Raw genomic sequence first — 57,671 nt, forward strand, 5'->3', positions numbered from 1 at the left:
ATATGCGCTAATCTCTAAACATTAATCCCTAAACTTTAATCCTTAAACGCTAATTCCTAAACTTTAATCCCTAAACATTAAAAACTAAGTTTACCGACGAGTGACAACCGTTTTTCCCATCGTTTGTTAAATTATGGTATCTTTACTGCAAAAACAAAGCTCATGTCAAATGCCGACAAGGCCATACGCACCACTTATTTCAGCATCTTAACCAACTTTTTGTTGGCATTGACAAAATGGTTGGCTGGGATTTTTGGCAATTCCTATGCGCTGATTGCTGATGCTATTGAATCAACCGCTGATATTTTTTCTTCTTTTTTGGTTTTGTTGGGATTGAAGTATTCCAAACGCCCAGCGGATCACACCCATCCATACGGACACGGTAGAATTGAGCCACTTATCACTTTTATTGTCGTTATCTTTTTGGTACTTTCGGCATTTGTTATTGCTCGAGAAAGCATAAAAAACATACAAACGCCACATGAACTTCCCAAGCCTTGGACTTTGATTGTCTTAGGCGCTATTATTCTTTGGAAAGAAATATGCTTTCGGGTTATCATCAAACGAAGCAAAGCACTCAACAGTACCTCGCTTAAAGCTGAAGCCTGGCACCATCGTAGCGATGCCATTACCTCCGTCGCGGCCTTTATCGGTATTTCCATAGCGCTGTTTGCAGGTGATGGCTACGAAAGTGCAGATGATTGGGCAGCCTTATTTGCCTCCGGTCTTATTCTGTACAATTGTTATGGTATCTTTCGACCAGCACTTGCCGAAATCATGGATGAACACCGTTATGAAGAACTTGAAGAAATCGTTCGGCAGAAATCCCTTGATGTAAAGGGGGTAATGGCAATTGAGAAATGCTACATCCGCAAGATCGGTATGCTCTTCCAGCTTGATTTACATGCAGTGGTTCCTCCAACCTTGACGGTCCGTGAAGGACACACTATCGCCCACGACCTCAAAGATTATCTCATTCAAGAACTTCCCCATATCGGTAATGTGTTCGTACATATAGAACCGTTTGAGGAAAATCTTTCTTAAAAAAGGGACGACGTCTCCTATATTTGCTTGAAACAAACATAGGAGACACCTCTTCATCCCCCTATTCTGCTCTGCTGATGTTTAGTGAGATTTCAATGAACATGGTCTACAGCGACAGTTTCCAACCATTGTTAACCGCAGTAGCGCATTCGCCATAAATACCCTTTTCGCCAAAATAGTCCTTTCCGCCGAAGGTATAGGTATCCAACCCGACCAGTTCCTATTGAACCTGCGGGATAGGAAATTGTGTTGGCGTTCCATCTTGCAGGAGATCATTTCTGCGCATAAATGTAAATGGCACAAACGTACCTCCTGCCCCATCGATTTCTATAGCGTATTCATAATGTAAAGCATCCCCAAGCGAATCGGGTGTTGCCTGAATATCGGGTAGTAATCCATTCGATTTGCGTGCCGATTCACCTGTGTTGAGTTCGTCTGCCGCGCCATTATAGTCCTTCAGCCAAAACTTTGATTCTGCACGTAGCAAACGTATTTCTTCTGCAAGGAAGTACACCTACCTAAATAGAGAAGGGCGTGGACTTTATATCCGCTAGCCTTCGATCTTGTTCTGGGGGAGAAGATCTAGCTACACATTCGCTGGCCCAAACGTACACGTTGAGACCTTGTGCTGTCTTTAGGGAGTGTGGTTGGATTGATTGTCTTGTTCATTTGTCTTTATATTGTTAATTAGTGTTCTGTAATACTTCGTTGCCAACGCCAATTGTTTAACGCATGCACAAATATAAAACTTTATGTAATAAAGTCTACAATTTTAGTAGATTTTATTTAAAAATATTTATATCTCAAATATTCACCTTTTTACCAAGAAACCCACCAAGCTAAACGACGACCTATTTGACTTTCATAATAGAATAGTTATCTTGCATCTTAAAATAGCAATTAAGTAGACGGTTTCATGAATATACATCATTTCACACTGTCATTTTTCCTTCTAATCACCATCCCTTGCATAATATTTGCGCAAGACAGCCCTTCCCGTCCAAACATTGTTTTTATCTTAGCGGATGATTTGGGCATTGGCGATATAGGTGCTTATGGTCAACTACATATCCGTACCCCAAACATTGATCAATTGGCAGAGAAAGGGATACTGTTCCATAACTTCTACGCAGGAACATCCGTCTGCGCACCTTCACGCTCTTCACTGATGACGGGTCAACACACCGGGCACACTTATATTAGAGGTAACAAAGAAATACAGCCCGAAGGGCAAGAGCCACTATCTGAATCTGTGGAAACCGTAGCCATGTTGCTCCAGTGTGCAGGCTATGTGACCGGAGCTTTTGGCAAATGGGGATTGGGCATGGTTGGTAGCAGTGGCGACCCGAACAGAAAAGGCTTTGACACGTTCTTTGGCTACAACTGTCAACGACAATCCCACCGTTATTACCCTACACACCTATGGCACAACGACAAAAAAATCATACTGGAAGGCAACGATCTAACCCAGAAAGTACATTACGCCCCTGAACTTATACAGGAACAGGCCTTGGATTTTATTGAAACCAATAAGGATAAACCTTTCTTCCTATTTGTACCGACGGTATTGCCACATGCGGAATTAACAGTTCCAGACGACGATTTCTATCAAGCTTATGCTCATACTTTCGAAGAGACAGCCCATAAAGGCAATGATTACGGTACACAAGCGACTGTAGCAGGTTATAGCTCCGTCGAGAAACCACGTGCCACGCATGCCGCTATGGTCAGCCGTATCGACAACCATGTCGGACAGATTGTGCAGAAAATCGAGGCATTAGGGCTTTCGGAGAATACGATTATCATTTTCAGTAGTGACAATGGCCCTCATCGCGAAGGCGGAGCCGATCCCGCATTTTTCCAGAGCGCATTGCATTACCGCGGTTATAAACGAGAACTGTACGAAGGCGGTATCCGGGTTCCTTTCATTGTCAACTGGCCGAACACCATCGCTCCAGGTCAACAGCAACATGTTGCCGCATTTTGGGATGTAATGCCTACCTTGGCGGAATTGACAGCTACAGCAATCACCTCTCCTACCGATGGTATATCCTTTCTTCCAAGTTTGTTGGGGAATGGCTCACAGGCTGAACATCCATATCTTTATTGGGAGTTCCACGAAGACGGTGGTCGGCAGGCGTTGCGTTCCGGCGATTGGAAACTGATCCGCCTACAAGCTAAACAAAAAGAAAAATCAGTATTGGAGCTGTATGACTTAGACAAGGATCCAAGCGAACAGCATAACATCGCAGACAAGCATCCCGAGGTGGTCAAACAGCTTTCCGCATTAATGGATGAAGCACATGTAGAAAGTCCGATTTTTCCGTTTAGGAATTAATAGGTTATAACCCGTTGTACGTTATGAAATAAAAAGTCTCCTAATTGTCGCTCTGAACCTTTCGAAGCCTCAAGATGACAATTTATTGTACTTTTTAGACATCCTTCTTTCAAGACTTCGTAGAACCCCTTCGATCGGTTAACCAAGTGTAACTTGTAAGGATAATAAATAAGTTTGTAACTTGCTACGCTCATCGTTTCTAAGTTGAAAACTTAGACTATTTATCACAAGATTCCGCTGGCCGTGCCTCGCTGTGTCTCGGCTCTGACGAGAACTCAGGCGGAGGGCTCTGACGCGGGCTCAATCTTACGAGAGAGAGAAAAGGGTGGCTTAGGAGAACAAAACATGTGATAATGCATAACAGGTAGGTTATGATGATATAAAAACACTATGCAAGCATTGATCATCGGCGCTACGGGCGCTACAGGTAAAGATTTATTGGATCTGTTGTTAAAAGACGCTACTTTCGAACGTGTGGATATTTTCGTCAGACGTCCGGTGGATGTACAGCATGAGAAACTGTTTGTACATAGCATAGACTTTGACGATGTGGCAAGCTGGCAACACTTGGTGAAAGGCGACGTTTTATTTTCCTGTCTCGGCACAACCTTAAAAGCAGCAGGAAGCAAGGAAGCACAATGGAAAATTGATTATGACTACCAATATAATTTTGCTCAAACTGCACAACAAAACGGCGTGCATAGCCTCTTACTGGTATCTTCTAATTTCGCTTCGCCGCAATCTTCCTTTTTCTATACCAAGATTAAAGGTCAACTAGAAGTGGATGTGCAAGCTTTAGGATTTCGTAGTTTACACATCTTTCGACCGCCCTCCCTTATCCGTAAAAACAGTGATCGTTCAGGAGAAAAGTTTGGTATGCATGTCATCAAGTTCTTCAATGCTATCGGGCTTTTCCGTTCACAAAGACCACTTCCCACAGAAGTATTAGCCAAGGCAATGATAAACGCCAGCAAAGGTACTTCATCTACCTTTATGAGCTATACAGGTGAGGAAATATGGAAGATGAGTAAAATCTAATACAATAGGAAGCTGCTCAAATGAACCGCTTCCTATGTTTAAATAAAAATTATTCCAGTCGTAGCTTGGCGACTACCGGCATGTGGTCGGAAGGGAAACGCATATTCAATGCGTCGACCAATACCCCATATTTCTCTACGACAATATCATCTGTCACAAACACATAGTCAATTCTGTGCTTAGCCGTAGCGTGCCAATCAAAAGAGTTGAACGTCCCTAGGGGACCATAAGGTGGTATTTTTGTCACTTCATAAGCATCTTTCAACTGTTCCTTGATCGTTTGGATCTGTACAGTTTCCGGTGTAGAATTAAAATCCCCCGTAGCGACAACAGGCAATCCGCCTGAGATTTCCTCGACCTTCTTTACCAATAGCTTTGCCGATTCTTCCCGCGCCTTCTGGCCTTGATGATCAAAGTGGGCATTGAACACAAAAAACTCTTTTCCATTTCTTTTATCCTTGAGCTTCACCCATGAACATATTCTATTACAGCATATGGCATCCCAGCCCAACCCAGGTTTATCAGGAGTTTCGCTAAACCAGAAATCCCCTTTGTCTACTACATCAAATTTGTCCGTATTATAAAAGATGGCAGAATGTTCCCCTTCTGTACCACCATTATCTCTTCCCACACCCACAAATGCGAAATTATGGATTTCATCTATCGCCCGAAGCTGATGAATAAACCCCTCCTGTGTTCCCACAATATCAATCTCGTGGAATACCAATAAGTCTTTCACCATTTCCTTGCGATATTCCCAAGCATTCAGGCTATCCTTTGATGTGTCCATTCTTAGATTAAAACTGGCCACTTTAAACTCACTGACAGGGTGTTCTTGTGTACATGCTGACACCAATAATAAACATATCCCGCCATATATGATATTTCTTAAACTTTTCATACTTTATGATTTTCTGTTAATTCCAACCTTCATTTTGCCCCAGGTTTCCATTGCGTTCAATATCAGCCAACGGTATTGGATACAGATATTTCTTGTCAACCCATTCCCTTTGTCCCGGATTCCAGATTACTTCACCCGATGTGCCATTGGACAATTGAATCTGTCCAGCGGCATTCGATGTAGAGATATTTACATATGCAATTCCAGGTGTAGAAGAAACCGGGCGCTCTCCCTGATAGAAATATACATCCTTGATACCGTCTCCATTTAGATCATACTCTCCCAACGCAGGTACAAACATCCCGTTCATTTTTGCAGACTGAAACAATTCCCCTAATCTCCATCTGATCAAATCGTCCGTTCTCAATCCCTCGAAGATCATTTCTACAGCACGTTCACGCAGTACTTCCAACAATACAGGGTCTGTAAACTTTCCTTTATAATAATTGACCAGATAAGGATCTGCACTTGTCGGCAATATAGCTGTAACAGCGGACGAGATACCTGCCCTTTCACGAAGAGCACCTATGGTATTGCTCCATTCCGTAGCATTCATTTCCCTTAATTCGGCCAAGGCTTCTGCTTTATTCAACAAGACTTCTGCCCAACGCATGATAATGTGTGCATTGTCATTTCTACTTTCATCATCATATGGGAAGCGTTCGTCATAACACCATTTTATAGGCTGATACCCTGTATAAGTCTGCGTAAAGTTAGGCGGAGATATAACCGGAACCCCGTTTTCTGTTCTATGGTAATTCCCAGAGCGGATAGTTTGTTTCAGTCGGAGATCGCGGTCTTGTACTTCATCGACAAAAGATTGACCAAAATGATTGGCATCATCTGTAAACCGTGAACCGTCAAGGTTCAGGTACATCTTTACAAAATCACGTGTTAGGCTTGGTCGATTTCCATAAGTAGGGCTAATGAAACGACGATTTGCCGAGCTGAATACTTGCAGGCCTGCATCTAATGCTACTGCCAGAATAGTTTCATCTGCATAAGGCACTTTTGCAATGAAAAGCTCACGATAGGAATTATCCAGATTCGCTGACCGATGCAAGGTAAAGCCATTAATTTCATTGGCTGTATTTACCACCTCCCTATACCAACGCTCTGCAGATGCCATTTGTTGGTAGTTAGTATGATATTTACGAATGGAAGCTTCATATAAACAGATTCGGGTTTTGTACGCCCGAGCCACATTTTTCGTGATACGTGTAGAAGTAGCGTCGGATTCCAGATTGATATGTGCTATCGCATAATTCAGATCATCCAACACTTTCTCCATCACTTCAAAACGGTTGTCTCTTCCTGCGTATAACACGTCATCATTATCTATATCAATAGTATTCTGTATCCAAGGCACGTCCCCGAATCGTTTTATCTTTTCAAAATAAAACAGGGCTCTGAAAAATCGAGCTAAACCTATAAAATGTTCCTTGGTCTGAACAGTACTATTTTCCGCATTTTCGATGAAATAATTGATATTGCGTAACTCTTTCCATTCCCATCCTGTACTGGTGATCGGGCTTAGAGCATTAGGCGCAAGGAAAGCATCCACTGCATTTCTGGCAACAAAATCCGAGAGGTCATCTTTTTGGAACACCCCAACGTCAGTGCCTGGCAAAATATCATAAAATGAGTTGGCATATAACTGCATACCCGCCTCCGAACTAAAAATTGCTTGATTAGATGCCGTGTCCACTGGTATTTCGTCCAACTTACATGAAGCAACGAATAGAACCAACAGTACATATACATATTTTAACTTTTTCATTGTTATCATTTTTAAAATCCAACCATAAGACCAAACGATACTGCCTTCAGCATCGGATAATTGTATCCGTCACCACTTCCTCCATTACTTAAATCCCGATCTGAGCCGTAAATATTTGTCACGTCTGTATCTTTCGTCCATTTATACATTGGTGACCAGGTCCAAATATTTTCTGCAGACATATAAACCTTCACGTTTGATGCATGAATCTTTGCACTCAAGTTCTGCGGTAATGTATAGCCTACCTGTAGGTTCCTTAGTCGTATATAGGATGCATTTTGAAGATATCGGTCATTAGGCATATTCAATGCCCTGCCTGTGCCTTGCGCAATATAGCCCACCAGACGAGGAAGATAAGCATCAAAATTCCCTAGCTCTTCGCGATACATATTATTCTCATGCCAACTCGGATAAGCATTGTACGGACGGTTATACTGCCCCCAGAAACGTGATTCTGGAGAAGGATACCAATCCTGTTTCAACACCCCTTGGAAGAAGGCTGATACAAAAATACCATTCCAATCACCCCCTAAATTCACGCCAAAGGAATACCGGCTCGTTGAATTACCAATGATTCTTTTATCTCCTGAATTATCCGCTTGATTCAAACCTTGATAGATTACACCATCTCCATCCAAATCCTTGAATTTTATATCCCCAGGGTAATTTCTACGTGTATTGGTATTCGGAATATTAGTTTGTGACGCTGAGTTAAGAATTTCGTCTTCCGATCTGAAGAGACCCTCTACCTGATACCCCCAAATTTCACCAATTCGTTGACCCACATAGTAATCTGTCAAGAGTTTATCAGCATTATTATACTTCGTAATTTCTGCCGTATAATCGGATAATACGAAGCGTATATCATAGTTAAAAGGTTTGTTGCTCATTTGGAAATTATCTTTCCAAGTAACATTCACCTCCCAGCCCTTTGTTTCAAGATCCGCATAATTTCCTTTTGGCACATCTGTTCCGAAGATAGCCGGCAGTGTAGGACCTACGGTAAACATATCCATTGTAGAACGTCGGTAATAGTCACCGACGAACTGCAACCTGTTGTTCATCAGACCAAATTCCAACCCGATATTACTCGTTGCAGATTTTTCCCAAGTCAATCCGGCAGGCACGACGTTCGGCTGCCCTGTTTTTTGTGGACGTGTACCAGCGATAATTCGTCCAGACTGCGAAACACTGAAATTCTCCATAAAAGTATAGGGATCAATATTACCGTTACCCAGCATACCATAAGAGGCCCTAAGTTTGACATTAGAGATGTATCGAGGATCTACCTTCCAGAAAGCTTCTTCGGAAAGTCTCCATCCTGCAGAAGCTGAAGGGAAAAACGCCCATTGCTGATCTATTGGGAATTTGGAAGATCCATCATATCGTCCATTGACTTCCAACAAGTACCTTTCCATAAAGTTGTAATTCACGCGGAAGAATCCCCCTGCAATAGCCCACTTTTTCAGCCCTCCCGTCGTCACGATACTTTGTCCTAAGGCTAAGTTAATATCCTGTGCATCGGGGTAAACAATACCATTTCTACGTGCAGTCAAATTACTGTAGCGCGATTGTTCATAGTTATAACCCAAGAGGAAGGAAAAATTGTGTTTATCCTCAATAGACGTGGCGTAGTCGGCATAGATATTCGTAGCCATATACTGGGTAGTTTGCCTTCTTTCCTGCAAATCATTGGTATTTGTACCCGTATAACCTATCACATTTTCATATCGGCTATATGGCACTTGCACTCTATTCTGTTGCGAACCAATGTCAGTCGTTTGGAATGTAAAATCTCCACGGATATTCAATTTTTTTTCCAAAAAACTTGCTACCGCTCCTGTCCTATTTTTCAAGAATCTATGTTCGCTATCAATTCCATTCCTTCCAATATACTGGTCTCCTACCGTATAAGCTGCAGAGAACGAGAGCGTACCGTCAGGGTTCAATAACGGCGCCAAAGGATGGCCTTCATCAGCAATATTCCTCCATATACCACTACCCTCGCCCACATTTACTGGTTGGAAGTATTTCATATTGGAATATTCCGTATTATTATCGACCTGTAACCATGAGGTCAGATTGATAGCTCCTTTGGCCCTTAAGTTGTACATACTATAGTTATCACTGTTGTATCGGAAAAGCCCATCCTGTCCATTATAACGTCCACTAAGGTAATACACCACTTTATCCGTTCCTCCCGATACTGAAACGTTGTGGTCTTGCGCCATAAAATTATTTTTGTGCAGTTCGCGATACCAATCTGTGCTATAGAAATACATGTATTCGCCGGTAGTCGGGTTTACCTCTACTCGTGGTAAAGAAGGATCTTCCCAACGTCTTTTGATCTCGGCAAGATAAGCCGGAGAGAACGGCAAGGTCTTATTGATAGCGGTAGGTGTGGTTCCACTATCATTCCAACGAGACCAAGCGTCGTTAAAACCCTGTGCCCAAGGATAAGATTCTGTGATATTATCAGGCATGGTCGTTGGTGATTTTATCGACATATTCGCATTATAGGTAATTGAAGTCCGTCCCTCTTTTGCTGATTTCGTGGTAATCAATACCACACCAAAAGCTGCCCTTGCACCATAAATGGAAGCGGAGGCTGCATCTTTCAAGACCGAGATATTCTCAATATCATTGGGATTCAACATACGTGGATCACCTTCAACCCCATCTATCAACACCAATGCATTTCCTCCTTGACCAATTGAGGTCGTTCCGCGGACATTAAAGGCTGGCGACTGTGTAGGCTTACCGTCAAGCATCTGTATATTCAAGTTAGGAACCGCACCGACCAAGCCTTGAGCTACATTGGTAATGGGCCGATTTTCAAAAACCTCACCTCCAACCTGATCGACCGCTCCAGTCAAGTTCACTTTCTTCTGTTGACCATACCCTACTACCACAACTTCATCCACACTTTGTACAGCTTCCTCCATGCGCACCTGAATATTACTATTATTTCCCACGCTTACTTCTTGGCTGTTATAGCCAACGATAGAAAAAACCAGTACCACATTCGATGATCTGGACACTATTTCAAAGCGACCATCAGCCTGGGTTGCTGTCCTGTTGTTCGTACCTTTCTCATTAACGGTCACATTGGATAGTGGCTGTCCATTACTGTCAGTCACAATTCCGCTCAATGTCCTTTGTTGGACAAGTTCAGTTCGCTCATGTTCGACAGCAGATGCTGTATTGGTCAATTTAGCCGGGCTTAAGACAATATTCTTGTCTACTATTTTATAATCCAATTGGCTTGCAGACAACAAATCTTTCAAGGCAACTTCCAACGGTACATTTTTCAGGTTAACATTCACTCTGCCCTCGTTTTCCACCAAGGACTCTGAGTAGAATATGTTGTAACCGCTTTGCCGTTGAATATCCTTGAGCACTGTGCTCAACTTGCTGTTCTTTTTTTCTAAGGTTATACGCTGTCCAAACGTAAATGCATTTACTTGTAGAGTTGCAGCCAATAAAAGAGGTATTGCCAAAGACAACTTCATAGATATAGGGATTTGGGTAGTGTTTTCCTTTTTTACAAAAGGATATCCTACCAGATTTTTTTTGTTACTTTGCATCTGGTTGATCATTTAATCGTTAATATTCAATCACACGTCTTTTCTAAAGACAACATTTCAGGAGCGTTGCGACCGCTCCTGAATCTTTCTTTAGCTATGCTTTTTCCTCATTAGTTTAAGACATACACCCTCCTTCCTTCTCTTTTAAACCGGACTTCACCGGCCATAGCTATCAGTTCCAACATTTTGTCAATATTTTCGTACCGGGATAAAGTTCCCGAGAAACGCACATGATCTAATTCTTTTTTATAACTCACCTCCACATCATACCACCTGGAAATATCATCCATGACATCGTGTATACTGGCATTGGAAAAAGCAAAATTGCCCTGTTTCCAGGAAATGATATACAGTGGGTCTACCTTGACAGCAGTATAGTGTTTTCTCTCCCAGTCGAAAGAGATTTGATCATTCGGCTCCAACACACGGTCGGCCATATCTGTATCCCTAAATGACAGCTTCACCTTCCCTTCTACCAGTGTAGTGATTACATTTTTTCCGTACGCATTGATATTAAATACTGTCCCCAGCACTTCTAGACGTTGTTTTCCCGTTTCCACGATAAAAGGAATTCGTCTATGGTTATATTCTGCTTTACTCACTTCAAAATAAGCTTCTCCATTCATCTGTACTACGCGCTCTTTTTCCCCAAAAACAACAGGATAACGAAGTGTCGTCACTGCATTTAACCACACCTTAGTTCCATCTGGCAATACCAATGCATATTCTCCGCCTCGAGGTGTAACTATACTATTAAAAACTTGTTGTCCCTTCTCTATATCCTTCTCATTGAAGCGATAAGAAATGGTTCCATCCATTCCCTTATGTATGGAAAAACCATCCATTTGTAGGACAGTATCCCCTGCTAATGTCTCCAGGTCAATCGCTGATCCATCTGCAAGCACGATCATGGCACGCTCCTTCCCCGGCACGACCTGCTCTTCAGTCAATGATAGTACACTTGACTGTTGTTCTTTCTCATCCAAACCTTGACGGACAAGAAAGGAAACAACCACAACTAGCAACAAAGAAGCTGCTAACCCCGCATATTTCCATAATCTGCTATATCCTTGCTTGGTTCTTAATGGTTGTAGCTTTTGGTCTTTCACTATACGCTCATCATGGACAATTCGCTCAAACATCGTTTTCCCATTGGGAACAGAAGCATCAGAATTTGTTTCCGACAACTGCTCCTCCCATATCTCCTCCCACACACCGAGAAATTCCATGTCGTCTATCAACGCTCGAATAAGCTCCATATCCTGCTCAGAAGCTTTTTTTGCGTAAAATCGCCTGATAAGAGATTTATATTCCTCGGTTCTTGACATGTTTTAATTGTTGCTTCTTATTACTTAAATCGCATAAGTCTGCCAACTGTACCAATGGAAAGTGATTTTTTTTCAAAAAGTGATGAGGTGATGGTGGTGATAAACGTAATCCCAGAAGTTATACTCCTGAAAAGAAAGTAAAAAAGAGAAAGGTGCCTATTATCTTTTCCAAACGGAAACGCACGAAACGACAAGCAAGATTCAAATGGTTTCTCACTGTATTTTTAGACAATCCTATATGTTCCGCAATTTCTGCTGAGCTCAGCTGTTCGAGTTTATTCATACGGTAAACCAGTTGTTGCTGGGGAGGCAGTTGTTCAATGGTCTGTTCAAGAATCCCATGTAAATCCCTATAGGCAATTTCATGTTCGAGGTCTGCATGTTGTTCCTGCCATGTCGCCTGCACCTCCTGTTGAAAACTTTGCTGTAAAACATAGCGTCGGAACAGGGATATGGCTATTCTCTTAGCTACCACAGATAAAAAAGGATACACGCCTTCAGGTCGGTCGATATATTCGCGCTTCAGATACAGCTGTACAAACGCTTCCTGTGTCACTTCTTCGGCCTCTTCCTCATCCTTACAAAACTGCCTCACTTTAGTATATAGCCGTGGTTGATAACAATCAAATATTTGACGGAAAGCAAGTCCATCCCCGGACTTAAACCGAGTAAAAATATCTAAATTATAAGATTCCCCCTGTAAGAACATCTTAAAATAGCGTAGGTTTGTTTTATGGTCAATTAAACAAGTTTATTATAACCTGCATTTAAAATTAAGGTTAATTTCTTATAAATCCCAAAAATATTTCATCAATAATTGGCAAAAACAGCGAGACACAACTCTCCCCTTCCTATTTTTAATCTTTCCAAATTAATATTATGCATGCATAGTATTGATTAAATACTTATCTTTATACTGTTTAAACCTTTATAAGAGCATAAAGATGGTTAGTCAATTTATATTTCTGGGCATATTGACCATAGCGTTGGTTCTATTTGGCAGGAACGCCAAAAAGATTTACAACAACATCAAATTGGGAAAACCTACCAATCGCACGGACAGAAAGTCCGAACGTTTGAAACAGATGCTTTTGGTAGCTTTTGGCCAAAAGAAAATGTTCAAACGACCATTTCCAGCTATCCTTCACGCCTTAGTTTATGTAGGTTTCTGCATTATCAATATAGAGATGTTGGAGATTGTCATCGATGGATTGTTTGGGACGCATCGTGCATTTGCTTTTCTGGGCAGCTTTTACAGTTTTCTGATCTACAGTTTTGAATGGCTGGCCTTAGGCGTCCTATTAAGCTGTGCGGTATTCCTGATCCGTCGTAATCTAGGACACATTTACCGCTTTCAGGGACGTGAACTCACCAAATGGCCAAAAACAGACGCGAATCTTATTCTTATCGCAGAAATCCTATTGATGAGTGCTTTTTTAACCATGAATGCTGCGGATTATAAACTCCAACAGATAGGCGCTGAACACTATATACAGGCAGGAGCTTTTCCAGTTAGCCAGTATCTAACAGCCCTATTGACCGATACGCAAGCAAGTTTAATCTTTGTAGAGCGCTTCTGCTGGTGGTTCCATATCATAGGCGTTCTGGCCTTCTTAAACTACTTACCGTTATCGAAACACCTGCATATTATGCTGGCCTTCCCGAACACCTATTTCTCTAATTTAGAACCTAAAGGTAAGTTTAAAAATATAGATAGTGTAACAGCGGAGGTCAAAGCGATGCTCGACCCAAGCCTACCTCCTCCATCTGGTGAAGTCGCTCGGTTCGGGGTTAAGGATGTACAGGACCTGACCTGGAAAAATCTATTGGATGCCTACACCTGTACAGAATGTGGCCGGTGTACAGCTGCTTGTCCAGCCAACATTACCGGAAAATTATTGTCCCCTCGTAAAATTATGATGGACACCCGCGATCGCTTGGAAGAAGTTGGGAACAATCGCGATAAAGCCGGAAATATACAGGATGATGGAAAATCTTTGATAGACAATTATATCACACGGGAAGAAATCTGGGCCTGCACCAGCTGCAATGCCTGTGTAGAGCAATGTCCCGTCAATATCGACCCGTTACAAATCATTATGGGCTTAAGACAATATGCCGTGATGGAAGAATCACAAGCTCCTGCAAGCATCAATGCTATGTTTAGCAATATGGAGAACAATGGTGCACCTTGGAAATATGCACAGGCCGACAGGGCAAATTGGGCGAATCCAGAGTAGAGAGTAAAGACAGTAGGGGTTGCCCTTGTTGCTACCCAATTAAAAAACAATAATTCCCCCTTGGGGGTTAGGGGGATAGAAATCAAGAAGAAAACAACAATGGAAAATCAGCTTCATATACCGACTGTTGCCGAGTTAATGGCGAAGGGTGAAAGTCCGGAAATATTGTTCTGGGTAGGATGTGCCGGAAGTTTTGATGAGCGTGCGCAACGCATTACACGCGACATCTGTAAAATCCTTGCCCATGTTGGGTTACGCTACGCTATTTTAGGTACAGAGGAGAACTGTACAGGTGATCCTGCTAAGCGTGCCGGCAATGAGTTCCTCTTTCAGATGCAGGCGATGATGAACATTGAAATACTCAATGGCTATGAAATCAAAAAAATCGTTACGGCTTGCCCTCATTGCTTCAACACATTGAAAAATGAATATCCATCTTTAGGAGGAAATTACGAAGTCATCCACCATACCCAATTGATCCAATCCTTAATTGACGAGGGTAAGCTTCGTCCAGATGACGGCCATATCTTCAAAGGTAAAAAGATTACCTACCATGACCCCTGCTATCTAGGACGTGCCAATGATGTTTACGATGCACCAAGAGAAATACTGGAATCATTAGACGTACAGCTTACCGAGCTAAAACGTTGCCGAAGCAATGGGCTTTGTTGCGGAGCCGGAGGTGCACAGATGTTCAAAGAGCCCGAAAAAGGCAACAAAGATGTCAATATCGAACGCATCGAGGATGTCATTGAATCCAATGCAGAAATCGTAGCTGCTGCCTGTCCATTCTGCATGACCATGTTGCGCGATGGTGTCAAAGTCAAGGAAAAAGAACAAGAGATACAAGTGCTGGACATAGCAGAGATTACAGCTAGAGCCAATGGTTTATAATTAAAAAAGCTTGGATTTCCAGAAATCCAAGCTTTTTTCTGTTTGTGCCCAGGAGCAGATTCGAACTGCCACGCCCTTGCGAGCGCCACCCCCTCAAGATGGTGCGTCTACCAATTTCGCCACCTGGGCAATCGTGACAGCAAAAATAATGCTTTTTAGGACATTTGGAAAAGTTTTAAGACGCTTTTCCTCATTATTTTCCTAAGTTATTGTCTATCAAAGTCTGAATTATTCCATCGACCAACCCCACACGCGGAGCAACAATATTTTTCAATTGCCCTACCTTCATAATGGTCAGGAATATCTCCGCTGCCGGAATGATAACGTCTGCCCTATCCTGCTTTAATCCCAATACCTGAATACGGTCTTTTAAGGAATAAGAATTCAGGTGTTGATACAGCGCTCTGAGCTTAGCATAGGACATAGGTTTATCCACCTTTTCATTGGACAGGCGCGACAGTTTATTGATGTTGCCCCCCGTACCTATACCATAGATATTCTTGTATACCCGTGTATGTTCTTTCACCCAAGCCCTCATGTCATCCCAAGTAGCAGGATCATCCTGATTATCCAGAATACGTATAGTACCCAAGTTGAAAGAACGCGAAGCAACAAGCTTAGCCTGCGCAAAAAGAGATATTTCCGTACTTCCTCCCCCTACATCGATATAGAGGTAAACCTTATCCCTATCCATTTTATCCTGCAAGTGGCTGTTGTATATAATTTTAGCTTCTACAGCCCCATCAATGATATTAATATCCACCCCCACCTCACGGCAGGCCTTTACAATATCAATACCATTATCCGCATCGCGCATAGCCGAAGTTGCACAAGCCATGTAATCGCTGACACGATAAACATCCATCAGGTTGCGAAATGCCTGCATGGTTTTCACCATATTCTCGAATTTTGCTTCCGAAATATGCTGATGGATAAAAGCATCGTCTCCTAAGCGCAAAGGAACACGAATAAGCGCTTCTTTTTTGAATGTCGCAGGCTTATTATCATTATTGACCTCTGCAATCAATAACCGAACAGCATTTGACCCTATATCTATAGCTCCGTATCTCACAAATTATAATTTTGCGTAGTGAATTTTACTTTTACCTGCAATATTACACATTCATATATTAATAAATCATTAAGTTACCGATATATTAATATAAAAACAACAAGGCGGTTCATAATACATAAGGACGTATATCCATATTTTGTTTTTATTTTAGGGTTAAAAATGATGTGGTATGTCAGAGGGGAAATGGAGGTTTAATTTCGACAATTGTCATTTCTTCCCATCGCACAGGCTTTCCGTCCCTCGCCGGGACAGGGCGTCACTTTTATAGGGCAAAAGTGACCAAAACCCTTTGTCCCATCCGAGGTGGCCTGTCCTCGTCAGAGCCGAGACACGGCGCACAACTCCAACGCACACAAAGGAAATCCCTCCCAAGGCTGAAACCACTGTCCGAAGCTTTTGGTTAGCTTTGAACAATAGTTTCCATGCCTTTCCCTTTCGCACAATACCTCGGTATTTCCTTTGTCATCCCGCCACTGGGATGGGACGGAGAAGCGCTTTCGCACCTATGTGGGGTGCACTCAAACATACTCGGGTCAACCATTTATTGAAGACTTCCGAAGTTTGTGAAACTTCGGAAGTCTAAATTCTACTCGCACCAGCCATTCCTTAACAGAAAAATGTCGCCTTAAACTATTCTCGATGCGGGATAAGTGCGGGGATGTGGGACGCATCAAAAGTTTTGACCATGTAGAAGGATATTTTTAGCACTATCCCCCTGGTCAAAGCTTTTCAGCGACGAGTTTTGCCCCACTTTTGCGGTCAAAAGTGGGAAAAGCCCGTCCGGCTTCGGAGGACAAGAAATTTGAATAAATTAAACCTCCATATATTTTAGAAAAACAAAACACATTATCTCCAGTTGGGTAGATCGACAAAACAAAAACGGCCTCTACAAAGAAGTAGAAGCCGTCAAATAAAAAAGTTTTATCGCTTAGTGGTGTGCGTGCTCATCCTCTTTACCACCTGCCAACGTAAACAATTCGGTGACCTTTTCTAGATTCGCTTTTGCAAAATCCTGAAGGACTTTATTAGTGTTACGTGTCAAGCGCGTGAACTGCTCTTTTACAATTGCTGCTTCATGTTGAACATGGTGCACATATGCTTCATCCGAGAAAGCGGCCGTTACAGTTCCTGTAGAATCTGCTGCTGCCGGAGTCGCTTTAAATACTTCAGCCCCTTTGACAGGAAAATCAACCTGATTAACTATCGCTATGCTGTCCAAACCCGGCAAAATAGCACCATAAACTTCTTTCACTTTAGCAGAAAGTTGCTTGGTCTGCGAAGAAGCCGATGCACTTTCTGCATACGTAGCATAATCCACTTCATAAACTGCTTTCGCGCCTACTATTTCAAAAAACTGAAAAGCATCGCCATCCGCTAAGCTGGTATGCGTATATTTCAATTGATTCTCCTGAGCCGTTTTAGGGTCACAAGATGTCAACAAAGCACCTGCACACAAGGCTGCAACAAATAAAGTATTTAATTTCATCATGATTCTTTTCTTGTGAACAAAAATATAAAATATATAATAAATATCGCAAAAGTATTTAGAGCCTGTTTAAAATTTTATACGCGTCAAGAGAAACTCGTCCTCGTTTGAAACGAGGATGCTCACTAATGCCTCCCCTCTCTCAAGATTGAGTGCAGCGGTATCTTAGGAGAACTAACAACCTAAGTTTTCAACTTAGCTGATACAACCAAGTTTCCTAGAACATGAGGGTGTCTCCTACATTTGCTTACAACAAACATAGGAGACACCCACTTAGGCCCTCGTGAGATAGGGATAGACTATTTGATATAACCAAGTTGAAAACTTGATTTATTGTAGTCACAAGCTATAAAAGCTTGCGAGCGACAGTAAGGATTCCTAAAACATAGACTTCCGAAGTTTTTTTAACTTCCGAAGTCTTTAGTCCCTCGTGAGATAGAGATAGACTATTCGATACAACCAAGTTGAAAACTTGATTTATTGTAGTCGCAAGCTATAAAAGCTTGCGACAGTAAGGAAAATAAAAAAGACTTTATTAGGCACTCCTCGTGGAGCCCCAATAAAGTCTTTCGTAAAAGAAGTGACGAAAGCTTAGGCTAAGTTCCGTCCCGCATTCACCACACCATAGATTGTCCGGCCAATCAGCTTTTTATAAACAGCTTCCTGCTCCGCAGACACATTCTTTTTGTTCAGAATAGTGCGTATAGCATAATGCTGAATAACCAACAACGGCAGAACGATTTCCTCGCGTGCCAATATCGATGCGCGATCGACAGGATAATCCTCCATCAGTTCACTTGTCTGGCTCAGCTTTAAAGTATATTTCTTTGTCAATTCATATTCATCGCGCAACATCGTCCAAAACTCACCGAACGTTGCATCCTTTTGCATGTAAGCGGTCAGGTTAAAATTGGACTTGGTCATGGACATCATACAATTGTCGATGATGGTCTTGAACATGCCAGAATTTTCGTAAAGATTGCGTACATACGACCACAGGTTATTGTCCTCTGCCCAACGCAAAGCTGTTCCCACCCCGTAAAAGCCAGGAATATTCTGCTTCAACTGGCTCCATGAAGTCACGAAGCTGATAGCACGCAGATCCTCCAACCGCAATTCCCGATCCGAATTCCGTTTCACCGGACGGCTGCTGATGTTCACCTCGGACAACTCTTTCAACGGACTCAACGTCTCTAAATATTTCAAGAACAACGGGTGCTTCCGCAGATCCATAAACTTGCGGTGGCTTTCCTGCGCCATCTGGTCGATGATCTCTTTTTGGCGCGGTGTAAGTGTATCGCCCTCTTTCTGCTGCAGTTCAGATACCATCCCCGCTTGGATAAGTTGCTCAATATTGTGCTTAGCCGTTTCCAGAGATCCGTATTGGCTACTGATCGTCTGTCCCTGAATGGTCAACTGTATATGCTCATTAGCAATCTCTTTTCCCATGGAAGCATAGAACTTCTGCGTTTTCCCCCCACCACGGGCAGGAGGCCCACCACGACCATCGAAGAAAATCAAGTCTACATCATATTCACGTGCAATTGCCGTCAATTCGATTTTGGCTTTGTATATGGACCAGTTCGCCATCAAATAACCACCATCTTTCGTACTGTCGGAAAAGCCCAGCATGATGGTCTGCTTATTGCCTCTGCGCTTGATATGCTCCGCATACACCGGATGCGTATACAAGCTCCGCATCACATCGGCCGCGCGCGACAAATCATCCACCGTTTCGAACAATGGCACAAAATCAATCGTCAGGCTTTCTTTTTTCCAGCCAGACCACAGAAACAGCTGCATCAGTCCCAATATATCTGAAGCTTGCTGACAGTTGCTGATAATAAAGCGCTGTGCTGCCCGCTCACTTCCCGACTGTTGAATCTGCTTGAGCAGACCTATCACATCCATCGTATCTTTCACCAGCTTATCGGCATCTTCTTCGTATGTCAAAGATAGCTCAGAGAAAGGCATACCTTGCTGCTTTTCCGCTTCGCCCTTAGCAAATTGCTCTGCATCCACCTGCGTGTCCGGATAGCGTTCGATAAGGTATTGGAAAGTGTTCCTAAGGATACTGCTGTCCTGACGAATATCCAAAGTCGTAAAATAGCACCCGAAAGTGATAACTTTCCTTATCAAATCCTCAACCAGATCAACAAATAAGCCATCATGGTTCTCATTCAGCACATCTTTAACCGCATTCAAATTTTCCAAGATAACGGCCGTTTCATCTGCCGGGTTCTCCTTTGGGTTAAAGCTGTTTTCATAAAACAGATTCTGCAACGTGTCCAAGTATTTTTCCGTACCACGGAAAGTGATACGGCGCTTAACGACACGGAAATCACGGTAGTAACAACGGAAAAGAATCGTCCGCAGCATAGCAGCCACCTTTTTCGTGCTTTCTGCCGTTACATTTGGGTTACCATCCCGGTCTCCTCCTGGCCAAAAGCCCAATTCAATCAGTTGTTTCACTTCTTCAATAGGCACTTCAAGCTCACTATCGATCTTGGATTGGATCTCCGATGCTACTTTATAAAAGACATTCTCAAGAAACCAAGCCAAACTTGCCGCTTCATCCACAGGCGTTGGCTTTTCCTTATTGATAAAAGGCGTTTTACCCAATTGTTGCAACAGTTGCTGGATATTCGGCACATCATTTTCTTTCAGTGCCTCGATCAAATCCGTAATAATCGCCAATACCGGCCCCGGATAGAACTGTGTAGGGTGTGCCGTCAACACCAGTCGAACTGAAAAATCATGCAGCTTATCCACGATTTTTTTCTTCAGCTCAGGGCTTTCCTGCGCACGTTGGAATAAGGTCTGTAAAAGCCCTGCTTCCTCCGTTTTTCCAATTGTCTGAAAAGCAGAATCCTCTACCGCATCAAACAGTACAACCTGCCGTTCAATATATTGAACGATCCGAAAAAGAAAATCCACACGGTCTTTTTCCTGCACATACTGCTCATATTGACCAAAAAAGCTTTCTATAATATCTTCAGGAGCTAATTGCGCCTCTATCCCCTTTTCACAATGTGTGGTAAAGAACGGTAGGATTGTCCCTGTATGCTTCACCCTACGGAAAGGCAGGGTAAGAAACAAGCTCTTATACAGGTCAAACCTCGTTAGCACCTCGTTGTGAAAGGCTGATTTTTTTTGACTTATCTTCATGTTTTAATTTAAGAAACTTCCCTTGTTATAGGTATTTTAAATAACAAAACCCCTAAATTATGTAATTTTATCACCAAAAACAAAACAACAATAAAATTAACACATAAAATATAATAATAAATTAACAAAATAACAATAAGAGCCTGTTTAAAAATAAAATTCATACGTCATTTCGACGAGGGACGAGGAGAACCGAACGAAGTGAGCTCTGCGAAGCAAAATCTATGGATAAGCTTCTTCTCACAGCTTCAAAACGCAGATTATCACGTCGCTAACGCTCCTCATAATGACGCGTTTTGGGCTTTTGTAGAAATTTAAACAGGCTCTAAGCTAACATTTTGTTTTTTTTATCCACCTATAGATCCCTCCTTTGTCGTGATGACAAAGACAACGGACGCATAGATTATAGACTATTGATATTATATTCGCCTTATAGGCCGAATTTATTTAATTTTGCAGTTCAGTATAGCTCCTCATGAATAGAACGAAAGAAATCAGTCATTTCTTTTTCAGCCAATACTTTGCTGAAGGCTTAAAAATAACATTGGGATGTATTGTCCCGGTTTTGATTTGTGTTTCTTTCGGGCAGATGCAGGCGGGTACACTTATTTCCTTTGGTGCGCTGTTGGTCGGTTTATCGGACACTCCTGGAGCACCCTCCCACCGTCGTCTGGGGATGATATCCACTGCTGCACTGACCTTGCTTACGTACATCATTATTGTCAACATCAATTTCTCTCTTTCGCTCACCACCATCACCATTGCCCTATTGAGCTTTATATTCTCTATGTTTGCGGTATTCAATGCAAGGGCTGCCACCGTGGGCTCGATGTGTGTGTTGATGATGCTGTTCAGCGTTCGGGAGGAACTTCGTCCGGAAGACATCTGGATACACCTTGCTTATATCGCTACCGGTGGAGCCTGGTACATGCTTATCAGCATGTCCATGATACAGATTCGCCCCTACCGCATAGCCCAGCAGGAGCTTTCAGAATCCATCCGCCAAGTAGCGGATTACATCCGTTTGAAAGGTAAATTCTACGACCCACGGGTAAATATTGACGACAATTATCTCAAATTGATCGACAAGCAGGTGGAGGTCAACACCCACCAACAAAGCCTTCGGGATATCCTCTTCCAGAGCAAGCGCTCCATCAAGGATACGACCAAAATCGGGCGCTACCTGACGCTCGTCTTCACAGATATCATTGACCTGTTCGAGCTGAGCATGACCACCCAGTACGACTATCATGCTATCCGTCACAGCTATGGACACACCGATTTATTGCCGAAGATCAAGCATGTGCTCTATAAGATTGCCAACGAGATGGACAACATGGCGTACGGATTGAACGCCAACCGTATTCCCAAACCGCTCTTTAACTTCGATGCCGATATCGAAAGTTTGCGCCGAGCCGTCGAAGAAATCGAAAAAGAAGGTATCAATACTATTCCCCTCAAAAAGATTATCATCAATATCCGGACGATGGTAAAGTCCCTGGATAGCATCTATGGCTACGGTCTGTCCAAAATTTCACAGATCCCCAAGCAAGAAATCGACTCCGCTTCACAATTTATCACCCGCGACCAGATCGATTGGAAAAAATTCAAGAGCAACTTAAGTTTAGAATCTTCCGTCTTTCGGCATGCACTCCGTATGGCGATCGTACTGTCGATGACTTACCTTGTCCTCAATCTCATCAATTTCAACGCAAATGGAATATATTGGGTTCTGCTGACGATCATGGTTATCCTCAAACCGGGATGGGGGCTCACGCAGGAGCGAAACGTGCAGCGGCTTTTGGGTACGGTAATCGGCGGGATCATTGGCGCTATTATTGTCCTGACCATCCATGACGAGACAATCCTTTTCGTTCTCCTGGTTTTCTTTTTCCTGACAGCCTATAGCCTTTTCCGGGTCAACTATATCGTTGCCGTCCTGTTTATGACGCCCTACGTGCTGATTATGCTCTCCTTCAATGGGCAGGACTCTTTCGACATGGCCAAGGAGCGTATTTTTGACACCCTGTTGGGCGGTATCATCGCCTTTTTGTCCAATTACCTGATTTTCCCCAACTGGGACAGCACCCAGTTCCGGGACAATATGCGCAATCTACTTATCGCCAACTACAACTACCTGACGAAAGCCCTGCAGATGCTAAACGGCGAGGAACTCACCATAACGGATTATAAATTAGCCCGAAAAGAGGTCTACATCGCCTCGGCCAATATGGGTTCTACTTTCCATCGAATGCTGACAGAGCCGAAGTGGCGCCAAAAATACACGAAGGAAGTCAACAGGTTCGTTATACTGAGCCATATCTTTTCTTCGCATGTCGCCAACTTCCTGGTGCAGGTACACGAGGCCGACAATAGTGTCTACAATAAGGAACATGTGCGTCTGCTCCGCAAGATCTTGACAGAAACCGACAAGACAATAGCGCTGCTACCACAAAACGAACAACACCCCTTTGCTCCTCTCAACCATTACCCTGAGCTCAAACAGGCAGGAGAAGATGAAGAGGAGGACAGTATATTGATTATGGAACAGCTGCAGTTTTTAAATAAAATTGCGAGCGACATCTATAAGGTGACACAGGAGCTTGACCATGAGCCTGAAAATACGCAACTCCTCATAAAAACAAACACGAAAAATGCAGAATCATTTTGATATATTGATTATTGGCGGAGGCCCTATAGGCCTGGCGTGCGGCATAGAAGCACAAAAAGCTGGCTTATCCCACATCATTCTGGAGAAAGGTTGTCTGGTGAATTCCCTATACAACTACCCCATCAACATGACTTTCTTTTCCTCTTCCGAACGCTTAGAGATCGGTGATACACCTTTTGTAACAACCCTTCCAAAGCCAAAGCGTGCCGAAGCACTGGAGTACTACAGGCGTATAGATCAAAAATTCCAGCTGAATACCCGCCTCTTTGAAGAAGTCTTATCGGTCGAAAAGGAAAACGGCTATTTTACGGTGCAAAGCAGCAAGGGGCAATACACCGCTGCTCACGTTATCGTAGCAACCGGATTTTACGATATCCCGATGCCGCTGAACATCCCGGGAGAAGATTTGCCGAAGGTGAGCCATTATTACAAAGATCCGCATTTCTACGCCAATCAGCATGTCGTAGTGGTCGGGGCGAGCAATTCTTCTGTGGATGCAGCTTTAGAAACTTTCAGAAAAGGAGCTAAGGTAACCATGGTGGTGCGTGGCCCAGAGATAGGCCCAAGGGTGAAATATTGGGTTAAACCGGATATAGAAAACCGAATTGCCTGTGGAGAGGTCGATATCTATTACCAAAGTCAGCTCACCGAAATAAAGGAAAATTCCGTACAGATCCAAACACCGCATGGTGCCGTAGAAATTCCGAATGATTTTGTATTGGCATTGACAGGCTATCAGCCGAATTTTGCATTCTTAAAGAAAATCGGTATCCATGTTCCACATGAAAGCCCGAAGATTCCGACACACGATCCCGAGACCATGGAAACCAATGTTCCCAATCTCTATCTAGCTGGCGTGGTCTGCGGTGGGCTGAACACCCATCTGTGGTTTATTGAGAACTCACGTGTACATGCGGAGATCATCATCCGCCATATACAGCGGCGAACAGGCGCTTAGGCCTTCAACCCTCTGACGAAGATGGACACCATCTTCTTCTGCTTATGGAGTATCATGTCAAAATCGTCTGGCGACGGGAAGAAACAATCGTTCATTTCCTGGTTCAATATTCCAGCTTTCATGCCCATCTGTGCGAAAAGTAAAAGTTCAGCGGTTTCTTGGATATCATCAACCTGCAGCTCACCTTTATCCACACCAATTTTCAATATTTTGGCAAACAGTTCCTTCGCTTTCTCAAAGAAAGGCCCAAGACTTTTACCTACCTCACCCGGATTCTGCATAAAGAATGAGGAGGAATACTCAAAAAGGTTGTAGTTCTCCTTCATCAGATCCATGCGGCTTTCCAAAACAAACATCAAGGCCTTCTCCACATCCTGACTCTTCTCCAGAAATTCTTCATTCTTCTGGATCATCTCGTTCACCACATATTCCATCACCGCAGTGTACAGACTATGCTTATCCGGAAAGTAGTAATACAATAACGCTTTTGAGAAAGAAAGGTCTTTGGCAATCTCGGCCATCGTAGTCTTAGCCATCCCAAAATGGGCAAACCGACGCTTGGCCACTTCTAAAATTTTCGCTCGTTTAATATCTACATTCTTAGCCATATTCTTCTTTAATCAAGCAGGTTTATATTATCTTTACACCACAAAGATAAAGTTAATTCTTTTTTTGAACATTTAAAAGAATTAGTCAAGGTAAAATGACATATCACATTCAAGAAAACGTATCCTTAAAGCCATTCAACACCTTTGGCGTTGACGCTAAAGCCAATCAATTCATCAAAGTCGAAGACGAGAACATTCTAAAAGAGCTCCATAGTGCAGGGCTTTTCGAGAGACAGTTCTTTGTTTTGGGCGGAGGCAGCAATGTGCTTTTCACCCGAGATTACGAGGGGCTGATCCTCCAAATCGCCACAAAAGGAATTACGCATTTTATCGAAGGCAATTATATCTATGTAACAGCCAAAGGCGGCGAAGTCTGGAACGAATTTGTCTGGCATTGTGTCGAGCGCGGTTTTGCCGGCGTGGAGAATATGGCCCTGATTCCGGGTACGGTGGGAGCTTCACCCGTACAGAATATTGGTGCTTACGGTACTGAACTGATGGACATTTTCTATTCCTGCCAAGCTTTCGACACCTTGACGGGCGAGTTTACAACTTTTCAAAATGCCGACTGCCAGTTCACCTATCGAGATAGCATTTTCAAATCACAATATAAAGGACAGTATATCATCACCTCGGTCACCTACAAACTGGCCGTGAACCACCGCATCAATACTTCGTACGGCGCGATCGAGTCTGAATTGAAACAACGCCATATCAATACCCCTACTATAAAAGATATTGCCGAAGTAGTCTCCCATATCCGTGTAGAAAAGCTTCCTGATCCATCCACGATAGGCAATGCCGGTAGTTTCTTCAAAAATCCGATCATTAGCGAAGGGCAATTCCAACAACTACAGCAAGCATTTCCCGATATCGTCTTCTACCCGATGGCGGACCAGCGCGTCAAACTGGCTGCAGGCTGGCTGATCGAACAGTGTGGATGGAAGGGCAAAGTGGATGGAAATGTGGCCGTTTGGAAGAATCAAGCTTTGGTTCTGACGAACCCGGGACAGGCAAATGGATCGGAAATTTACAGTACATCGTCCAAAATAGTGAACGATATTCAACAAAAGTTTGGCATCGAGCTGGAACGCGAAGTCAATATTCTTTAATTTTTTTCAACAAATGTGAAATAAAATTATCAACAACCATAAACCCAACCTATCCCTTTGGTAATTAAAGGGTTATTTACTGGCACAGCACCTTCTTCTTAACGCAAGTTTAACCATTATTTCTCTTAGACTTAACGAAAATCGAAAAGTTTAGCACGGCGTTTGCAAACGTTTGTGTGAAACCGTATTTCATGTAAATGATTTACACAAAAAGTTGGAGATCAGTCAACATAATGGTAAAACTTTTAAATCCAGTATAGTATGAACAAACTAGAATTCAATGCTTTAGTGGTACAACAATCCGATTCGCTAAAGAACTACGCCAGAAATTTTACACGCGACCATGAGGACGCTAACGACTTGGTACAAGACACGCTTCTGAAAGCAGTCACTTACTTCAAGAATTTCCGCGAAGGCACAAATCTTAAGGGTTGGCTTTATACCATCATGAAGAACACCTTTATCAACAACTATCGACGCGTGGTGAAGACCAACTCTTTCATTACACAAGAGGAAGACATCACCAGCAGCCACTTAATGGTATCGGCTACGAAAAACAAAGGTGAGAACAAATTTGTGATGGACGATATCAACACAGCGCTATCCAAGCTTCCGGAAGATTATTACGTGCCATTCTCCATGTATTTTGAAGGATATAAATACAATGAAATCTCGGAACATCTGAATATTCCGATCGGCACGGTGAAGACACGTATACACGTGGCTCGCAAAACTATGAAAAAAACACTCGGCGTCTATAAATCGACTTACTAATCCACTATCTTTGGATTTGTGAGCAATATCGAACAGGATTCCGTTTTTACAAAAGCACAGTTAGCGCTTCGCAATGGCGAAGACAAACCAGAGATCTGGGTCAGCTATAAAGGGTTGATATACGATGTTTCTGCCAGCAGGTTATGGCGGAACGGGAAGCACTATGAGCATTGGGCAGGACAAGACCTCACCGAGGAATTGGCCGATGCACCACATGCGGAGTATGTTTTTGACAAGTTCCCTGTTGTCGGCAAATTAATTTGAGATTAGCGCTTATTCGCTAATCTCAAATTTTGATAAAGTGATGAACCTTTGGATTCTTCCCTTAATATCTTCAGCTGATAGTGTCTGCAACTGTTCTGTTCCGAATTTTTCCACGCAATAGGAAGCCAATGCCGATCCGTAGATGATCGCGTTCTTCATATTGGTAAAGTTGATGGATTTTACCTGTGCCAAGTAGCCGATGAAGCCCCCTGCAAAAGTATCGCCCGCACCGGTCGGATCGAAAACATCCGCCAATGGCAATGCCGGAGCAGAGAATATCTGTCCTTCTCCAAATAGCAGAGCACCATGCTCGCCTTTTTTGATGATAAGGTATTTCGGTCCCATTTCTAAGATGGCCTGCGCAGCTTTTACCAGTGAATATTCTCCGGAAAGTTGTCTTGCCTCGGCATCATTGATGGTCAATACGTCTACTTTTTTCAATACAGCTTTTAGATCTTCCAGTGCCACATCCATCCAGAAATTCATGGTATCCAATACTACCAATTTAGGCTTATGGTTTAAGCGATCCAACGTAGCCATCTGCACCTGTGGTGTCAAGTTGCCCAACAGCAGGTATTCGCAATCTTGGTATGATGCAGGAAGTTTCGGATCAAAATCCGCCAAAACATTCAGCTCGGTGATCAATGTGTCGCGGCTGTTCATGTCATTGTGGTACTTGCCGGACCAGAAAAAAGATTTTCCGCCTTTTACAACCTCCACCCCTTCTACATCAATACCTTTTGAGGTAAGGATATTGAGGTTGTCATCTCCGAAATCTTCTCCGATCACGGATACCAACTTCACCTGGTCATACAAATAAGAAGCGGCCAAACCCGCAAATGTAGCTGCCCCACCTACAATTTTATCCGTTTTTCCGAAAGGAGTTTCGATAGCATCAAAAGCTACTGTACCAACGATTACTAAACTCATGGTTCTATTTTTTTTTGATAAAAACGGTCGATTCACCGATTGGCCCTGATCCTCCCTAGATATATGCGGGATGTGCACCAAATCGCTGCATATTCAGTAGGAAAGAGGACCTTATCCGTGTTCATGCAGCAGGCTAAAAAACCACCGTTCTTGATTTACAGCGCAATATTAGCGAATATTTTTGACTCTATAAAATTTCAATTACAACTACGTGAATACGTAATATCTTACGCCTCTATAAGATAATGATAATCCCACTATAGAGGGGGAGGTACCATATATCATACTGCCTCCCCTTATCACCTGTCGCTATTAGAATTCCATCACAAAATCCTGCGTAGAAACCCTCACCTTTTTCATGGATGCCAACCAATCTGTACTCTGATCGGCATAGCCAACATACATAAGAGACACACTTTTCAAGCTATGCTTTTCAAGTTCCAGGACACTGTCTATGACAGCATTATCAAAGCCTTCTGCTGGCGTGGTATCTATCCTAAGCTCAGCAGCCTGTGCCAAGGCTAATCCTAAAGCGATATAGGTCTGTCTCGCTGTATGGGCAAAATTTACCTCCGCGGGCTGATCTAAATAGATTGATTTCAGCTTATCGGTGTATGACGCAAAACGTCCTCTAGGCAAGCCTCTTTCATCTGTAGTCAAGTCATACATCCTATCAATCCGTTCAGCAGTATAACGATCCCAAGCAGCAAAAATAAGTACGTGTGAACAATCACGCATACAATCAGGATTTAGTGCTCCTTCGGACAATCTATTTTTGATCTGCTGATCCTCTACAACAATCAACCTAAAAGGTTGTAGCCCTGAGGACGTTGGTGCCAGCCTTGCTGCCTCAATGATTTTGTCGATATCTTCACGACTCACTTTTTTAGAGGGATCATACGCCTTCACGGCGTGTCTCCATTGTAGATCTTCAATTAATGACATGTTTTTTTTATTATTTTAAAGTTACGAAATTAAGAAGATAATGGAAGTTATGTAAGCACTGGATTTAACAATTTTATAAGTACCGAAACCACCACCACTCCTATTAAAAAATAGTTTTAATGTATAAAAATCCTACCTAAGTACCCGACGAACGCTATTAGTCAAAGAGGTGGTCGGGTGCCCAATCAAGCGAGACAGTTGGTGACCATCGTCAAACAAGTCTCCGCGCGAAGCACTTACGTCCCACCCCGCTATAGCCGACGCTAATCCTTCGGGCAGGCCTGCGGACCTTAAAGACTCAGCATATTCATCTTCTGAAAGATTTTTGTAAAAAATGTCTTTACCTGTTTGTCTAGATATTTCTTCTGCAAGATCCTGCAAGGTATAGGCTGTATCGCCAGCCAGTTCATATACTTGCCCTACATGACCTTCACCACTCAAGACAACAGCTGCTGCTGCAGCGTAGTCCTCACGGGATGCCGATGCTATTTTACCTTCGCCGGCACTACCTATTAAAGAACCTGCTACCAAAGCTCCCGGAATAGATCCGGTATAATTTTCGGTATACCACCCATTACGCAGAACAGTATAGGGTATGCCCGATGATTTCAACAGTTCCTCGGTTTGGCGGTGTTCTGTCGCCAGACTCAAACTCGACGTATCGGCATGGAGCAGGCTTGTATACACAATCCAGTTAACACCAGCCTTACGCGCTGCTTCGATTACATTTTTATGCTGTATAAAACGTTGTCCGACTTCACTTCCAGAAATCAAAAGCAAATAATCAATTCCGATCAGTGCATTCGATAACTCTTTCGATTTGCTATAATCAAACGCCCTAACTTCCACATGCAAATCGACAGCTTTCTCCGGCGAACGCACCAAAGCAACAATGTTCTCAGGATTAACCCTGCTTTTTAGTTTTTCAATCACCAAACGACCTAGTTGTCCGGTAGCACCTGTAATTCCTATCTTCATATTAATCATATTCATTATGTAACAACTTCTATTACATTTATACGCAAAAAAAAAAATTAATCAAACTGTTTTACAAAATCCTGCAATGTCTTTTGTTGGAGAGATGAGCATATTAGTTTGTCCGTATCCCGAAAAAGAGCTTCCAATTCATCATTGATATCTTTGCCCACGGAGCATTTTGGATTAGTATCAAGATTTTTTTTACCCAGAATATTTGCATTTTTGACAAGTTGATAGATATCCGCCAACGTAATCCGATCGGGACTAACGTCCAACATGGAACCTCCATCTTTACCTTTTCTACTGATCACCCATCCCCTATCCTGCAAATTACCCAACTCTTTCCGAACAATGACAGGATTAATATTTATACTTCCTGCAATCCAATCCGAGCTCAACAACCTGTTGGGCTGTCGAGCCAAAAGCGTCAAAATATGTACGACAGTTGCAAATCTTGTATTATTCATATCAGGTGCAAAGATATAAAAATCAAATTGTAACACAAACCATTACAATAAAAACAACTCCTTATAATCTTAGATCTGTTTACATCGGAATGATGATCTCACATTGAAATATAACCGATACTGGAGAGTGCCTCGGCTATCAAGCATTCCTAATTTTGTTAAAAAAGTTAGGCTCATGAAAGCACTATTTAACGGCATCCTATATTTGCCCTGAAAAGATCAGTCTTGATGTAGTGAATGGTTTTACGTTATCCTAAACTTTTGACAGAGGGTAGAAGTAGCTACTGTATCCGCCCTATGAAGTAAAGGCCGTCTGATTTTCGTATATTTTCTTAAAGCTCTCTTTTTAGTTTAATTTTTATAAATGCAGCCCTTTGCTTTTTACCTTTTGCCGGTGCCGAATTATGCGGATATACTTCCGCGTAAAACGTCTCGTTACCGATCCAAAATGCCTTTTTATCATCCGCGACTTTAAAGTTGGTAAAGTTTACATACAGAATATTTTCCTCCCCCTTTTCCTGAGGAATATATTTATTAATCACAAAATCACTCCCTACATCAGTATTGGACGACACATAAGAAATCCAATCCCTAGTCGCAAGAATCTGGGGATAACCTAAGCTATACATATTAAGTCTTACTGCAGAGGTCGGCTCATAAAATGTGTAATAAGATTCCATTCCCAAATCCGAACTTTCCTGAAAGACTTCCAAACCCAATAACTTTGATTGGCCAATGTATGCAATATAAAATATTCCATCTTCTTCAGCCTTTTTCTCATATTGATCTATGATATGCTCCTGGCCTCTATCTGTATATGTCCAATTGTTATTCTTGAGATTAACGGAAGGATTCTTCACTAAGACCTCATCAATCCTATTTCTTGACGCGTCTATAAATTCTTTCTCCGACACTTCAGTAATCGTTCCATATTTATCAAATAGTTTATTCTCAAAATCGTCTGTTCCTTGATACGTACTACTTCTAATCTCACTAAGCTTCACCCCTTTGAGCGTCAAATCGAAAGCAGCCGTAAATTCAGTCTTCAACACGAAGACTTCGATACTGTTCGCTATATTATTCTCAATACTGTAGTGCATCGAGTAAAAGTCATCGAATTCCTCGAAGCCGTAATAGTTGTCGAGCATGTTATAGGCAACCTGCATGTAAGCGGAATCTCCATGTGGAGCTACAAAGAATCGGATGGAGTCCAATTCGGTCGATAGCTGAAAAGGAACATCCTGCACATTGTCCACACCCTTTATTTTTTTAAAATCGTCAAAAGTTATGCTTTTGTTCGTCTTTTTATTTGTCTCAGCTTGTACCTCTGTCTTACTATTCTTTGAGATACATCCGACAAAAAAAACTATTGCTGATACTATGAAGAGGTGGAAAGCAATTTTCATATTTTTCTTTTTATTCAAAGGTAGGCGTATTCTAAGAAGCTGTCAACATAATTCATTGCTTATACCAAAAAATAGCTGAAAGCAGGGAGGTAATATAGAATTCTGTCCAATTGTGAAGCCGTATAGGATTTGCTCAATTCGCCATCTAAAAAAGAAAATGTCAACATAAAGATGAAATTCTTCCATCTTTATTTCAACCATAAGGTCGTCGAAATAAAGTAAAAAGAAATGAGGATATCCAGAAAACACCTATCGGACACCCTCATTCCATAAAAATTAGCTATACAGGTTATACCTGCAAAGATTGCGGTTTCAGCTGCACCCTACCTATTAGTTCGTTGGTTTCTAAGATGAGCTGTGCTTCCAATACGCTCTGGTTAGCCTCCACTTTAATAATGGTACGTTGCCCTTCTTTCGGTCCACCTCCGATAATTATCGGATAGGAATGATCTTCCTGAGCGGTGTGGATACCATAGCGGTGTGTATGTCCACTGATTACCACCCCAACGTTGCCTTCAGCCAGAACCGGACCAAAAACCCTGCGACAGTGCATAGTTCCGTGCCAATCACCCGAATGATAAGGTGGGATATGCATAATCACGACCCGATAAAGCGCTCTTTTGGCCTCGTCTGACTGCAACACATCTTTTAACCAGGCCGCCTGCTTTTCCCGAAACAAATCAAATTGCGCCATACCATGGTATGCATCATCATCATCGGTTTTATCCTCTCCTGTGTCTAGTGCCACAAAGAATACAGGTCCACGGGTAAATGCGAAATAAGCGTTATCATTAATATTTTCAAAGTATTGTCCCAGCGCGTAGGCAAAGTCGCCCCTTGTCTCGTGGTTGCCACGCATCAGCATAAAAGGCTTGCGAGAAGCAAAAAGGGCTGTACAAGGATTGATCAAGTGGTCTATCAATTGCTGTTCACCCGTCTGGTAATCAAACGTATCTCCATTTAAGAGCACTTCTTGATAGGCATCGCTACCGTACAACCCTTCCAGTAGGCCAAATGAGTTTGGACGATCGTGTATATCATTCATCACCAATAGAGCGGCCGTATGGCTGTTAGGATCTACGGTCTGAAAGGTAAAATCAGCGCTCTTCAAGGTAGCACCAAATGTTTTCGCATACGCCTTAAATTCTACGATTTCCTTACTCACGACTCGATACCCATATGAATGTCCCGGTCTTAGACCTGTCAACCTGATTTTATTGACCGTATTGTTGGCCAGTACCATACCATCTTTTATCGTCTGTTGTATCTTGACATCCTGCGGTTTGTCCGCCAACCAGTATTCAACATGGCTAAAAGCCCGTCTATTGGTTATCCAGCAGACTGTGATCCCATCCGTTGCCAAATGTTGTAAATAAGGCTGCGTTAGTAGTGAAAATTCATCCGCCTGTATAGACTTAGGAAGCATTTTATCGGAAGCAGTCCCGATTTTTGGCATAGCAGCTGCTACCGATCCAATGGTTAGCGCTTTCAAAAAATTTCGTCTTTTAAAAAATGTCATAACAGTCTTATTAAATTAATAACCTGGATTCTGATCCAACTGCGGATTCTTATTCATTTCATCCCGCATTATTGGGAAGAAATAGGATTTGTTGTTCCATGCCCTTTCGTCAAATTTAACGTGTTTCACCTCGGGGATGGCAGCGGTAACATTATTTGCCGTCAATGGGTAGACTATTTTAGCTTGGTAGGCTGGGCTATAGGCTTCTGGACCGATCATCCATCTTCTAACATCAAAGAAGCGATGTTCTTCAAAGGCTAATTCCAGACGGCGTTCATTTCTATACAGCTCCTTCAAGGCATCGCCCGATGCTGTTGTCACTGGCAAACCTGCGCGCTTACGCACGAGATTAATATATACTCTTGCTTCGGCATCTTGTCCAAGTTCTATACAGGCTTCTGCATAGTTCAACAACACTTCTGTATACCGGAAAAAACGCCAAGTAACAGATTGCCTTAAATACTGTACATTAACAGTAGGATCAACGTATTTCCTACAATAATACCCCGTATAAGATCCATTCCAGTTTTCAATAGGGCTATTTCGGGTGTCTATGCCATAGGTTTCGTACATTTTGCCTGTTGTAGCATTCCAGCGTTGATAAGTTCCCGTCTGGATCTTATTATGAGGTTCGAGTCCTTTCGCATCCAAAGGACGCTCTCTCCAAGACGCTCCATTGTAAAAAATCGTGGCATAAAAACGTGGTTCACGGTTAGCATAGGGATCCTTTGCATGATCGGGGTTATTCCAGTCAAAGGGTGTGCCATCGGCCATTTGAAAAGCATCGACAAAATTTGCAATAGGCGCATTTACACCCCAACCATAATAACCATTCGGCGAAGAGTATAAGCCCCAGCGTTGCCCCATACCTTGATTAAAATACTTAACCATAATATCCTCTGAAGTATTATTGGTCAAGAATATTTCTGTAATATTCTGTGCAACAGAATCCCCCGGTGCAGGTTCGGCTTTATGCAATTCGTATATACCCATATCTATGACTGCCTTTGCCGCTTCTTTTGCTTTTTGCCAGCGTTGTGTGCGCATATCGTCCGTATAGCCCAATAGTTCCGGTTTTTCGAAAGCAGAGATAACGGCATTAGGGCTGTGCAGATCACTGGCAGCATACAACAACACCCTTGATTTCAACGCCAATGCCGCACCTTTGGTTGCTCTACCGTTATTTATCCCACTCTGTACTTCTGGAAGTAAACTGGCCGCCTTGTCGCATTCCGAAACGATGAAATCTATACATTCCTGATACGAATTTCGGGCTACGGAAAACTCGCTATCCAAACCATAGGCATCTGTTACCAAAGGTACACCACCATATAGCGCCAGTAAATAATGATAGGTGAAAGCACGTAGAAAATGTGCCTCTCCTGTCATCCGATCCCGGTCAGACTTCCCATCCAACATTGTACCACTAAAAGGCACCTGCCCGACCTTATCAAAGAACACATTACAATAGCGAATAGACTTGTACAGCTCATTCCAAACCAGGTTGCGCTGGTAGCCCCATGCATAGAGATTATCCTGTGTAGACTCACTGTTATTAAACAGGTTGGACGCGCTGTTTCCTCTATAATGCCCTTCATCGACAATATTAGCAGTACCTCGACCATCTGTCAGCGGTTCATACAATCTAAAATAAATCTGGTTTATAAATGTTTCCACCAATGCCGGATCAGACCACACCGCATCATCGGTAAATTTCTCTTGGGATTGCGTATCTAAAAACTCTTGCTTACAAGCGTTTAAACTTGCCAATGTAAGCAAAGATAGCAAAGCAATTCTCATCCAATTTCTCATTACTTTCAAAATATTTAGATCAATTTTTATAACTCTGTTTATTTCTTAGAAGCTGATGGACAGCCCCATGTTATAGACTTTATTTGCCGGATAAGCTGTATTTGACGTACTTTCTGGATCCACATCTTTGATGCCGCTAAAAGTGAGCAAATTCAATCCTGACACGTACAGTTGTACATCTGAGGTATAGAGCTTGGCACTTAAGGATTTCGGCAATTTGTATCCTAATCTCACCGACTTCAGTCTTAGGTAATCGGTGTTTTGCAGCCAGTAAGTATTTTGATTACTTCTCCAATACTCGTTATATCGGTTCCATATCCGTGGTTGATCCGCATCCGGATTTTCCGGTGTCCATCTTCCCTCTGCATCACGCGTCAGGTAATTTCCTATCTGTCCTTGCATTTCGAAATAGTCGTTACGCACAGCGCCTAATGCCCATTGAAAAAAGATGGATGCTGAGAATTCTTTATAAGCCAAATCAGTGTTAAATCCACCAATATGTGTTGGTAGAGAGGTCTTATCCATGCGTACCCTATCAAGGCCATCGATTTTACCATCTCCATTGACATCTTCAAAGATCACGTCTCCAGGGCGGGCTCCTGTCCAATGTGGATAGGCCTCAACGGCAGCTTCATCACGAAAGATACCTATCGCTTTATAATATAATCCGGTATTCATCGGCCTACCTGTAGATTGCTGATATTCTGGCGCCCCCGGAGTTTCGTCCCAAAACTGGATCTTATTTCGATTGAGCGACACATTCGCCGATAAAGTATACGATAAATCGCCATTGCTACCATTATATGCCAACTGAAACTCGGCACCTCTGTTAATGACTTCACCTATATTTTCATCTGGCAGAATCATACCTGTGGATCCGGGAATCGATGCATTTCGACGCCATAAGATGTCGGTCCGATGGTTATAAAAATACTCTGCTGAAAGACTTATCTTATTATTCAAAAATTGCATATCCACACCGACATTGGTTTGTTTAGCAACCTCCCATGTGACAGCAGGATTCGCTATGCTTGACTCAGCAAGTATCTTGGCCAATTCCGTCTCGTTGAAAATGTAGATATTGGACACGCCCGTCCCATAAGCATAGCTTGGCAAAAATTGATAAGGATCTATTCTATCATTACCAGTTTTTCCCCAGGAAGCTCTGAATTTGAACTCATTCACCCAAGGTTTTATAGGTTGCCAGAAAGCCTCCTCCGACACACGCCAACCTCCTGAAATCCCAGGAAAGAAACCAAAACGACCATCTTGTGGGAAGATATAAGAACCATCATAACGCCACACAAAATCGATTAGATACCTGTCCTTTCCATTATAATTGACCCGGCCAAAATAGTTAAGACGGGCTTCTTCACTCGCTACACCTCCATTATCTTTTTCTAAGTCGCCACCAGCAAACAACTGATCTATAGCGGTAGATACGTAATGTTTACGGAACGCAAAAAAGTTCATCTTATCCCCTTCAATACGCTCTACACCTGCCATCACGTCAAATTTATGTCTATCAAACTGAAATTTATATTTCCCTAAAGCATTGAGCGTTACCAAGCGCGTATCACTCATATCCTGACGCAATTCTGCGTTTGAATAGCCCCGCTGAACGCGGTTAAGCTCCGGAAAACCTTGCGCATCCATTGAATTTCGATCCCAAGCGTATAGGTACCAAGGCGTTTTCCATAACTTGTCGTTTTGAATCGTATTATCCATAGCGGCAGACAGACTTACCGATAGACCATCCACCCAAGGTGCGCGCAGATCCAAAAATCCACGAGTTTCTATTACCGTGCTTTTGTTTCGGTCATAGCCCGTCTGATTCGTTGTAATAACTACTGGATTTCCACTGTCGCCATTGTCAGCAGGCTCACCTGTAGGCCAAAAATCCGGCATATTCGGTTTTGAGCTACGCAGGCGGTTCCATATTGAAGATGCCGATTCTGTAGGGTAATTTCGGTGTACTTCCCGAATAGCGGCATTCACACCATAGCTGATATATGGCGAGATATTCCCATCCAAGTTTAACCGCAAGTTATGTTGCTTATATGATGTGGCGCTATTTTTATAAATCGCATCCTGATAACGAGTTCCGGCAGACAGATAATAACGTAAGCTTTCCTGTCCTCCTGAAATATTTACGTCTGCAGTACGCTGCGTCGACCATTTTTTTAGTGCTGACTTATACCAATCGGTATTTGGGAAATTTAATGGGTCACTACCATCTTTGTATTTCTTTATATCTTCATCGGAATACATCGGAGAGGCTCCTTCATATATCAGGACTTCGTTGAGGAGCTGGGCATAGGTCGCCGCATCTGCTGCCTCCGGCACTACCGTTGGCGCCGCGATGCCTTCGTTATAATTGAATTGCACCATGGGCTTGCCCGAATTTCCTTTTTTGGTGGTCACCAAAATAACCCCATTTGCGGCTCTTGCTCCGTAAATGGCTGCCGAAGCATCTTTCAGCACCGTGATGCTTTCAATATCTTGCGGATTAAGGCGCTCCCATTCTCTATTCGGCACACCGTCTACAACAATCAAGGGCGAATTATTTCCCAGCGTATTACTTCCTCGAATGGATATACCTGAGCTACTTCCAGGCTCACCAGACGGTGTCAAAGCAACCAGTCCCGGGACACGTCCGGCGATGGCATCAGACGGATTGATGGCGGGAGCAGCAACAAGCTTTTGACTTTCTAATGTACTGACAGAACCTGTTACAAGTGATCGTTGCTGCGTGCCGTAACCTACTACAACTACTTGATCCAACTCGCTTCCCTCCAGAGAAAGAGCAATATTCATCGTTAAGGTCTTTCCCTCCTCGATTACAATATTCTTACGCTGTGTCCCAAAAGAGATATAAGATATTTCCGCAGTATAGCTCCCTGGTTGCAAACTCATCGAAAACCGGCCTTCTGTATCGGTTCCCACATTTCTTCCCGTCTCTATGACCTTAACCGTTGCACCTGCCAGCACCTCGCCATTGCTATCTCTTACCTGACCCACTATCCGGCCGGGCTGTTGTCTCTTTTTCAGAACGATGAAACTCGCTTTCTCTTCAAAAACAATCTCCGTTCCTCTAAATGCATCCTTCAAGATCTGTTCAACTGTACCAGTCGTTCCTTTTTGAACCAGATTGGAGGGAATACCGGTTAAGTTCAGTGTCTCCCTGTCGTAAATCAATCTGATTTTTTGGTGTTCCAAATCCTTTATTATTTCAGACGCATTTCGAACTTCTTTAGCAATTTCAACCTTCGTGGCGAGCAATTGGGCAAACGAAGATTTTGCATACAGTGTGCCTGACACTGTACTCACTATACAAAACACAATCGTAGACAATCTCATGACTTTCTTAAGATTCATTGATAATTTTAATCGCATTATTAATCTTATATAACCTGATTCCAATCTGGACAAACAAGCGTATATTTGCACTTGGAATCAGTAATTGTTTCACTACATATTACTTTATACATACTGGGGACACGCTTCCAACGTCTCCCAGTTATCAACTTCCAGCCGGTAGCGCATCGCAAGTGCCTACCGGTTCTTTATGATTGATTACTGAGCCCTATGAGGCATCGTCTATTTGTTTAGAATATAATCACCTGCCCTCCTTCCTTTTTAATCCTATTATTATTGACAGCACTTACAGCTTCAACCACATCCGCTAAAGGCACATTTCTATCAATCATCAGTGTATAACGCTGTTGTTCAATCATCTTATTTCCAGCCAGCAATACGACACCGTAAATATTCTTTACAACGAGTGACAACTCCTCGAACGATGCTTGTTCAAGATAAGTCAGCCCGTCCTTCCAAGCATTATTTTGTTCAGGGTTTGTTGTGCCGAGCAGCATTTCATTACTGTCCTTATTTATCTTCGCAAAATCCCCAATCTGCAATATTTCTACCTGCTGACCTTCGTTTCGCGAGACCTCTACTTTCCCGGAAGCCACCGAGACCTGTTCATAGGGCAGCTCCTTATACGCTTTGACCGTAAAACTGGTACCCAGCACCTTGGTCATGGTAAAAGGCGCCACAACCAAAAAAGGCTTTAGCGTGTCGCGTTTCACATCGAAATGAACCTCTCCGTATTCCAGCACTATCTTCCTTTCAGCAGCATGATGAAAGTTTTTTGGAAACCGTACCTGTGTACCGCCATTCAACCACAACACTGTACTATCGGCTAATGTCAGCTTTTTGACCTGCCCTAGCTCAGCTGTTACCGTCATCTCCTCAACCTCGATTTTCGGATTGTTGTTCCCATGGAAAGGTTGTGATTGATGCAACCGCAGATAAAAGACAAATAATACGCCTATGAGTGCAGCAGCAATTTTTCCTACAACGGCATAATTTCGGAACCATCGATTGGTTGTTAGTATTCTATGCGCTGCCACATCTGGCCCGGAGTGATCGATAGCCTGAAGAATCTGCTGATGAATAGTGTTTCTTAATATTTTCTTTTGGGACTTATCCCCCTCTGGAATTTTATCTCCAAACTCCAGATACCACTCGTCTATACTTGCAATCTCTTCGTCCGTAGCCTGTCCGGTTCGGTACTTATGCAACAATTTCTGAAACTCCTTTGTATCCACTTATGCTCTTTTACCTTATGACGGAAAAAAGCCATGAAACTACTTTAAGAAAAAGTTAACTATGTGTTAATGTTTTATGAAGTTCAAGAAGAAACAAAATCACATATAGGGAATTATGATTTTCGAACCGACGTGGGAGATTTTCTTTTAGTCTTCGTCTGGCTTCACTCAGCAAATTGTTTACGGTTTGGTCAGCGATATTCAAGGACTTTGCTATCATGGGTATGCTGTGATCATCCAATCGCAGCAACAGGGTTTCACGCATGTTTTTGGGCATCTTGGCGAGCTCTTCCTTAAGAATGGTTTCCGTGTCCTCATATGAAAGGCCAGATTCTGATCGCTCGACCACAGCATCCATAATCTGTGAGGCTCGTAACAGCGCATCCTTCAATACATTTTCAGATTGAAAATAATCCATTACCCGATTTTTCAATACGACATTTAGATAAGAAGCTACGGATCCCTTTATGTTTATCGACTCGCGCCCCTCCCAAAGCTTTATGAAAACATCCTGTACCATGTCTTTAGAGACATCCTCATCCTCTACCCTGCGCCATGCTTGGTTATATAGATTATACCAGGTCGCCAGATAGAGTCGGTCGAAAGATTTACGATCGCTTTGTGTTTTCACTTTTATCCACCAGTTATTTAGCTGTGCCTGATCCATGAGATTTAAATACTTACCAAATTTAGGGGTATAATATTAACAGAATGTTAAATACATATCCAATCATGGAACTTAATCGTAGTTTGGTTAATCTTGCCAATCAATCCGTTTTAGCCGTGGCCATAGGGAGACAAACAAGGAACTAGGATCGATCATATACATCCCACTGTTGTACATACTGATTACGCTCTTGATATCGTAAAAAAAAAACATTTTGGGCCTTTTAGCTGTTCCATTGAACAGCTATTGGCCTAGCCCAGATCATATATCTTCGTTTCTGGAGGCCTTAGGCATATCCAGTCCAGACCCATCGCGCACCGCTCGAAAATGTGGCGACAAAAGCTCTATACCCGCCTGGTGAAATACATCGAGTATATTTTTGTGCAGTTCTGAATAAATCAGCGCTTGCCTGTGAGGATTGCGGGTGTAGGCATTTACCTGGTAGGTTACGTAGAAGTCGTCGAGACTGGTCTGAAGGATAAACGGCTCTGGTTGCTTCTCGAGCAGCTCCACCCTGTTACAGGCCTCTTTCGCCAATTCATGTACGCGTTGCCATGGTATCTCATAGGCCATCGTAATATTTGTATAGATAATGAGCGGGTTCTCTTCTACATCCATGCTATAGTTTATCGTGTGACTGTTCATGACCTGCGAATTGGGTATAGAGATCACTTCGTTTTTCGTCGTACGGATCCGTGTCACGAGTAAGGTCTTTTCGATTATATCGCCCGTTACTTCACCTATCTTGATACGATCGCCCACGGAGAACGGCCGCATATAGGTCAGAACCAAGCCTGCCACGATATTGCCTAGCGCACCAGCCGATCCGAACGTGAAGAGCACCCCTATAAATACCGACACGCCCTTGAAAATAGGCGACTCGGATCCAGGCAGATAAGGAAATATTACAATAAGCAAAAAGGCAAATAGGAGCACCCGTAAGATGTGGTAGGTCGGCATGGCCCACTCGCGGTAGAAACCAGGTAAGCTCAGCACCCCCTCATTTAGTTCGTTGGCGAAAAACCGTAAGGCTTTAAGCAGATACCGAAAGATAAAGCAGATCACCATAATGGTGATTAGATTGGGCAAGTAGGCTACAATGGCCTGTACCACCTCTTTCAATGGCTTTGTAAAATAGCCTAGCAAAATTGGCGCATAGCCTTCAGTACTGGGAAACAGATTGAGCAACACGGGCAGAGCCAGATATACGGAAGTGAAGATCAGTATCCACTGCACCACTTGCAAGACAGTCCAAAAAATATTGACCTGCTGATTGGGCGACACCAGTTCGTATCCTCTTACCTTGAAGCCTTTAAAAAACTGGCTTCGCGCGGCGAGCAGTTTACGCTTTATCCATCTGATTATCCTTCCGATACCGATGATGATGAGCGTAACGATCAGGATGATGAGGGAGGCAAAGGCTACGCCCGAGGCCAGCCTTTTGAGGCTTGTTTCCTCTCGATAGTTTTGGATGTCTTCTTTGATCTTTTGCAGGTAGTGGTGGCCGAGCTGTTCAGTGGTCAGGTCAGCCCACATCGCTTCGTTCTCGTCAGCGCTAGCGATCATTTGATCGTTCCAGAACACAATCCAGTTATTCTCGTGCTGATCCAAGATCAGCGAGTCAGGCTCAAATTTGTAGTTTTCGGCGAGCGATCGGATACGGTTTTCGATGACCACGGCCCTTTCTTTGGGGCTATAACTACCCACATGGGTATATATCCTAAACAGTGTATCGCGGAATGGTGCCACTGACGCGCCACTATTGAGCGAACGTAGCGAGTCTACTGTTCGCTTGCGCTTGGCATACAGGATTGAGTCACGGCTCCGCAGGACATTAATCTCGTCCAGTAGCTTTTGCTTCTCCTTGTGCTCACTCATTTTGACTGAAAGCAGCTGCTCTTCCAGCGCATGCCGTTGCAGGGAGTCCTGTCGCTGTTGCTCGCGTATATGGAACAGGCCTTGAGCCTGTACCGATATCTTATCGGCAGTATCTACCACGATTGTGGTATCAAGCCCTTGCGACAGCCCCCTTATGCTACTGAAAAGCAACATCATAACAATTATAGCATACTTTGCAATCATCCTTTTGCTCTTGTTTCAGTGCTAAACTTAAATAAATTTGCAGGCATTTGCAATATTGCCTGCCATTATGCAGACAAAAGCATTTAAAAACGAGCTTCTGCACCTGCCTTTGGCAAGATTAGAAGCTCGCTGTAGAGCAGTTGCATACGCGGGAGTCTGCTACGGTTGTTTGAAACAAATGAGGGAGACTACTCGGCGATGCAACATGATTTTTTTACTTGGCCACGATATAGTCGGCAACAGCCTCCGTATCGAAATCATTTTCTGAGAAATCAAACATAGCGAGTTCGAATTGAGCTTCCAGCACAAGGCATTTTGCCGCTGTAGGTTTATTTTCGTACATCACAAATAAGCCTCCTCCAGTGTTTGGACAGGTCAGACAATTCCAGCAAGAGGTGTTCAGCTACGTTTAAGGATTTTTCCACGTTATAAATATACATTCTGCAATTGGATATAAGACGCTAAATGAAACGGAAATGTTCTACCGATTAAAACAGAAATTAGCAGCATTAAAAGACTCCACTTTTAGTTTAGAATTCCAAGCTATTACATCTTTAATATATACAGGGACGAATATCATTTATCATAACGATGGTTTCCAACCGTTGTCTGCAGCAGTCGCACGTTCGCCATAGATACCTTTTTCGCCAAAATAGTCTTTTCCACCGAAGGTGTAGGTTTCCAATCCGACCAGCTCCAACTGAATCTGTGGAATAGGAAACTGTGTCGGTGTACCGCCCTGCAAAAGATCATGTCTACGCATAAAGGTAAATGGCACAAACGTTCCTCCTGCACCATCTATTTCTATCGCATATTCATAATGCAATGCATCTCTAAGCGTCTGATCGTTTGTATTGATATCGGCGAGGTGTCCTTTTGCTTTGCGTGCCGCATCACCCGCATTGAGTTCCGCCGCCGCACCCGCGTAATCCTTCAACCAGAATTTAGCTTCCGCACGCAACAGGCGTATTTCTTCAACAAGGAAGTACGGATTCACTGCCCCTGCCACGTTAAGCGTAGACAGTCTGGGATGCATCCAACGTGAGCGAATATAATTGCTAAATAATCCCCGCCCACGGGCCTCCAACAATATCCCGAAATTGGTGGTATAGGTAAAATATTGATAAAAACGTTGATCATCACTCTCAATCGGTGGCAGTATGATGTTATTGTTTACCGGGTAATAGTTAGGTGTATTACGGTTTTTATCAGCCAGATAAGGAATCTTGATATCCACAGGCACATAGGATGCCCCACCATACGGACGTTCCAAGACATCAACCAAAGCATTATAATAACCTCCCACTGTAGTCGTGATCGTAAAATCTTTCCTAAAACCTTGATTTGCATAGCTTAACACCCTGTTCCAATAAACATCGCCCAAAGCCTCCGCCTCTGCTTTGTCCCGTGCTACTGATGACAGGATTCGCGCAGCCATAGAATTGACTAACAATTTCAAGTCTTCCCTATTTATATTCACCCCTGTCAGGAAATCAAACTTGAGATTAGGGGTTGATTCTATCAACTGTAAGGTTCTGTCCAAGTGGGCAACCCCATTTTCAATTAATTCCTTATATGAATTTGGAAATTCCCGGGTGGTGAGGGCGACATCATCCACAATTATCCCACGGTCAAAGATAACGCCGAGGTAACCCTGCGAAACGCCTTTTGCATAGTATGCTCCCACTAAGCAATCAGCCGTGCGATCAGCCCCCGCGTCATCAAAGATAGTTACCTGTTGGTTTTCAATCAGATCGATTACTTTAGTCGCATCAAGGTTCGATTGGTAAAAATTAGAGTAGATTTCCCGTACCGCAGCATTGCCCCTATAAGCTGCGTTATTGTTCAATCTTAATCTCGGTTCGTTGGCAAAATCCCACCAGGACTGACTTCCGTTGGTGTTGGTAGATTGGTCGGCCCAAATACTGAAATGCGAGCCTCCTGCATTGCTCGTGGTGGTTTTGAACGCTGTCTGCACACTGCTGGTGGTCAATACATAGCCCAAACTTTTTATTTTTTGGATAGCTTCTTCGTTGGTCAAGGTCGAAGGATCATCAAAGTCTATCGATTCACAAGCGCTCAGTGTCAAAGCCAATCCTACTAAGTAAAATATCTTTTTCATTATCTAATCATTAAAAGTTAAAGGTTAATTTTCCTGAAACAATACGGTAAGAAGGATAGTTAAATCCATCCTGCCCGAGTCCATCCACATTGACGCCTTGATAATTCGTCCATATAAGTAAGTTACGACCCACCAAGGAGAAACTTGCATTCTGCAACAGCTTGGACAACCCCAATCGCTGTGTCGGAATTTTATAAGATAGTGATAGTTCTCTCAAAGCTACGTGGGTTGTACTTTCGATCCAATAATCCGTCACTTGGGAAGCATTAAATACCTGTGTAGTAAAGTTCAGAGGCTTTCCTGCTGCTGAACTTAATTCCGAAAAGCGGGAACGGTACACATAAGTTAAGTACTGCGCTGTCTCATTGAATTTCTCTCCACCTTGTTGCCAGTCTATCACTGCATAGAGCGATAATGGACCATAAGAAAAACTGTTGCTAAAGCCGATATTGAAATTTGGGTTGGCTTCACCTATAATCTTCGCATTACCTGTTGCCGGGTTGACATAAAAAACCGGAGCTTCTTTAGCTGTTCCATAAGCAGCTTTCTCCACAACCACCCCAAATTCATTTACCATATAATCATCGATACGTTTTGTTCCATCACCTGCATTGACTACAAAACCATCGTTATTAGTTTCCAATTGTGCTAAATCCGAATGTATGCTATAGCCGTAAATCGCAGTCGTACTCGCTCCCACTGCTTTTCTATAACCATTTTGTGTAAATTCAGGCACGTCACCCAGCGAAGTTATCTTACTTCTTACCTTGCTGAACGTTAGCCCCACAGTCCAAGCAAATTTTGTTTTTTCCAATACTTTACCATTCACCTCGAGCTCCAAGGAATTCGATTTGACCGCGCCAAGGTTATCATAGATATTGGCAGAACCCGAAATAGGGGCAAAAGCCGGTACAGAAATAAAGTCGTTTGTACTGTTAGAAAAGGCATAATTAAACTGTACGTTCAATCTATTCCACAGGATAGCATCAAATCCGATTTCTGTTTCTTCGGTAATGGCCCTTTTCAGATCGGTGTTATCGTTTTGGGTATACGATACTCCTCCCGCATTAGAGATTGTTACCCTACTGTCTTTAGCACCAAAGGGAGGTAGACTGCCTGCTTTTCCATACGCCACACGAAACTTCAATTCCGTCAATGGATACAAAGGCACATCTTCAGTGAGCCGATATGCAGCCGATACGCGTGGGAAGAAGGCGGTTCCGACATCTTTCCCAAAGCGGGAACTTTGGTCAAGGCGTCCCAATGCATCGATAAAAAACTTGTCATCCCACCCGAACTTTGCGTTCAAGAAGTAACCGTGATTAACTGTTTTCTCCCAAGAAGATGATAATTCACGTGTGTTCGGTTCGGTCACCAGCAAGCTTTTCACCGGAGCAGTTAAGTTACGGCCGGAACCACCAAAACCGGTTCCGAAAGCCGATTCATACACATACTTAGCCGTCACTCCCCAATCCAAGCGGCCGCTTGTTCTATTATAATTTAGCTGAAGCTGTCCATTACGAGTACTTTCACGCAAGGTAGTCAACTCATAGTTCCCGTTATTTAGCTCCACATCCGGTGTAATCGTTTGGTATCCGATGGGATGATATACTTCTGTATTATAATGCCTCGTTTGCAGCGATACAGCGCCTTCAGCACTAAAATATTGATTGATGTTGTATTTCAGTTTACCACCCAACAGCAAGTTTTCGGTAATATAATTGTATTCTTGATTGGTGAGCCTATAAAAGGGATTTGTCCACTGCTGACCAGAAAGCTCCGTTCCTTTTGGCAGGTACACATACCTTCCTTCAGCATCCCGCTCACTCAGGTTGATGTGAGGTTCCACCAATAAGGTAGAATACAGTAGACCTTCCGAGCGGGAGGATACCGCTCTTGAAGGTGTGTCAAAGTAGCCATACTGTGCGGTTAGGTCCGCACTGATTTTGGTAGAAGGTCTGTAGCCTACATTCAGCAAAAGATTTTGTCTTTTATCGGCGGCCACCGCAGGCGATACGCCTCCTTTATACTGGTTTTGGGCCGAGAGATAGAGGTTATATTTATCCCCATTCGAGGCTACAGAAGCTGCGTTTGTAAAATAGGTTGTCCTTCCCAACAAGTTTGCCGTATTGTCATAATGGTCTTTATACGGATGCAGGTTTACGGAATATCCGTTTTCCTGATAGTCAATTACGCGCGCGCCATCCACTAAGAAGAAAGAACCGTCGGCATTCACTTTAAAATGGTGTTTATCGGTTGTTGGTGGCAACAGTAGAATATCCGAAAAGCCCACCTCGTTATCTACGTTAATACTTAGCCTGCTTTTCGAACGGCCGCTTTTGGTCAAGACCTGTATAATCCCGCCTTCACCACGCGTTCCATACAGTGCCGAAGCCGCAGCACCCTTCACGACCTCAATCGATTCAATATCATTCGGATTGAGGTCGGCAAGCCGCAGTCCCGTGACGAAACCATCCACTACAATCAACGGTTCCACATTGCCGCTTACCGATTTTGCACCACGCAAATAGACCGATGCCCCTGCATTTCCACCCGATTGGTCGATACGCAGCCCCGCAACCTTACCACGTAATGTTGTAGAAGCATCTAAAGCCGGCACAGTATTGATCAGCTCGCTATCCACTTTTGTCAACGCAAATGATAGCTTCTTGCGGCTTACACCCTGCGATACTCCTGTCACAACGACTTCTTCCAGTAGTTCGTCCAATGGTATCAGTTCAATAGTTATGGGACTATGCTCCGCAACCAGCACTTTACTTTCATAACCCACGTGCGATAGGTGGAGGGTAAACGGCAATTTCTGTCCCGTTACGAACTGAAAATTGCCATCGCGATCGGTTTTTACATTATGGGTTACAGCTTCGAGCTGTACCGTAACACCTTCAATCGGTTCTTTCGTATGTGCATCGATAATTTGACCAACGAGGGACGCATTTACAATAGGCTGAGGTTTATCCTGTGCTTGGGAGATCCCTACCCAGCAAACCAACAGCAATAGGTAGATAGAACACTTCCGTATTCCAAAGTTTTCCATAATTTCAATAATTTAATAGTAAAAAAATAACAAGTGCCAACGCCAATTGATTACTTGCTTGCCTGTTCCTACTTTTCGTAGATTGCTTTTAATGCTTCCTGCAACTCTTCTCCTTTGATATTGCGGGCAACGATAATCCCATCCGGGTCTATCAACAAATTGCTTGGGATGAAACGTACACCATATAGAGCCGCTGCTTCTGTGTTCCAGAAAGCCAGATCTGATACCTGCGTCCACTCCAATTTGTCATCTGCGATAGCTTTCTCCCAACTTGCCTTATCTTTATCCAGTGAAACTGCGAACACGGAGAATCCCTTGTCTTTATAAGTGTGATAGGCCGTTACGATATTCGGGTTTTCCCTTCTGCAAGGCCCACACCATGCAGCCCAGAAATCCAACAATACGTATCCTTTTCCCAAATGGTCCGAGAAGCGTACTTTGTTTCCTTGCGGATCGGTAGATACAAAGTCGATTGCTTTATTCCCCGGCAATACGGCCGATTGTTTTTCCACGAGGTCATTTAAGATGCGTACGTACTGTGAGTTATTCAAATCGGGCGATAGCAATGCCAAATGTTCTTTGATTTCCTGCGGCGATAAGCTATACGAGTAATTGCGGAATAGCGCATAAGCCGACACGATGGATGCCGGGTCTTCCTCAATAAGTGCTTTAGCCGTCAGCCCTTGGCGATTGCGCAAACCCTCAAAACGCACCTGCGACGCCGACCCCTTTACCTGATGGCGTGTACGCTCTCCTTCGTTATCAATGGAGATCTCGATTGGATTATTTTCCAAAAAGACCTGTAACGGATATTCCTGATCCTGCAATCGGATACCGTAAAGTTCCGGTAACAGTACTTTCGTTGAAAACGCAAAAGTGCCGTTATTTACGATAGTCGAATCCACCGTCTTAAACACCTTATTGTCGTATTGTTCCAAATACACTTTCTTACTATCTGCTCCTTTTATCCTTCCAGATACCTGAAGAGGAGCCACTTCCTGTGCCCATGCCTGTGCACAGATACCGACTGCGCATATAGCCAATGCTATTAATTTTCTGTTCATGTCTATTTTTCTATTAAGATTAAACTATTCTATATTTTACACTTGTTACCTTCTAGCTTGTCGCTGAATTATCTGTCCGAAGAATACCGCATTGAGAAAGCTTCGGGCGTTACCAAAGGATACACCACGGAACACCGGGTCTTCGACAAAGTATATGGTTCGTCCAGCACCATTGGTTTCTACCAATATGCTTGCTGTACCCTCTAAACGTTGCAGATTCTTTGCCGATACATAACCATTGAGTAGTGGGGATTTACTATAAATGGCCACATTGTGATAAGGCTGTTCTCCCTGTTCGACAAAAAGCGCATGGTTTCGGAACACTGCCTTTTCGGGGCGTGTATAACCATAGCCAACCGGATGCGTAACATCGACTTCCGTCTTGAAAAATGTTCCTCCGATATGTTCTGCTCCTTGGCGGTTAACGGCTGAAGCATAAGTATAACGCTGCTTTCCTTTGGTCTCCTCAGTAGGTATCTTATCTGTTATGAATTTAAAGGAAGCCAATTCTTTCTCCGCCAGCCACTGCCCGGTACGCCCAAAGACAATAAGCGTTCCCCCAGCTCGTGTCCAAGTGCGGATTTTATCCAGCTGATTTTGGTTGAGAGAAGCATATTCACCCCCCACCAAAATCAATACCTGAAAACGATCCAGATTTACCTGCCCGAATTGTTCGGTATTCACGCGCACCAAAGGATGCTCCAATTGACGTTCAAAGCTATACCACACCTCGCCTGCTTCGTATGCCCGTACGCCCTGTCCTGTTAGCAGCAAGGCGTTCTGCGGTTTCACGATCTTAAATCCATTACTTCCAAGATCTATACCCGAGAGGCTAAACCCCGTCTGTATAGGAACTATAATAATTTTGCCTTTTGTGCCGAGTTGCTGTAAAAGAGCTTTAAGGCTATCAGCTGTACGACCTTGTCCTGCAATCGGGATCAACAGGCTTCCGTAGTCGAAAGATACAGACTTTTTATCCACTGACACTTCAAAAGGACTCCCCGCGGCTTTTACAAGAACATTGTGTTGAAGCAACTGCGCGAGCAACCAAGGGGCTGCATCCTGACGCCAATCCACAATGTAACCGAAATTCGTTTCCGCCCAGTTAACATTTACCTTCCACAGCGTTTCTATATCGTCTGCAGAACCGGTCGCTATGCTTTGTCTTAGGCCCGCATAGGCAAACCCATACAGGTAGGCCAATGAGTTTCCCGACCCATCATAGAACACGCTGTCGATATAGTTCTTTTCTTCGTCGAAGATAACCTTGACCAGCCTGTAGTTAGCTTGCGCTGTAGGTATCCACAACGACTGTTCCTTTTCAAAGCGTTGCCCCCCTATTAGGCGATCCTCTTGGTTGACATGGAATTCGATCTGATGACGACGAAGCAATTCAACGAAATGTTCAATAGCACGCTTATTGTATTTAGCGTCGACTAAATAACCTTTTATAGGATCCTTAGCGGCCAGATCCAGCGCAGATTTAAAGAATTGCAACTGGTTTTGTTGAAGTTCTTTCCGGTTTTCTACTGCTGCACGGATTGTTGCCAAAGCTATGCGCAAGTGGTTACGGATGGCAAAGGGATAGGTCAGCTCGCCCGAAGCCGTGTGCTGCAATAAGCCGCGCGGGCTTGCCTGTTCAAATAAGATACCCAAGCTACCGGCATGATCGGGATAGCTTGACCCATAAGTAGGGTTGATATTGTCATATTGTTCTTTGGTGTAATAGAGCGAGCCTATTGTATCCAGCGCTGCTGCATAATACTGCGCAAACACATTATTCAGTTCATAAGTCGATTTCGGCACCCAGATCGACTCCTGCGCACCGGGTTTAGTCGGCTCAAAAAAGAACGAAGAAGCTGCATTCATTTCGTGAAAATCGCCCTGTATCTGTGGCAGCCATTTTTGGAAATAGCTTACCCGCGCCTTGCTTTCGGGATGTACCTGATTGATCCAGTCCCTGTTGAGGTCGAACCAATAATGGTTTGTACGTCCGCCCGGCCATGCTTCATTGTGTTCCCTATCCAATGGATCGCCGATAGGCGGAAAAACCGAATTGGCATTCACCCAAGTTACATAGCGCTCATATCCATCGGGGTTACGCACAGGATCAATAAAGTATACGGCATTTTCCAGATATCCCTCTATGGCACTTCCCTGTCCTGCGGTCAGATAATAGGCTGTAAGCAAGGCCGCTTCTGCCGGAGAAGACTCGTTGCCATGAACACTAAAGCCTAAAAACACAAAGGCCGGGTTGTCCGATCGGATATCGATCCGGCCACCCTTCGCACGGTCAATTTGCTCGTCATGTTCTTTGCTTATCTGTTCCAGTGCTTGGATATTCTTATTTGCACTTATCTTCAAGACGATTAATGGCCGTCCTTCCCAAGAGTAACCGATGGTATCCAACGTCGCACGGTCAGATTTTCTTTCCAGTTCTTTGAAGTATTGCACAATCTGCTCATAGCGTGTGTGAAACTTTCCGATATCCCGGCCGAGGAATTTTGCAGGAGATGGAATATTTCCTGCAAATTCCACATCTTTAGGAAAGTAATAATTACCCTGTAGATCGATATTAAAAATTCCTGCACCGTGTGCCTCTTGCACAACAGTTTGCTGCTGCGCTTGTGTAGACTTCCGGCCGATTATAAAAGTACATACCAATAATAGGACATACCAGCGTATACGCTCTGTCTTCATTTGTAAACTTGTTTAAAGAGTAAGAAAAATGTCGGTGTCTGCCGACACCTGCATCAAGATAGAGAAGGATATGGGCCATAGGCCCACCTGCCTTCGAGCTCGTCGGGGGAAAGACCTTAGCTACACATTCGTTGGCACAAACGTACGCTTTGATACCTTATGCTGTCTTTTTTAAGGAGATTGGTGGAGTTGATTGTTTTGTCCATTTTGTTACATTGTTTAATTAGTGTTCAGTAATGCCTCGTTGCCAACGCCAATTGTTAACGAATGTACAAATATAAAAAAAGTCTACATAAATAGTAGACTTTAAAATATTTTTTTTTCTTGCTACACTTTTCCCACTTACAACGCGATTTTAATCACCAATGGAAAATGGTCTGATGGTAAGCGCGACTCATACTGTTTAAAAGAAAGTTCGCGTGGGAAATCTCCTTTTTTGACTTCCTCGGCATTCTCCTTTTTACTCCGATACGATTCGGTGAGTACCGCGTAGTGCTTTACCTGTATACTATCAGAAACAAACACATGGTCTATGCGGCTATCCGTCCAGAGGTTTGTATCGAACGCATTGAATGTTCCGTTCCATGCAAATTTGTTGGTCGCTATTTCGTAGCTATCGCGTAGGTGGCCCGAACTATTCAATATCTGGTATATACTGTTGTGCTGATCTACGTTAAAATCACCTGTCAGTATGGTTGGAGTACCTTGTGTCATTTCTGCGATTTTACGAACCACAAGCTTGCTGCTTTCCTCCCGGGCTTTCATACCCACGTGGTCCATATGGAGATTGAAGCACCATAACGTTTTTCCCGTTAATTCTTCGCGCAGTTGCACAAATGTACAAATACGGGGAAGAGCGGCATCCCAACCCTTCGAAGGTTGGTCAGGGTTCTCCGAAAGCCAAAACACACCAGACTGCAATAACGTAAACTTATCTTTTTTATAAAATATAGGTGCGAATTCTCCTTCCTCCTTACCATCATCACGTCCTACGCCCACGTAGTCATAATCAGGTAGTTTCTCCTTCAGGTCATGCAGCTGGTTTACCAATACCTCTTGCAGCCCCACTACGTCATAGTCAATAAAATCGATCAGAGAGTGGATCACAGGCAGGCGGTTCTCCCACCCGTTGCCGGCTTTTCTATCGCCATTGTTATCATAGCGTATGTTATAACTTCCTACGGTCAGGTCAAGCTTCGTCTGTCCATACGCCGCGGTACAAATCAAACTTAGTAAACCTATTACAAAGTAAAAGAATCTGTTTTTTTTCATCATTTATCAGTTTATATTTGAATCATTAGAGAAAGAATACGGAACATCGCTCTGAGCCGTGCCCCGTGAAAAGTTGGGCTTAACCGACATGTTGAAATCCAGCTCAGCACCGTTATTTAAGTCCTCTATGCGCAGGAAATTACGGCTGTAATCTTTACCATTCAACAGTAAACGATCCACATATATATGGTCTTTTGCTTGATTTTCTGCCGATATGGCAATCGTATTACCGTTTTCCAATTGCAGACTTACCTTGGCAAACTGTGGCGATCCGATTACATATTCACCCGAACCCGGCGCCACAGGATAAAAACCCAAAGCAGAAAACACATACCAAGCCGATGTCTGCCCATTATCTTCATCGCCACAGTAACCATCCGGGGTAGGCAGGTAAAGCTTATCCATGATATTTCTTACCCAATATTGCGCTTTCCATGGAGCTCCTGAATAGTTATAAAGATACGGCATGTGCTGTATAGGTTGGTTTCCGTGCGCGTACTGTCCCATGTTCATGACCTGCATTTCACGCATCTCGTGGATCATGCGTCGGCTTTTCATCCCCTCGCGGCTAGGCACCAAAAAGACGGTGTCCAGCATTGCGGTAAATGCTTTATTACCGCCCATCAGGTCAATCAGCCCCTGCGGATCGTGGAATACACAAAAGCTCCAGTGCCAAGCATTTCCCTCGGTATACTCTCTTGACCAGGCACTGGGATCAAAGTTAGCAATAAACGATCCGTCTTTGTTCCTTCCGCGCATCAGTTTTGTGGAGGGATCATAGAGATTTTTATAATTCAGCGCTCTTTTAGCGTAGATGACTGTTTCCGCATCCGGGCGACCTAAAGCTTTGCCAAATTGATATATACACCAGTCGTTATAGGCATATTCCAAAGTGCGGGCTACATTTTGCGAAATATCAGCGCCGACCGGGATATAGCCTAGCTCATTGTACAGCTCATGCCCGTATCTTCCCGTTGATGTATTTTTTGGATGCACATGGTTAGCCCCATGCTGTACAGCTTCCCATAACACCAATGGATCATACCCCTGTCTTCCGGTGAGAAACGCATCCGCTACCACAGAAGCAGAATTATTTCCGATCATAGAGGCCCGATGGCCCGGCGATGCCCACTCAGGCAGAAAGCCGCTTTCTTTGTAAGCATTCACTAAGCCCTCCTGCATGCGGTCGTTCATCGAAGGATAAAGCAGATTCAGCAGTGGAAAGAGGCTTCTGAAAGTATCCCAAAACCCAGTATCGGTAAACATTTCACCGGGCAATACCTGTCCATTGTAGGGACTGTAATGCATTCTGTTTCCTGCTGCGTCAATCTCCGAGAGGTCCCGTGGGAAAAGTGTCGAGCGATATAAACAGGAATAGAAGGTGCGCAAACGGTCAATATCGTTATCTTCCACACGGATCCGGCCCAACACATCGTTCCATTCGCTACGGCCTTCGCTAGCTACCTGTTCCAACGATTTATTCCGCACCTCGTTGAGGTTCAAAGAAGCCTGTTCAAAACTGATAAAAGAAGAAGCGACGCGGGCTGTCACCTGTTGTCCTCTTTTCAAACCTTTAAATCCAACGATAGCGCCAGCATGGTTCGCCATTACCTCCAAGCCGTCAGCAGTGATTTCGCCATCCTTCACGGCGAAATGGCTTGCTATGGGCTGGTCAAACTCGATGATGAAATAATTTTTAAAATTCTCCGGCACTCCGCCACTATTTTTGGTACTATAACCGATAACCTTATTTTCCTCCGGTATAAGTTTCACAAAAGAACCTTTATCCAAAGCATCGATAATTACGTAAGCGCTATCCGTCTGCGGGAACGTAAACTTAAATACCACAGCCCTATGTGACGGGCTTAACTCGGTAGTAATGTCGTGATCTGCCAGAAATACGCTGTAATAATAGGGTTTAGCTGTTTCCACTTTATGCGAAAACCAGCTTGCACGCGCATCCTGGTCAAACACAGGCTGTCCTGTGATAGGCATCAATGAAAACTGCCCATAATCGTTGTTCCACGGACTAGGCTGGTGTGTCTGTTTAAATCCCTTAATCTTGTCAGCAGTGTAGGTGTAGATCCACCCATCGCCCATATTACCGGTTTGCGGCGTCCAGAAGTTCATACCCCAAGGACGAGCTATGGCGGGATAGGTGTTTCCGGTCGATAGTTCATATTTGGATAACGTTCCGATTAAAGGGTTGACGTAATCCACCGGTTCAGGCGATTGCGCTAAGGTCTTTTGAAGACCCGTCATCCATAATAGCATTAACAGAAATAAAGGAACCTGTTTCATAAATTTTAATTTATTTATACCCGTTATACATTTTAGCATGACCAGGTCACGCTCGCTCATGAAAACATGTATTAAGAGTTTGTTTATAATTACAAATACGATTTAGCAAATATAAATAATTAGATGAAGATCGGTCTAACATCGTACATTGTATAAATTTATTACACGAAATTTTTACAAAGTACAATGAGTTGTTAACTCAACCCCGCATTACCCATAATCGCGTTATACGCCTGTCTGATTTATCTGACATTACCCTCTCTGTTAAAATGGCTGGACAACATCTCCACTGCCTGATTATGAGAAGTGCCTACTTTGGGCAGACACTTCTCAGCATGCTATAGAAGCTACTAATAGCCCTTATTCTGAAACATTTTCTCCGGGTTCAGTTTGTACTCATCAAACGGGATCGGGAAGTAGCGATCTTTGGTTGAGATATTGGATAATTTCGCATTTCCATAATCTGCCTGATTTTTCTTCTTAAAATAGGCCACCAACTCCTCTGCCGTATAATTCCGAACCAGATCAAACCATCTGTGATTTTCGAACGCCAGCTCCACCCTTCTTTCGTGCAGGACAGCATCCTTCAGTGTCGGGTATTTCGACCTATAATCAGCATCGCCCAGCGCTTCTGCGTACGTACCTAATCCGGCTCTCTCGCGTACCTCATCCAAGAGTACGACCGCTTCCGCGTTTTTACCTAGGTTTACTTTTGCTTCCGCCAACAGCAACATGACATCCGCATAACGAATCAATATCCAGTCATTCCCTCCCCAGCCGTTGGTACCTGCGCCATCACTCGCATCGCGAAATTTCGTTACAAACCAGTCGTTAACCTGCGGGTCACTGGCAAACTTCACAGAAAACGCCTTACGAATATCATTTTCTTCGTAATCTTTAATCAGATCCAACTTAGCCACTTCGCCTGAACCCGTCGATTTGAATTGCGAGTTGAGGGTTTCTCCCCTAGCCTGGTAATTGCGTGCGATACTGGAGCTATAGTTTTGGTCACCCTGCAGATATTGCACTTGGAAAACCAGCTCTCTACAGCTATTTTTCTTCGCTACGTCAAAGACATCGGCATACGGTATTTCGTTCAGTTTGCCAAATTTCCGCATGCCATAAGCGGCCTGCAGATGTTGTTCAGCTTTTTGCCAATTCGCCTGGCTTTCGTTGGCTATAGTCGATCCCATTGTCAAATACACCTGTCCCAGAAGCGCGTTGATAGCCGCCTTGGATGTCCGGCCAACAGCGTAATCATGTTGGGTATCCGGCAGGTCACTTGCCAATGCTTCCGTCAGGTCTTTTACAATCTGTGCATACACTACATCTTCTTTCTGTCTAAAAGCAACCTCGTTAGCCTGTTCTTTGCTCGTCACCTCTTCTGTTGAAAGCGGAATATCACCAAATTTTCGCACCATATGAAAATAGAGCAACGCGCGTACAAATTTTGCCTCCGCTTTATACCGTTCTTTCACAGCTTCGCTCGTGAAGGCTACTTTATCTACATGAGTCAATAGCACATTACAGCGTGCGATCGCATCATACATAGCGGTCCAGTGCGTTTTTAAGTAGGTATTACTCGGCAATATAGAAAAATCATTGAACTGGAAAGGTTCCCCCGCAGCCGACTGGTTATCGTTTCTCCCGCTGTTGTCCGAGCGTTCCTCATTATACATGGTACTGGACTCACCGATGGTACTGCCAGAGCGCAAAGCTTGGTATAAACCATTTACGGCCAACAATACGTCGTTCTCCGTTTTAAAATAATTTGTAATGGCGACAGCATTAGGATCCTGCTGGTTTAAGAAGTCTTTTGAACAAGAGCTCAACGCTAAGAGCGCAAATGGTAATAAATATCTTTTTTTCATGGATGTCAATTTTAGAAAGTTACTTTAAGTCCTAGGTTGTATGATCTCACCAATGGGTATAAACCATAATCTACTCCTGGGGTTAAGTTCCCGCGCTGATTGTAGTCTGGCTCAGGGTTATAACCTTTGTATTTTGTAATGGTGAATGGATTATCTACGCTAGCATATACTCTGACGCCGGCTAAAGTCCATTTTTGAGCCACATCTGCAGGCAATGAATACCCCAATAGGATATTGGTCATGCGTAAAAAAGATCCGTCCTGAAGGTAGAATGTCGATAAGCGTGTACTGTTGCTTTGGGTTCCTCCTCTGGATGCTCTATATACCGATCCATTTCCAGGATTCTCCGCTGAGCGGTAGCGTTGAGCAACGTCCGCATATTGGTTGCCGGAACCTTCCATGTTGTACAGGTAATAGTCGTAACCGTCCAATACCTGATTGCCCTGTGATCCGTTGAACGAAGCACGGATGTCAAAATGCTTGTAACGCGCATCAAAAGAGAAACCGTAAGTAAATTTAGGATGAGGATTACCAATAATGCGTTTATCATCATCATTCACTACGCCATTGCCATCCACATCTTCAAAGTAAAGATCACCAG

At 43.4% G+C, this 57,671-nt stretch carries 41 protein-coding genes and 1 tRNA gene (1 of these 42 cut by a window edge); 11 read left to right on the forward strand and 31 right to left on the reverse strand.

Annotation, left to right across the window (positions count from 1 at the left end):
* Positions 1-162 precede the first annotated feature (162 nt).
* The gene (locus BM375_RS02035) at positions 163-1,044 is read left to right on the forward strand and encodes a cation diffusion facilitator family transporter (protein WP_093363483.1); all 882 of its coding nucleotides are present in this window, start codon (positions 163-165) and stop codon (positions 1,042-1,044) included.
* Positions 1,045-1,264: 220 nt separating this feature from the next.
* Here the strand turns inward: BM375_RS02035 and BM375_RS02040 are convergent, their stop codons facing one another.
* Positions 1,265-1,558 (reverse strand): hypothetical protein, encoded by a 294-nt coding sequence (locus BM375_RS02040; protein ID WP_093363484.1) that lies wholly within the window; start codon positions 1,556-1,558, stop codon positions 1,265-1,267.
* A gap of 402 nt (positions 1,559-1,960) precedes the next feature.
* Between BM375_RS02040 and BM375_RS02045 the strand changes: the two genes are divergently transcribed.
* Both BM375_RS02045 and BM375_RS02050 read left to right on the forward strand, forming a co-directional pair.
* A complete protein-coding gene (locus BM375_RS02045; protein ID WP_093363485.1) occupies positions 1,961-3,382 on the forward strand; it encodes an arylsulfatase in 1,422 nt (473 codons plus the stop codon).
* 390 nt (positions 3,383-3,772) lie between these two features.
* A complete protein-coding gene (locus BM375_RS02050) occupies positions 3,773-4,420 on the forward strand; it encodes an NAD(P)H-binding protein (RefSeq protein ID WP_093363486.1) in 648 nt (215 codons plus the stop codon).
* Between the two features lie 49 nt (positions 4,421-4,469).
* Here the strand turns inward: BM375_RS02050 and BM375_RS02055 are convergent, their stop codons facing one another.
* The 5 genes from BM375_RS02055 to BM375_RS02075 form a co-directional block, all read right to left on the reverse strand.
* The gene (locus BM375_RS02055; protein ID WP_093363487.1) at positions 4,470-5,321 is read right to left on the reverse strand and encodes an endonuclease/exonuclease/phosphatase family protein; all 852 of its coding nucleotides are present in this window, start codon (positions 5,319-5,321) and stop codon (positions 4,470-4,472) included.
* Between the two features lie 16 nt (positions 5,322-5,337).
* Positions 5,338-7,101, reverse strand: coding sequence for a RagB/SusD family nutrient uptake outer membrane protein (locus BM375_RS02060; RefSeq protein WP_093363574.1), 1,764 nt, complete (start codon positions 7,099-7,101; stop codon positions 5,338-5,340).
* An 11-nt stretch (positions 7,102-7,112) separates the two neighbouring features.
* On the reverse strand, positions 7,113-10,688 hold the full coding sequence (locus BM375_RS02065) for a TonB-dependent receptor (protein ID WP_212611604.1): 3,576 nt from the start codon (positions 10,686-10,688) through the stop codon (positions 7,113-7,115).
* 110 nt (positions 10,689-10,798) lie between these two features.
* The gene (locus tag BM375_RS02070; RefSeq protein ID WP_093363488.1) at positions 10,799-12,016 is read right to left on the reverse strand and encodes a FecR family protein; all 1,218 of its coding nucleotides are present in this window, start codon (positions 12,014-12,016) and stop codon (positions 10,799-10,801) included.
* A 118-nt stretch (positions 12,017-12,134) separates the two neighbouring features.
* Positions 12,135-12,725: a sigma-70 family RNA polymerase sigma factor gene (locus tag BM375_RS02075; RefSeq protein ID WP_093363489.1), complete on the reverse strand. Its 591-nt coding sequence runs from the start codon at positions 12,723-12,725 to the stop codon at positions 12,135-12,137.
* A 235-nt stretch (positions 12,726-12,960) separates the two neighbouring features.
* Here BM375_RS02075 and BM375_RS02080 point away from each other — a divergent pair, with 235 nt between their 5' ends.
* The gene (locus BM375_RS02080; protein ID WP_093363490.1) at positions 12,961-14,256 is read left to right on the forward strand and encodes a 4Fe-4S dicluster domain-containing protein; all 1,296 of its coding nucleotides are present in this window, start codon (positions 12,961-12,963) and stop codon (positions 14,254-14,256) included.
* Positions 14,257-14,355: 99 nt separating this feature from the next.
* Positions 14,356-15,150: a (Fe-S)-binding protein gene (locus BM375_RS02085; RefSeq protein ID WP_093363491.1), complete on the forward strand. Its 795-nt coding sequence runs from the start codon at positions 14,356-14,358 to the stop codon at positions 15,148-15,150.
* A 45-nt stretch (positions 15,151-15,195) separates the two neighbouring features.
* On the opposite strand, the gene BM375_RS02090 is transcribed toward BM375_RS02085, so the two are convergent.
* From BM375_RS02090 to BM375_RS02105, 4 genes are all read right to left on the reverse strand, one after another.
* Positions 15,196-15,279: transfer RNA gene (locus tag BM375_RS02090), tRNA-Leu, on the reverse strand.
* Between the two features lie 64 nt (positions 15,280-15,343).
* A complete protein-coding gene (locus tag BM375_RS02095; protein WP_093363492.1) occupies positions 15,344-16,222 on the reverse strand; it encodes a Ppx/GppA phosphatase family protein in 879 nt (292 codons plus the stop codon).
* A gap of 931 nt (positions 16,223-17,153) precedes the next feature.
* Positions 17,154-17,714, reverse strand: a complete 561-nt coding sequence (locus BM375_RS02100; protein WP_244525796.1) for a hypothetical protein — start codon at positions 17,712-17,714, stop codon at positions 17,154-17,156.
* A 588-nt stretch (positions 17,715-18,302) separates the two neighbouring features.
* A complete protein-coding gene (locus BM375_RS02105) occupies positions 18,303-20,879 on the reverse strand; it encodes a phosphoenolpyruvate carboxylase (RefSeq protein ID WP_093363493.1) in 2,577 nt (858 codons plus the stop codon).
* A 475-nt stretch (positions 20,880-21,354) separates the two neighbouring features.
* Here BM375_RS02105 and BM375_RS02110 point away from each other — a divergent pair, with 475 nt between their 5' ends.
* Both BM375_RS02110 and BM375_RS02115 read left to right on the forward strand, forming a co-directional pair.
* The gene (locus BM375_RS02110; RefSeq protein ID WP_093363494.1) at positions 21,355-23,550 is read left to right on the forward strand and encodes an FUSC family protein; all 2,196 of its coding nucleotides are present in this window, start codon (positions 21,355-21,357) and stop codon (positions 23,548-23,550) included.
* Positions 23,534-24,508 carry a YpdA family putative bacillithiol disulfide reductase gene (locus BM375_RS02115; protein ID WP_093363495.1) on the forward strand — a complete coding sequence of 325 codons (975 nt, stop codon included), beginning with the start codon at positions 23,534-23,536 and terminating at the stop codon, positions 24,506-24,508. The genes BM375_RS02110 and BM375_RS02115 overlap by 17 nt, the downstream gene beginning before the upstream one ends.
* Here BM375_RS02115 and BM375_RS02120 read toward each other — a convergent pair.
* The gene (locus BM375_RS02120; protein ID WP_093363496.1) at positions 24,505-25,116 is read right to left on the reverse strand and encodes a TetR/AcrR family transcriptional regulator; all 612 of its coding nucleotides are present in this window, start codon (positions 25,114-25,116) and stop codon (positions 24,505-24,507) included. The two genes, BM375_RS02115 and BM375_RS02120, sit on opposite strands and share 4 nt — an antisense overlap.
* Positions 25,117-25,211: 95 nt before the next feature.
* Here BM375_RS02120 and murB point away from each other — a divergent pair, with 95 nt between their 5' ends.
* The 3 genes from murB to BM375_RS02135 all read left to right on the forward strand — a co-directional run bounded on the left by murB (position 25,212) and on the right by BM375_RS02135 (position 27,266).
* Entirely contained in the window at positions 25,212-26,228 is a 1,017-nt protein-coding gene (murB, locus tag BM375_RS02125; RefSeq protein ID WP_093363497.1) for a UDP-N-acetylmuramate dehydrogenase, read from the forward strand.
* A 261-nt stretch (positions 26,229-26,489) separates the two neighbouring features.
* A complete protein-coding gene (locus tag BM375_RS02130) occupies positions 26,490-27,002 on the forward strand; it encodes an RNA polymerase sigma factor (RefSeq protein ID WP_093363498.1) in 513 nt (170 codons plus the stop codon).
* Between the two features lie 18 nt (positions 27,003-27,020).
* A complete protein-coding gene (locus BM375_RS02135) occupies positions 27,021-27,266 on the forward strand; it encodes a cytochrome b5 domain-containing protein (RefSeq protein ID WP_398356681.1) in 246 nt (81 codons plus the stop codon).
* Positions 27,267-27,275: 9 nt separating this feature from the next.
* On the opposite strand, the gene BM375_RS02140 is transcribed toward BM375_RS02135, so the two are convergent.
* The 11 genes from BM375_RS02140 to BM375_RS17105 all read right to left on the reverse strand — a co-directional run bounded on the left by BM375_RS02140 (position 27,276) and on the right by BM375_RS17105 (position 41,839).
* The gene (locus tag BM375_RS02140; RefSeq protein WP_093363499.1) at positions 27,276-28,196 is read right to left on the reverse strand and encodes a PfkB family carbohydrate kinase; all 921 of its coding nucleotides are present in this window, start codon (positions 28,194-28,196) and stop codon (positions 27,276-27,278) included.
* A 312-nt stretch (positions 28,197-28,508) separates the two neighbouring features.
* Positions 28,509-29,141, reverse strand: coding sequence for a nitroreductase family protein (locus BM375_RS02145; protein WP_093363500.1), 633 nt, complete (start codon positions 29,139-29,141; stop codon positions 28,509-28,511).
* A gap of 132 nt (positions 29,142-29,273) precedes the next feature.
* Entirely contained in the window at positions 29,274-30,119 is an 846-nt protein-coding gene (locus BM375_RS02150) for an SDR family oxidoreductase (protein WP_093363578.1), read from the reverse strand.
* A 56-nt stretch (positions 30,120-30,175) separates the two neighbouring features.
* Positions 30,176-30,586 carry an Rrf2 family transcriptional regulator gene (locus tag BM375_RS02155; protein WP_093363579.1) on the reverse strand — a complete coding sequence of 137 codons (411 nt, stop codon included), beginning with the start codon at positions 30,584-30,586 and terminating at the stop codon, positions 30,176-30,178.
* A 332-nt stretch (positions 30,587-30,918) separates the two neighbouring features.
* Entirely contained in the window at positions 30,919-31,992 is a 1,074-nt protein-coding gene (locus BM375_RS02160; RefSeq protein ID WP_093363501.1) for a resolvase, read from the reverse strand.
* 289 nt (positions 31,993-32,281) lie between these two features.
* Entirely contained in the window at positions 32,282-33,484 is a 1,203-nt protein-coding gene (locus BM375_RS02165) for a purple acid phosphatase family protein (protein ID WP_212611605.1), read from the reverse strand.
* Between the two features lie 42 nt (positions 33,485-33,526).
* Entirely contained in the window at positions 33,527-35,323 is a 1,797-nt protein-coding gene (locus tag BM375_RS02170; RefSeq protein WP_170852561.1) for a RagB/SusD family nutrient uptake outer membrane protein, read from the reverse strand.
* Positions 35,324-35,368: 45 nt separating this feature from the next.
* Positions 35,369-38,653, reverse strand: a complete 3,285-nt coding sequence (locus BM375_RS02175; RefSeq protein ID WP_170852562.1) for a SusC/RagA family TonB-linked outer membrane protein — start codon at positions 38,651-38,653, stop codon at positions 35,369-35,371.
* Positions 38,654-38,931: 278 nt separating this feature from the next.
* Positions 38,932-39,936 (reverse strand): FecR family protein, encoded by a 1,005-nt coding sequence (locus BM375_RS02180; protein WP_093363504.1) that lies wholly within the window; start codon positions 39,934-39,936, stop codon positions 38,932-38,934.
* Between the two features lie 55 nt (positions 39,937-39,991).
* Positions 39,992-40,603, reverse strand: coding sequence for an RNA polymerase sigma factor (locus BM375_RS02185; protein WP_093363505.1), 612 nt, complete (start codon positions 40,601-40,603; stop codon positions 39,992-39,994).
* Positions 40,604-40,864: 261 nt separating this feature from the next.
* The gene (locus BM375_RS17105; RefSeq protein WP_212611606.1) at positions 40,865-41,839 is read right to left on the reverse strand and encodes a mechanosensitive ion channel family protein; all 975 of its coding nucleotides are present in this window, start codon (positions 41,837-41,839) and stop codon (positions 40,865-40,867) included.
* A 3-nt stretch (positions 41,840-41,842) separates the two neighbouring features.
* On the opposite strand from BM375_RS17105, the gene BM375_RS17110 reads away from it, so the two are divergent.
* Positions 41,843-42,355, forward strand: coding sequence for a hypothetical protein (locus tag BM375_RS17110; protein ID WP_170852564.1), 513 nt, complete (start codon positions 41,843-41,845; stop codon positions 42,353-42,355).
* A 544-nt stretch (positions 42,356-42,899) separates the two neighbouring features.
* Here the strand turns inward: BM375_RS17110 and BM375_RS17550 are convergent.
* From BM375_RS17550 to BM375_RS02230, 9 genes are all read right to left on the reverse strand, one after another.
* Complete coding sequence (locus BM375_RS17550) at positions 42,900-43,031, reverse strand: hypothetical protein (RefSeq protein WP_262987249.1); 132 nt, start codon at positions 43,029-43,031, stop codon at positions 42,900-42,902.
* A 237-nt stretch (positions 43,032-43,268) separates the two neighbouring features.
* On the reverse strand, positions 43,269-44,807 hold the full coding sequence (locus BM375_RS02195) for a hypothetical protein (protein ID WP_093363507.1): 1,539 nt from the start codon (positions 44,805-44,807) through the stop codon (positions 43,269-43,271).
* A 10-nt stretch (positions 44,808-44,817) separates the two neighbouring features.
* Positions 44,818-47,862, reverse strand: a complete 3,045-nt coding sequence (locus BM375_RS02200; RefSeq protein WP_093363508.1) for a SusC/RagA family TonB-linked outer membrane protein — start codon at positions 47,860-47,862, stop codon at positions 44,818-44,820.
* 68 nt (positions 47,863-47,930) lie between these two features.
* Positions 47,931-48,926, reverse strand: a complete 996-nt coding sequence (locus tag BM375_RS02205) for a TlpA disulfide reductase family protein (RefSeq protein ID WP_093363509.1) — start codon at positions 48,924-48,926, stop codon at positions 47,931-47,933.
* Positions 48,927-48,971: 45 nt separating this feature from the next.
* Positions 48,972-51,626 (reverse strand): M14 family metallopeptidase, encoded by a 2,655-nt coding sequence (locus BM375_RS02210; protein ID WP_093363510.1) that lies wholly within the window; start codon positions 51,624-51,626, stop codon positions 48,972-48,974.
* Between the two features lie 342 nt (positions 51,627-51,968).
* A complete protein-coding gene (locus BM375_RS02215) occupies positions 51,969-52,901 on the reverse strand; it encodes an endonuclease/exonuclease/phosphatase family protein (RefSeq protein ID WP_212611607.1) in 933 nt (310 codons plus the stop codon).
* Positions 52,902-52,904: 3 nt separating this feature from the next.
* The gene (locus BM375_RS02220; protein ID WP_093363582.1) at positions 52,905-55,199 is read right to left on the reverse strand and encodes a GH92 family glycosyl hydrolase; all 2,295 of its coding nucleotides are present in this window, start codon (positions 55,197-55,199) and stop codon (positions 52,905-52,907) included.
* 350 nt (positions 55,200-55,549) lie between these two features.
* Entirely contained in the window at positions 55,550-57,070 is a 1,521-nt protein-coding gene (locus BM375_RS02225; RefSeq protein WP_093363511.1) for a RagB/SusD family nutrient uptake outer membrane protein, read from the reverse strand.
* 11 nt (positions 57,071-57,081) lie between these two features.
* Positions 57,082-57,671, reverse strand: the final stretch of a protein-coding gene (locus BM375_RS02230) for a SusC/RagA family TonB-linked outer membrane protein (protein ID WP_093363512.1). 2,659 nt of this gene lie beyond the right edge of the window; the window shows 590 of its 3,249 coding nt (coding positions 2,660-3,249); the start codon falls outside the window, past its right edge; the stop codon is at positions 57,082-57,084.

This window comes from Sphingobacterium wenxiniae, assembly GCF_900116225.1.
Lineage (GTDB): Bacteria > Bacteroidota > Bacteroidia > Sphingobacteriales > Sphingobacteriaceae > Sphingobacterium > Sphingobacterium wenxiniae.

Coding starts and splice junctions, on each gene's coding strand:
- BM375_RS02115 (WP_093363495.1), top strand. CDS start 23,534: ATGCAGAATCATTTTGATATATTGATTATTGGCGGAGGCCCTATAGGC.
- BM375_RS02120 (WP_093363496.1), bottom strand. CDS start 25,116: ATGGCTAAGAATGTAGATATTAAACGAGCGAAAATTTTAGAAGTGGCC.
- BM375_RS02110 (WP_093363494.1), top strand. CDS start 21,355: ATGAATAGAACGAAAGAAATCAGTCATTTCTTTTTCAGCCAATACTTT.
- BM375_RS02075 (WP_093363489.1), bottom strand. CDS start 12,725: ATGTTCTTACAGGGGGAATCTTATAATTTAGATATTTTTACTCGGTTT.
- BM375_RS02100 (WP_244525796.1), bottom strand. CDS start 17,714: ATGATGAAATTAAATACTTTATTTGTTGCAGCCTTGTGTGCAGGTGCT.
- BM375_RS02130 (WP_093363498.1), top strand. CDS start 26,490: ATGAACAAACTAGAATTCAATGCTTTAGTGGTACAACAATCCGATTCG.
- BM375_RS02050 (WP_093363486.1), top strand. CDS start 3,773: ATGCAAGCATTGATCATCGGCGCTACGGGCGCTACAGGTAAAGATTTA.
- BM375_RS02210 (WP_093363510.1), bottom strand. CDS start 51,626: ATGAAGACAGAGCGTATACGCTGGTATGTCCTATTATTGGTATGTACT.
- BM375_RS02045 (WP_093363485.1), top strand. CDS start 1,961: ATGAATATACATCATTTCACACTGTCATTTTTCCTTCTAATCACCATC.
- BM375_RS02145 (WP_093363500.1), bottom strand. CDS start 29,141: ATGTCATTAATTGAAGATCTACAATGGAGACACGCCGTGAAGGCGTAT.
- BM375_RS02065 (WP_212611604.1), bottom strand. CDS start 10,688: ATGCAAAGTAACAAAAAAAATCTGGTAGGATATCCTTTTGTAAAAAAG.
- BM375_RS02060 (WP_093363574.1), bottom strand. CDS start 7,101: ATGAAAAAGTTAAAATATGTATATGTACTGTTGGTTCTATTCGTTGCT.
- BM375_RS02225 (WP_093363511.1), bottom strand. CDS start 57,070: ATGAAAAAAAGATATTTATTACCATTTGCGCTCTTAGCGTTGAGCTCT.
- murB (WP_093363497.1), top strand. CDS start 25,212: ATGACATATCACATTCAAGAAAACGTATCCTTAAAGCCATTCAACACC.
- BM375_RS02200 (WP_093363508.1), bottom strand. CDS start 47,862: ATGGAAAACTTTGGAATACGGAAGTGTTCTATCTACCTATTGCTGTTG.
- BM375_RS02160 (WP_093363501.1), bottom strand. CDS start 31,992: ATGAAAATTGCTTTCCACCTCTTCATAGTATCAGCAATAGTTTTTTTT.
- BM375_RS02150 (WP_093363578.1), bottom strand. CDS start 30,119: ATGAAGATAGGAATTACAGGTGCTACCGGACAACTAGGTCGTTTGGTG.
- BM375_RS02105 (WP_093363493.1), bottom strand. CDS start 20,879: ATGAAGATAAGTCAAAAAAAATCAGCCTTTCACAACGAGGTGCTAACG.
- BM375_RS02070 (WP_093363488.1), bottom strand. CDS start 12,016: ATGTCAAGAACCGAGGAATATAAATCTCTTATCAGGCGATTTTACGCA.
- BM375_RS02215 (WP_212611607.1), bottom strand. CDS start 52,901: ATGATGAAAAAAAACAGATTCTTTTACTTTGTAATAGGTTTACTAAGT.
- BM375_RS02220 (WP_093363582.1), bottom strand. CDS start 55,199: ATGAAACAGGTTCCTTTATTTCTGTTAATGCTATTATGGATGACGGGT.
- BM375_RS02185 (WP_093363505.1), bottom strand. CDS start 40,603: ATGGATCAGGCACAGCTAAATAACTGGTGGATAAAAGTGAAAACACAA.
- BM375_RS02170 (WP_170852561.1), bottom strand. CDS start 35,323: ATGAGAAATTGGATGAGAATTGCTTTGCTATCTTTGCTTACATTGGCA.
- BM375_RS02035 (WP_093363483.1), top strand. CDS start 163: ATGTCAAATGCCGACAAGGCCATACGCACCACTTATTTCAGCATCTTA.
- BM375_RS02155 (WP_093363579.1), bottom strand. CDS start 30,586: ATGAATAATACAAGATTTGCAACTGTCGTACATATTTTGACGCTTTTG.
- BM375_RS02085 (WP_093363491.1), top strand. CDS start 14,356: ATGGAAAATCAGCTTCATATACCGACTGTTGCCGAGTTAATGGCGAAG.
- BM375_RS02140 (WP_093363499.1), bottom strand. CDS start 28,196: ATGAGTTTAGTAATCGTTGGTACAGTAGCTTTTGATGCTATCGAAACT.
- BM375_RS02195 (WP_093363507.1), bottom strand. CDS start 44,807: ATGAAAAAGATATTTTACTTAGTAGGATTGGCTTTGACACTGAGCGCT.
- BM375_RS02055 (WP_093363487.1), bottom strand. CDS start 5,321: ATGAAAAGTTTAAGAAATATCATATATGGCGGGATATGTTTATTATTG.
- BM375_RS02080 (WP_093363490.1), top strand. CDS start 12,961: ATGGTTAGTCAATTTATATTTCTGGGCATATTGACCATAGCGTTGGTT.
- BM375_RS02205 (WP_093363509.1), bottom strand. CDS start 48,926: ATGAACAGAAAATTAATAGCATTGGCTATATGCGCAGTCGGTATCTGT.